The 57,671-nt window shown below is 65.4% G+C and carries 51 protein-coding genes and 4 tRNA genes; 37 read left to right on the forward strand and 18 right to left on the reverse strand.

Going from position 1 to position 57,671, the window contains the following annotated elements:
• Nucleotides 1-82: 82 nt before the first annotated feature.
• The 5 genes from E4P29_RS14030 to E4P29_RS14050 all read right to left on the reverse strand — a co-directional run bounded on the left by E4P29_RS14030 (nt 83) and on the right by E4P29_RS14050 (nt 5,211).
• On the reverse strand, nt 83-895 hold the full coding sequence (locus tag E4P29_RS14030) for a polysaccharide pyruvyl transferase family protein (RefSeq protein WP_135045558.1): 813 nt from the start codon (nt 893-895) through the stop codon (nt 83-85).
• A gap of 125 nt (nt 896-1,020) precedes the next feature.
• Nucleotides 1,021-1,449, reverse strand: coding sequence for a peptide-methionine (R)-S-oxide reductase MsrB (gene msrB / locus E4P29_RS14035; RefSeq protein WP_027496925.1), 429 nt, complete (start codon nt 1,447-1,449; stop codon nt 1,021-1,023).
• Nucleotides 1,450-1,476: 27 nt separating this feature from the next.
• Entirely contained in the window at nt 1,477-2,715 is a 1,239-nt protein-coding gene (locus E4P29_RS14040) for a glycosyltransferase family 87 protein (protein WP_135045560.1), read from the reverse strand.
• An 86-nt stretch (nt 2,716-2,801) separates the two neighbouring features.
• Nucleotides 2,802-4,376 (reverse strand): alpha/beta fold hydrolase, encoded by a 1,575-nt coding sequence (locus E4P29_RS14045; RefSeq protein ID WP_135045562.1) that lies wholly within the window; start codon nt 4,374-4,376, stop codon nt 2,802-2,804.
• 13 nt (nt 4,377-4,389) lie between these two features.
• A complete protein-coding gene (locus tag E4P29_RS14050; RefSeq protein ID WP_135045564.1) occupies nt 4,390-5,211 on the reverse strand; it encodes a pyrimidine reductase family protein in 822 nt (273 codons plus the stop codon).
• A gap of 34 nt (nt 5,212-5,245) precedes the next feature.
• Here E4P29_RS14050 and zapE point away from each other — a divergent pair, with 34 nt between their 5' ends.
• Complete coding sequence (zapE, locus tag E4P29_RS14055) at nt 5,246-6,259, forward strand: cell division protein ZapE (protein WP_135045566.1); 1,014 nt, start codon at nt 5,246-5,248, stop codon at nt 6,257-6,259.
• A 21-nt stretch (nt 6,260-6,280) separates the two neighbouring features.
• Here the strand turns inward: zapE and E4P29_RS14060 are convergent, their stop codons facing one another.
• From E4P29_RS14060 to E4P29_RS14090, 7 genes are all read right to left on the reverse strand, one after another.
• Complete coding sequence (locus E4P29_RS14060) at nt 6,281-6,808, reverse strand: GNAT family N-acetyltransferase (protein WP_245154325.1); 528 nt, start codon at nt 6,806-6,808, stop codon at nt 6,281-6,283.
• Nucleotides 6,805-7,257, reverse strand: a complete 453-nt coding sequence (locus tag E4P29_RS26360; RefSeq protein WP_245154326.1) for a hypothetical protein — start codon at nt 7,255-7,257, stop codon at nt 6,805-6,807. The genes E4P29_RS14060 and E4P29_RS26360 overlap by 4 nt, the downstream gene beginning before the upstream one ends.
• A gap of 17 nt (nt 7,258-7,274) precedes the next feature.
• Nucleotides 7,275-7,982, reverse strand: a complete 708-nt coding sequence (locus E4P29_RS14070) for an alpha/beta family hydrolase (RefSeq protein WP_135045570.1) — start codon at nt 7,980-7,982, stop codon at nt 7,275-7,277.
• A complete protein-coding gene (locus E4P29_RS14075; protein WP_135045572.1) occupies nt 7,975-8,331 on the reverse strand; it encodes a hypothetical protein in 357 nt (118 codons plus the stop codon). The genes E4P29_RS14070 and E4P29_RS14075 overlap by 8 nt, the downstream gene beginning before the upstream one ends.
• 127 nt (nt 8,332-8,458) lie before the next feature.
• Nucleotides 8,459-8,533 (reverse strand) — tRNA-Val (locus tag E4P29_RS14080).
• A gap of 38 nt (nt 8,534-8,571) precedes the next feature.
• Nucleotides 8,572-8,642 (reverse strand) — tRNA-Cys (locus tag E4P29_RS14085).
• Between the two features lie 17 nt (nt 8,643-8,659).
• Nucleotides 8,660-8,731: transfer RNA gene (locus E4P29_RS14090), tRNA-Gly, on the reverse strand.
• Between the two features lie 264 nt (nt 8,732-8,995).
• Between E4P29_RS14090 and E4P29_RS14095 the strand changes: the two genes are divergently transcribed.
• From E4P29_RS14095 to pdxS, 9 genes are all read left to right on the forward strand, one after another.
• Nucleotides 8,996-9,067: transfer RNA gene (locus tag E4P29_RS14095), tRNA-Val, on the forward strand.
• Nucleotides 9,068-9,214: 147 nt separating this feature from the next.
• On the forward strand, nt 9,215-9,607 hold the full coding sequence (locus E4P29_RS14100; protein ID WP_135045883.1) for a TIGR02611 family protein: 393 nt from the start codon (nt 9,215-9,217) through the stop codon (nt 9,605-9,607).
• Nucleotides 9,608-9,708: 101 nt separating this feature from the next.
• Nucleotides 9,709-11,769: a threonine--tRNA ligase gene (gene thrS, locus E4P29_RS14105; RefSeq protein ID WP_135045885.1), complete on the forward strand. Its 2,061-nt coding sequence runs from the start codon at nt 9,709-9,711 to the stop codon at nt 11,767-11,769.
• Between the two features lies 1 nt (nt 11,770).
• Complete coding sequence (locus E4P29_RS14110; RefSeq protein ID WP_135045573.1) at nt 11,771-12,325, forward strand: HIT domain-containing protein; 555 nt, start codon at nt 11,771-11,773, stop codon at nt 12,323-12,325.
• Nucleotides 12,326-12,350: 25 nt separating this feature from the next.
• Entirely contained in the window at nt 12,351-13,034 is a 684-nt protein-coding gene (gene pgsA / locus E4P29_RS14115; protein WP_135045575.1) for a phosphatidylinositol phosphate synthase, read from the forward strand.
• The gene (locus E4P29_RS14120; protein ID WP_135045577.1) at nt 13,031-13,936 is read left to right on the forward strand and encodes a phosphatidylinositol mannoside acyltransferase; all 906 of its coding nucleotides are present in this window, start codon (nt 13,031-13,033) and stop codon (nt 13,934-13,936) included. The genes pgsA and E4P29_RS14120 overlap by 4 nt, the downstream gene beginning before the upstream one ends.
• Entirely contained in the window at nt 13,933-15,057 is a 1,125-nt protein-coding gene (locus E4P29_RS14125; protein WP_135045579.1) for a glycosyltransferase family 4 protein, read from the forward strand. The genes E4P29_RS14120 and E4P29_RS14125 overlap by 4 nt, the downstream gene beginning before the upstream one ends.
• Nucleotides 15,057-16,082 carry an NUDIX domain-containing protein gene (locus E4P29_RS14130; protein WP_032365079.1) on the forward strand — a complete coding sequence of 342 codons (1,026 nt, stop codon included), beginning with the start codon at nt 15,057-15,059 and terminating at the stop codon, nt 16,080-16,082. Before E4P29_RS14125 ends, E4P29_RS14130 begins: the two co-directional genes overlap by 1 nt.
• 239 nt (nt 16,083-16,321) lie before the next feature.
• Complete coding sequence (pdxS, locus tag E4P29_RS14135; RefSeq protein WP_094652899.1) at nt 16,322-17,197, forward strand: pyridoxal 5'-phosphate synthase lyase subunit PdxS; 876 nt, start codon at nt 16,322-16,324, stop codon at nt 17,195-17,197.
• Nucleotides 17,198-17,219: 22 nt separating this feature from the next.
• Here pdxS and E4P29_RS14140 read toward each other — a convergent pair whose 3' ends face one another.
• The gene (locus tag E4P29_RS14140; protein WP_245154327.1) at nt 17,220-17,873 is read right to left on the reverse strand and encodes a hypothetical protein; all 654 of its coding nucleotides are present in this window, start codon (nt 17,871-17,873) and stop codon (nt 17,220-17,222) included.
• Between the two features lie 40 nt (nt 17,874-17,913).
• Here E4P29_RS14140 and E4P29_RS14145 point away from each other — a divergent pair, with 40 nt between their 5' ends.
• The 12 genes from E4P29_RS14145 (at nt 17,914) to E4P29_RS14200 (ending at nt 31,145) form a co-directional block, all read left to right on the forward strand.
• Nucleotides 17,914-18,765, forward strand: coding sequence for an acyl-CoA thioesterase II (locus tag E4P29_RS14145; RefSeq protein WP_135045581.1), 852 nt, complete (start codon nt 17,914-17,916; stop codon nt 18,763-18,765).
• Nucleotides 18,762-19,364 (forward strand): pyridoxal 5'-phosphate synthase glutaminase subunit PdxT, encoded by a 603-nt coding sequence (gene pdxT, locus E4P29_RS14150; RefSeq protein ID WP_135045583.1) that lies wholly within the window; start codon nt 18,762-18,764, stop codon nt 19,362-19,364. Before E4P29_RS14145 ends, pdxT begins: the two co-directional genes overlap by 4 nt.
• 88 nt (nt 19,365-19,452) lie before the next feature.
• Complete coding sequence (locus tag E4P29_RS14155; RefSeq protein ID WP_135045585.1) at nt 19,453-20,211, forward strand: YebC/PmpR family DNA-binding transcriptional regulator; 759 nt, start codon at nt 19,453-19,455, stop codon at nt 20,209-20,211.
• Nucleotides 20,212-20,317: 106 nt separating this feature from the next.
• Nucleotides 20,318-20,935 (forward strand): crossover junction endodeoxyribonuclease RuvC, encoded by a 618-nt coding sequence (gene ruvC / locus E4P29_RS14160; RefSeq protein ID WP_135045587.1) that lies wholly within the window; start codon nt 20,318-20,320, stop codon nt 20,933-20,935.
• Nucleotides 20,932-21,537: a Holliday junction branch migration protein RuvA gene (ruvA, locus tag E4P29_RS14165; RefSeq protein WP_135045589.1), complete on the forward strand. Its 606-nt coding sequence runs from the start codon at nt 20,932-20,934 to the stop codon at nt 21,535-21,537. Before ruvC ends, ruvA begins: the two co-directional genes overlap by 4 nt.
• Before the next feature lie 54 nt (nt 21,538-21,591).
• The gene (ruvB, locus tag E4P29_RS14170; protein ID WP_045841916.1) at nt 21,592-22,620 is read left to right on the forward strand and encodes a Holliday junction branch migration DNA helicase RuvB; all 1,029 of its coding nucleotides are present in this window, start codon (nt 21,592-21,594) and stop codon (nt 22,618-22,620) included.
• A gap of 138 nt (nt 22,621-22,758) precedes the next feature.
• Complete coding sequence (gene yajC / locus E4P29_RS14175) at nt 22,759-23,184, forward strand: preprotein translocase subunit YajC (protein WP_135045591.1); 426 nt, start codon at nt 22,759-22,761, stop codon at nt 23,182-23,184.
• 160 nt (nt 23,185-23,344) lie between these two features.
• The gene (gene secD, locus E4P29_RS14180) at nt 23,345-25,132 is read left to right on the forward strand and encodes a protein translocase subunit SecD (RefSeq protein WP_135045593.1); all 1,788 of its coding nucleotides are present in this window, start codon (nt 23,345-23,347) and stop codon (nt 25,130-25,132) included.
• Nucleotide 25,133: 1 nt separating this feature from the next.
• The gene (gene secF / locus E4P29_RS14185) at nt 25,134-26,315 is read left to right on the forward strand and encodes a protein translocase subunit SecF (RefSeq protein WP_027496949.1); all 1,182 of its coding nucleotides are present in this window, start codon (nt 25,134-25,136) and stop codon (nt 26,313-26,315) included.
• Between the two features lie 20 nt (nt 26,316-26,335).
• Nucleotides 26,336-28,039 carry an ABC transporter substrate-binding protein gene (locus E4P29_RS14190; protein WP_135045595.1) on the forward strand — a complete coding sequence of 568 codons (1,704 nt, stop codon included), beginning with the start codon at nt 26,336-26,338 and terminating at the stop codon, nt 28,037-28,039.
• Nucleotides 28,036-28,593 (forward strand): adenine phosphoribosyltransferase, encoded by a 558-nt coding sequence (locus tag E4P29_RS14195; protein ID WP_135045889.1) that lies wholly within the window; start codon nt 28,036-28,038, stop codon nt 28,591-28,593. The genes E4P29_RS14190 and E4P29_RS14195 overlap by 4 nt, the downstream gene beginning before the upstream one ends.
• Nucleotides 28,594-28,826: 233 nt before the next feature.
• Complete coding sequence (locus E4P29_RS14200) at nt 28,827-31,145, forward strand: RelA/SpoT family protein (protein ID WP_032365110.1); 2,319 nt, start codon at nt 28,827-28,829, stop codon at nt 31,143-31,145.
• Nucleotides 31,146-31,217: 72 nt separating this feature from the next.
• Here E4P29_RS14200 and E4P29_RS14205 read toward each other — a convergent pair whose 3' ends face one another.
• Both E4P29_RS14205 and E4P29_RS14210 read right to left on the reverse strand, forming a co-directional pair.
• Nucleotides 31,218-32,015 (reverse strand): peptidylprolyl isomerase, encoded by a 798-nt coding sequence (locus E4P29_RS14205; RefSeq protein WP_245154328.1) that lies wholly within the window; start codon nt 32,013-32,015, stop codon nt 31,218-31,220.
• Nucleotides 32,012-32,875: a peptidylprolyl isomerase gene (locus E4P29_RS14210; RefSeq protein ID WP_135045597.1), complete on the reverse strand. Its 864-nt coding sequence runs from the start codon at nt 32,873-32,875 to the stop codon at nt 32,012-32,014. The genes E4P29_RS14205 and E4P29_RS14210 overlap by 4 nt, the downstream gene beginning before the upstream one ends.
• 190 nt (nt 32,876-33,065) lie before the next feature.
• Between E4P29_RS14210 and E4P29_RS14215 the strand changes: the two genes are divergently transcribed.
• From E4P29_RS14215 to E4P29_RS14225, 3 genes are read left to right on the forward strand one after another with little or no spacing between them, the layout of a single operon-like run.
• Complete coding sequence (locus E4P29_RS14215; RefSeq protein ID WP_135045599.1) at nt 33,066-33,758, forward strand: MBL fold metallo-hydrolase; 693 nt, start codon at nt 33,066-33,068, stop codon at nt 33,756-33,758.
• A 2-nt stretch (nt 33,759-33,760) separates the two neighbouring features.
• Complete coding sequence (gene hisS, locus E4P29_RS14220; RefSeq protein ID WP_135045600.1) at nt 33,761-35,032, forward strand: histidine--tRNA ligase; 1,272 nt, start codon at nt 33,761-33,763, stop codon at nt 35,030-35,032.
• Nucleotides 34,995-35,660 (forward strand): hypothetical protein, encoded by a 666-nt coding sequence (locus E4P29_RS14225; RefSeq protein ID WP_135045602.1) that lies wholly within the window; start codon nt 34,995-34,997, stop codon nt 35,658-35,660. The genes hisS and E4P29_RS14225 overlap by 38 nt, the downstream gene beginning before the upstream one ends.
• 13 nt (nt 35,661-35,673) lie before the next feature.
• On the opposite strand, the gene E4P29_RS14230 is transcribed toward E4P29_RS14225, so the two are convergent.
• Nucleotides 35,674-36,144 (reverse strand): DUF3237 domain-containing protein, encoded by a 471-nt coding sequence (locus E4P29_RS14230; protein ID WP_135045604.1) that lies wholly within the window; start codon nt 36,142-36,144, stop codon nt 35,674-35,676.
• A gap of 126 nt (nt 36,145-36,270) precedes the next feature.
• On the opposite strand from E4P29_RS14230, the gene E4P29_RS14235 reads away from it, so the two are divergent.
• The gene (locus tag E4P29_RS14235; protein WP_027496959.1) at nt 36,271-37,299 is read left to right on the forward strand and encodes an Rv2578c family radical SAM protein; all 1,029 of its coding nucleotides are present in this window, start codon (nt 36,271-36,273) and stop codon (nt 37,297-37,299) included.
• Between the two features lie 10 nt (nt 37,300-37,309).
• Here the strand turns inward: E4P29_RS14235 and E4P29_RS14240 are convergent, their stop codons facing one another.
• Nucleotides 37,310-38,227, reverse strand: coding sequence for a neutral zinc metallopeptidase (locus E4P29_RS14240; RefSeq protein WP_135045606.1), 918 nt, complete (start codon nt 38,225-38,227; stop codon nt 37,310-37,312).
• Nucleotides 38,228-38,396: 169 nt separating this feature from the next.
• Between E4P29_RS14240 and aspS the strand changes: the two genes are divergently transcribed.
• Nucleotides 38,397-40,184: an aspartate--tRNA ligase gene (gene aspS, locus E4P29_RS14245; RefSeq protein ID WP_135045608.1), complete on the forward strand. Its 1,788-nt coding sequence runs from the start codon at nt 38,397-38,399 to the stop codon at nt 40,182-40,184.
• A gap of 80 nt (nt 40,185-40,264) precedes the next feature.
• Here aspS and E4P29_RS14250 read toward each other — a convergent pair whose 3' ends face one another.
• Entirely contained in the window at nt 40,265-41,329 is a 1,065-nt protein-coding gene (locus E4P29_RS14250) for a hypothetical protein (RefSeq protein ID WP_135045610.1), read from the reverse strand.
• Between the two features lie 229 nt (nt 41,330-41,558).
• On the opposite strand from E4P29_RS14250, the gene E4P29_RS14255 reads away from it, so the two are divergent.
• From E4P29_RS14255 to E4P29_RS14300, 10 genes are all read left to right on the forward strand, one after another.
• A complete protein-coding gene (locus E4P29_RS14255; RefSeq protein ID WP_135045612.1) occupies nt 41,559-44,948 on the forward strand; it encodes a transglutaminase family protein in 3,390 nt (1,129 codons plus the stop codon).
• A gap of 126 nt (nt 44,949-45,074) precedes the next feature.
• Entirely contained in the window at nt 45,075-47,774 is a 2,700-nt protein-coding gene (locus E4P29_RS14260) for a circularly permuted type 2 ATP-grasp protein (RefSeq protein ID WP_135045614.1), read from the forward strand.
• A complete protein-coding gene (locus tag E4P29_RS14265) occupies nt 47,771-48,679 on the forward strand; it encodes a transglutaminase family protein (protein ID WP_135045616.1) in 909 nt (302 codons plus the stop codon). The genes E4P29_RS14260 and E4P29_RS14265 overlap by 4 nt, the downstream gene beginning before the upstream one ends.
• A gap of 153 nt (nt 48,680-48,832) precedes the next feature.
• Nucleotides 48,833-50,002 carry a kinase gene (locus E4P29_RS14270; protein WP_135045618.1) on the forward strand — a complete coding sequence of 390 codons (1,170 nt, stop codon included), beginning with the start codon at nt 48,833-48,835 and terminating at the stop codon, nt 50,000-50,002.
• A 49-nt stretch (nt 50,003-50,051) separates the two neighbouring features.
• Entirely contained in the window at nt 50,052-51,443 is a 1,392-nt protein-coding gene (locus E4P29_RS14275; RefSeq protein WP_135045619.1) for a replication-associated recombination protein A, read from the forward strand.
• A gap of 42 nt (nt 51,444-51,485) precedes the next feature.
• Nucleotides 51,486-54,155: an alanine--tRNA ligase gene (gene alaS, locus E4P29_RS14280; protein ID WP_135045621.1), complete on the forward strand. Its 2,670-nt coding sequence runs from the start codon at nt 51,486-51,488 to the stop codon at nt 54,153-54,155.
• A gap of 2 nt (nt 54,156-54,157) precedes the next feature.
• Nucleotides 54,158-54,691 carry a Holliday junction resolvase RuvX gene (ruvX, locus tag E4P29_RS14285; RefSeq protein WP_135045623.1) on the forward strand — a complete coding sequence of 178 codons (534 nt, stop codon included), beginning with the start codon at nt 54,158-54,160 and terminating at the stop codon, nt 54,689-54,691.
• Nucleotides 54,688-56,121: an endolytic transglycosylase MltG gene (locus E4P29_RS26365; protein WP_135045625.1), complete on the forward strand. Its 1,434-nt coding sequence runs from the start codon at nt 54,688-54,690 to the stop codon at nt 56,119-56,121. The genes ruvX and E4P29_RS26365 overlap by 4 nt, the downstream gene beginning before the upstream one ends.
• Nucleotide 56,122: 1 nt before the next feature.
• Nucleotides 56,123-56,935, forward strand: a complete 813-nt coding sequence (locus E4P29_RS14295; protein WP_135045627.1) for a shikimate dehydrogenase — start codon at nt 56,123-56,125, stop codon at nt 56,933-56,935.
• Nucleotides 56,936-57,078: 143 nt separating this feature from the next.
• Complete coding sequence (locus E4P29_RS14300) at nt 57,079-57,666, forward strand: A24 family peptidase (protein WP_135045629.1); 588 nt, start codon at nt 57,079-57,081, stop codon at nt 57,664-57,666.
• The last annotated feature ends 5 nt before the right edge of the window (nt 57,667-57,671 follow it).

Consider the following 57,671-nt stretch of genomic DNA (forward strand, 5'->3'; position numbering starts at 1 on the left):
AGTATGCACCGTTCCAATAGGGCGCTCGGAAGCGATCGTGTGGGCGCGAACGATGACCGGCTCGAGTTTCGACCTGTCGAATTCAGGCTGTGTAGCGCGGAGCGAAGGGAAAGGCTCCTATCAGATTGTCTTGAATTTCTTTCAGATTCGGGACAGGTCGATATTCCTGCCGTACCAGCGCGATTCGATCGTGATCTCGCGCAAGGTCCGACGGATACTGGACAGCTTCTCGGTCGAAAGCAGAGTAGTAATCGTCGAATTTGTATCCGTTGCCGCCTATGTCTTGCGGCAGCTTAATCCATGCGTTGGGGATGCCGTACGAGTCTGCGACGATCAAGCCGTGCAGACTCGTGGACATCACGAAGTCGCATGCAGTGATGTCGGCGATGACCTTCGCCGGCTTTCTGGACGGGTCGATCAACGTGACGCTCTTGTCTCGCGCAAGCGAGCGCACAACGGGATCCTTCTTGTGCACCCAGTGGTAGACGAGGCCGATCCGGCCGGGTACACGTGGGGAGCGTGCATAGACTTTGTTCGCCAGCAGCCCGGGGTCCCCGACCGCGACCTCGCGATCGGACTCGATGCGACCCAGTGACAGATGTCCGCGAACCGCGTAGAAGTCGAAATCGGGGTAGCTGAAGCGCTCTCCGTTGCCATTGCCACTGATCATGAATCCGGAGCCCCAGACCTTGAGGCCCTGTCGGGCCTGCATCAGCTGGACCATTTCCAGAGTGGACCCTGCCCCGATCATGTCGCTGCGCTTCGCGCGACGCCAGGAACACTTCTGCCCGAACAGTGATCCGACCAGTCCCGGCGTCAATTCATCACCGAAATTGGGTGTGACGCCGGTGATCTTCACCTGGCGCCACCAGAAGGTCTTGATCGACGTGGCCACAATCCAAAAGCTACCCTAACGATCGGGTCAACCAAAGGTAATCTTTGGAGTTCGCGGCTCGGTTCCGACGCATCCTCAGCTCGGGTTCGCCGAGTGCGCGGCGATCCCCAGGATATCCGGACCGATCAGGATGCAGGCTTGAGCACCAGTGAGATCGAGTTGATGCAGTACCGCTGGTCGGTCGGGGTGGGGTAGCCCTCGCCCTCGAAGACGTGGCCGAGGTGGCTGTGGCAGTTGCGGCAGACGACCTCGACGCGGCGCATACCGAGCGTGGTGTCCTCTTTCAGGATGACGGCGTCGCTGTCGGCCGGGTCGAAGAACGACGGCCATCCGCAGTGGGATTCGAACTTCTCGGTGCTGCGGAACAGTTCGGCTCCGCAGGCGCGGCACTCGTAGATGCCTTCGGTGGTGGTATCGGTGTATTCGCCGACGCCCGGGCGCTCGGTACCGGCCTGACGCAGAACCGCGTACTCCTCGGGGGTCAGCTTCTCCCGCCACTGCGCGTCGGTGAGCTGGACGGCCGGAGCGGCATTGTTGTCTGTTGCTGAACTCATGCTCACACGCTAATACGATTTGCCGGGTTATGCCGTTTTCGCTGGTGACGCGGCCGGCAACAGGTAGCTGGGCTCGATTCCCTCGTCGAGGCGTCCCTCGGTTCTTGCTGCGAAGTAGCGTCCGACGAGCACTCCGAAGATCACGACGATCAGCAGCGCCCAACCGAAGGTGGTGCGGAGATAGTCGAGGGCACGTCCGGTTTCGACCCACCGTCCGGACAACCAACGGTCGGCGTTCATGAACCCGTAGGTAGCGAGCCAGGCCGGCCAGTTCCGTAGCAGCGAGTTTCTCAGCACGACTGTCATGAGCAACGGGAACAGCATCATCGAGTAGTACATCTGGCCCAGTGAGCCCAGCAGCCAGTGCGCGGTGAGGATGAGGCCGGAGGTGGTGGCGAAGAAGAACAGTCGATCTTCTCGGCAGTACCGGTAGAGCAGCCACAGCGAGACCAACACCATGATGCCCAGCACGGCGCGGATAGCGAGGGTCAGGAACTCGGGCACTCCGTAGTAACGGCCGTTGCCGACGACAGCGCTGTTGAAGTAGTCACGCGTCTGCAGCAGGTACGGCAACGTTCGATCGATGAAATTCATGGGATCGACCGACAACGGCCAGGCGATGGCCATCATCACCACCGGGATGGCGATCGAGGTGATGAATACCTTCCACTGTCTCGTCATCAGCGGGAGCAGCAGCAGTGGTGCGAGCATCGGCTTGATCGCCAGGGTCAAGCCCATCGCGACACCGGCGGACAAATCCTTGCGCTGCAACAGGAAACCGAGAAACGCCACCTCGCCGAGGAGCACGAAGCCGTTGAAGTTGGTGAACACCAGTGTGTTCGTCACCGTCTCGCTGACGAAGGCAGCGAGAAGGAGGGCGGGTGCAGCCACCGAGTCCAGTCGGAAGCCGAAGATACGCAGCAGGATGTACAGCGCGACGAGGATGGCGACGGTGCTGGCGATGATGAACAGCCAGCGTGAGCGCTCCGGGTCGATGATGGCGATAGGGGAGAGCAGCATCGTCGCGCTCGGCTGGTACAGGTAATGAGGATCGACCGAATCGAAGTTCGCCGTGTAGACCGGCTGCCGGTTGAGGAACGCGAGAGCAGCGTTGTACACCGGGTTGAAGTCGTTGGTGACATCGCCGTTGACAGCCCTGATCACCACCCGATGCACGACGGTCATGATGGCGATCGGCCAGAGCGCGTACTTGATTACTTCGGCGGTGGTCCGCCCGGTACGCGGCTCCAGAAAGCTAAGTGACACCTGCGAACGGTACCCGAGACGGCCGGTGCGCCCGTTCAGGACACCCCGCGGGGCCCGTGTCTTTCGGGACCCCCGAAGGAGTCGAGTCAGGCCGGGCAGACGGTGCCGTCGGTCGGAAGCGTCGTGTCTCGGGCGTAGGTGACGGCAGCACTCTGCAGGCACTGCGAGCCACCGATGCTCGGATGTCCGCTGCCCTGCCAGGCGGCCGACGCGACGGCGGCACCCGTCGCACCGATCAGGCCGGTGACGGAGGACAGGCCGCCGTTGCCGACGATCGGGTCTCCGGCGTTGGACAGAATCAGGACCGGAACGTCCAGCGAGGTGGGCAGTGGGATTGAGGGAGCCGTCGGCCAGGACGAGCAGAGCATTGCCGTCAGGGCAGCGTCGGTTCCGTAGATCGGGTAGCGGTCCGTCCACCCCGGTGCCAGGTCGCGGACGCCCTGCGGAGAAGGCCACTGCTGGCCGTCCGTGCAGCGGGCGACGAACTGCCCATCGGTGCTGTACGCCGCCCGGCCTCGCTCGGCGAGTGCGGCGAGCGCCGTCGTGTCGGAGGCGGCGGCAGCGGAGAGTGTCGAGGACAGGTCTCGTGCCCGTGTGGACGCATCCCCTGCGGTCGAGGCCAGGGCAAAGGTGATCGCGTCGAGGATTTCGTGAGTGGACAGCGGTGCGAATTCTCCGCCGGCGGCCCGCTTCATCAACTGTTCCACTGCGTCCGTCGGGTCACTTCCGAGCGAGCAGTTCAGCGCGACGCAACGCTGCGCGAAGGCAGCGAACGCAGCTTCCTTGCCCTGAGTTCGCTGCTCGGCAAGCGTTGTCTGGTCGGCGTTGACGCCCGTCGGCGAATCCAGGATCAGACGCGCGACGTTGTCGGGGAACTTCGCGGCGTAGGCCATGGCGGTGAGAGAACCGTTCCCCGCTCCGATCAGGCCGATCCGGTCCACGCCCCACAACTGTCGAAGCCGATCGAGATCGTCCGCGGCGTACCCGGTGCCGAAGGCGAGCTCCTGCGGCTGCAGAGTGTCGGTGCATTCGATCGTGGCGTCTCGCCCGGCGTCGACCGCGCGGTCGACGGAGTCCGAGTCGGATCTGGTGAACTGTCCCAGGGTATCGACGGCAGCCTTGGTAGGCGTCTGGGGGGTGTCATCGATGCAGTCCACGGCCGTCGAGCGTCCGATGCCGCGGCGATCCACGGCAACGATCGGATGCGCCTCGAGCAGCGTGGCGAGTGGGCCGGCGGCCATCGTGGCCAAGGTTGCAATGGACGAACGATCCGAACCGGACGTGAAGACCAGGGGCCCGGCATCCGCGGGTGTCCGGTCGAGCTTGGCCCGCAGCGCCCCGACGGCGAAGGTGCCGAACATCTGACCGCTGGCGTCGACATCGGCCTCGTACTCACCACATTCGAGGGTCAGGCCCGGCGTGGTGGCGGCGAGCCCGAACAGCCCGAGGGTGGCCGAGGTGCACTCGGACCAGTCGAGGTCGGTGGTCGGAACGGCCAGTGCAGCCGGTGCAGGCGGGGCCTCGGGCGACGACTCAGCGGGCTGACCTGGCGAGCGCTGCTCCACCGCCACATCGGGACGGATCGACGGGCCGCCTCCACAGGCTGCGCAGACCGTGGCGACGAGGAGTACTGCGGCGAGCAACGAACGTTTCTGCGTCACGGTGCGAGGCTATCTACTTTTGCTTCGCTGCCGCGCCCGCGTCTCTTGTCACGGGCCGCACCCAGCGGGTCAACAGCGTGCCGTCGGTGTCGCCGAGCACGAGTGCGCGCTGCATGGAGGTATCGGCGGCGTGTGCGGCATGGGCGATGCGGCCGGCAGGCCCACTGATCAGCTTCGGTGAGATCGTCAGGCACACGTCGTCCGCTGCCTCGTCGGACACCAGCTGACCGAACAGTCCTGGTCCGCCCTCGCACAGAACTCGACCGAACCCGAGCTGGGACAGGGACTCGAGAATGTCGGTGGTCGACACCGATTCGCCGGATACCTCGAGCACCGTCGCCCCGGCCGTCCGGAGTTCGCCTACCGCCGAGCGGTCCGCCGCGGCGGACGTGAGCACGACCGGCATCACCGCTGTGTCCGTCAGTAGGCGAGACCGCGCATCGATGGAGCCGGAGGCGGTGACGACGACGATGGTCGGCACCGGTTCCTGACCGTTCGCCTGCCGGCGAGCGATGACATCTGGAGACAGGGCGACCCCGCCGTAGTTCTCTCCGCGCACGGTGCCGGCGCCGACGAGCACCGCATCGCACAGCTCTCGCAGGATGCCGAACAACCGTGTGTCTGCCGGGGTGCCCAATCCGGCCGAGGCACCGTCGGAGGTGACGGACCCGTCGATACTGGAGACGAAGTTGGTGCGGATCCACGGTCGGCCCACATCGGTCGGGTAGGCATACAGGGAACGCAGACCGTCGTCGTCCACGTCCGTTCCGACGGCGGGGAGCGCTGCTGCGGCCTGCTCCGATGTGAAGTAGGTCCCAATATCGAGAAGCTGCATGAGTCACATGAGACCACGTCGTTACGCTCGATCAATGCCCGCACGCCTTGTCGACCGAAATCCCGTGGTCCCCTCCGATCAGCTGATCGCGCAGATGGTTCCGCCGGCGATGTTCGACGACGTCAGCTTCTCCTCGTACATTCCCGATCCCAAGGAGCCGACGCAGGCCGCTGCGGTCGCGAAAGCCGAGGAATTCGCGAACAAGGTGCAGAAGATTCGCGGCAAGGGCAAGCGCGGATTGTTCGGTAAGAAGACCCAGGCCACCGGTGCGGGGCTCTACCTCGACGGCGGCTTCGGCGTCGGTAAGACCCACTTGCTGGCCTCGATCTATCACAGCGTCCCCGAACCGAAGGCGTTCGGCACGTTCGTGGAGTTGACGCACGTCGTCGGTGCATTGGGCTTCAACAAGGCTCTCGAAGAGCTCTCGAACCACAGTGTTCTGTGCATCGACGAGTTCGAGCTCGACGATCCGGGCGACACGATGTTGGTCTCGCGACTGCTGTCCGAGCTGTCGCAGCGTGGGGTGTCCATCGTCGCGACGTCGAACACCCTGCCCGGCCAGCTCGGCGAAGGCCGCTTCGCGGCCGAGGACTTCCTACGGGAGATCAAGAAGCTCGGTTCGATCTTCGAGTCCGTCCGCGTCGACGGTCCCGATTACCGGCACCGCGATCTGCCGCCGGCCCCGGAGCCGACGTCGGAGGCCGAGCTCATCGAGCGTGCCGACGGTATCGAGGGCGCGACCCTGGACGACTTCGACGACCTGCTGGCGCACCTGAGCACGCTGCACCCGTCGCGCTACGGCAAATTGCTGGACGGAATTCCCGCGGTGTTCCTGAAGAACGTGCACCCGGCCTCCGATCAGGCAATCGCTTTGCGACTGGTCGTCCTCGCCGACCGCCTGTACGACGCGGGCATCCCGGTGACGGCCTCAGGTGGCAAGCTCGACGAGATCTTCACCGAGGAGATGCTCGCGGGTGGTTACCGGAAGAAGTACCTCCGTGCGACGTCCCGTCTGCTCGCGCTGTCTCGTTTCGCTGCCGTCGGCTGACCTGCTTCGGTCGCGGCAGGCTCAGAGCTGCACCTGCATGACGTAGTCGTCGTGGGTCCGGTCGCCGACGACGAACGTCTTGGTGCCGGCAATCTCGAATCCGTGCTTGGCGTAGAACTTCTGGGCGCGGACGTTCTGTTGGTTGACGCCCAGCCACGCCCCTCGGCAGCCGTGCCGACGCGCACTGTCCAGCGCCGACGTCATCAGGCGTGCTGCGACTCCGCCGCCGTGTTCGGTGGGTCGTACGTACAGCTTGCTGATCTCTACCGTCGGCTCGTGGGACAGCGCCGAGCGAATGCCGGAGTCTGCGGGAGTGCCGAACACCAGCATCGCGTATCCGAGAACCTGTGCCTCGGCCGATTCGTCGACCAGAACGGTCCTGTGCGGGTCGACGATGTAAGTCTCGAAGTGATCGGCCGACAACACGTTCGAGATGAAGTTCTCGATATCGCCGGGTTGCGTTCCCGGCGGGCAGGCCAACGGGAAGGTCAGTGCGGCCAGGTCGGCGACTCGCTGTGCATCCGACAAGTCCGCCTCACGGACGGTCACAGCTGATCGACGGCGTTCTTGGCGTCCCGCAACGGCAGGCCGGTTCGATCGCGCAGCAGTTTGATCGCCGCAATCGCTTTGCCTTCGGATTTGAGTGCCGTCAGCCGGGGGAGAAGGTCGTCCCATCGCACGGGACCCGAACTCGCTGCATCGAGAATGGTCGACGGTGGAGGGAACGGTGCTCCACGTTGCATCGTCTCGATTGCGTTCTTGGCATCGAGCAATCCGGCACCGGTCCGATCACGGAAGACCTTGATGGCCTGAATCTTCTTGTTGGCGGCCAACAATTGATGAATTTCTGCTCGTGCACCGTCGTCCAGTCCTACCAGCTTCAGGCTCTGGGACGTGGCACGCGATCTGTCCGGCTTCCGACGCGCGAGGAACCAGGCCGCGAGCACCGCGGTATCGACGAGGACCAGCGCAACGATGAACCATCCCCAGGTCGGCATAACGTCAGTACACCACTTCAGCGTGACGGGTCGAAGAGCGGGACGACGCCCGACCGATCGGCGGGCGGCGATTCGAACAGTGAGACAGCAGCATCGAGAGTCCGCTGCGCCGCGTCGTACTTCACCGGTGCGAGATCGTGGCCTGCGCCGTCGATGTCGATCAGCAGTGTGGGAGCGGGAACCAGAGCGAACGCCGCCTCGAGTTCTTCGGTGGTAGCGAACGGATCCTTGGTGCCGTGCAGCACGACAGTGGGGGTACGTAAGTCGGGCAGATGGTGGGTTCGAAGCTTGTCGGGCTTTCCCGGTGGGTGCAGGGGATAGGACGTCAGCACGAGACCGTCCACTAGTCCCGGCTGCTCCGACGCGATCATCGATCCCTGCCTGCCGCCGTACGAATGCCCACCGAAGACGACGAACCCGTCGGTTTCCGCACGCAGTCGATCGATGGCCGCGGCGATCCCCATCCGGTCCTCCTCGGAACGGGAGGGATGCGGAGGACCCTTGGCCTTGCGGACTCGGAACGGGAGGTCGAACCGCAACACCGTGAATCCGGCCGTGGCCCAGACCGACGCAATGTTCTGTAGGAGCACCGAACCGCAGTTGCCGCCCGCACCGTGAGTGAGAGCAAGGCCTCCGCGCGTCGGGATCGGCGGCGTGTGAAGAAACGCGACGCCCCCGCCGAGTTCGATGTCGGCGGGGGCGTCGGGAACGTCGTGTTCAGCCATCGGTCGAGGAGGCTACCTTGTCGGAGTCACTCGGCTGGTCTACCTCGTTGCGGTTGTTCTGATCGTCGGCGTCGACGAGTTCCCCGTCGCCGTCCACCATGTCGGCGAAGGCGGTACCCGCGACGGTGCCGTTGGTTCCCGGAAGAGCGACAGTGGGCCGAGCGCCGGGTCGGTATCGGTCGTCGAGTCCCTCGACCGATTTCTTTGCTTCCTCGAGTGTGGCGTCGTCGACCTGAGGCTCTTCGCTGTCGGTCGTATTACCGGTGGTTTCGGTGTCGCCGGCACCGTCGCTGGAGGCCGCGTCGGTGGGTGTTTCGTCCGTGGGTGCGCTGCGAGCATCGTCCGACACGTGAGTGTCCTTCCATCGAAGTGTGTGCGTCGTCTCCACTGTGCACTTCTATGGCGTGAATCACCACCGAGACTGGGCAAGACACAAAAAAGGACCCCCTCGAAAGGGGGTCCTTTTTGTCTGACTGTGGTGCGCGATACTGGGATTGAACCAGTGACCTCTTCCGTGTCAGGGAAGCGCTCTCCCGCTGAGCTAATCGCGCATGTCCTCGCAACGGCCTTCACAACCGATGCACTAGCGAGGTGGAGACGGGAATCGAACCCGTGTGCACGGCTTTGCAGGCCGTTGCCTCACCACTCGGCCACTCCACCATGGGTCGAGACCCTCGAGCGGATGACGGGATTCGAACCCGCGACCCTCACCTTGGCAAGGTGATGCGCTACCACTGCGCCACATCCGCATACCCCGGAGGCGATCACTGCTGGGCAGTTGCTGTCTCCGTGGTGCGGGGAAAACATTAACCCAACGGGAGTGAAACTCACAAATCTCGTGGTCAGCCCCAGAATTCGGGTCTCTGGCGGCTGTGAACCGTGTGAAAGATGGGGTCGGGCGGGTCCGGGGGAGCGAGGTCTGCGCTCGACACAGGCGTCGAATGCGACATGAACGAGTCGGAGCAGGCGATTCGATCCGTTGCGACACCTCGTGTTAATGTTTTGCCTCGTTCGGTCCCGTGGCTCAGTGGAAGAGCGTCCGCTTCACACGCGGAAGGTCGCTGGTTCGATCCCAGCCGGGACCACAGACGCAGAAAGCCCGCGCCGCTTGTCGGTGCGGGCTTTTTCGTGTTCCGTCCCGGTAATCTGACCCGGTGAGCACCGACGGATCCACGTCCCGCGAGGCGGACGGCAAGACCAGCACAGCGGACTCGGGTGGTCCGGCAGAACAGCTGGCAAAGAAGCATCGACGGTTTCGGTCTCGCATCGCCGAGAACAAGTCGCTCGACCTCGCCTACCGGATCACCGTCGGTGTGGTCGGAACCGTGGTGTTGGCGTTGGGTGTGCTGGCCATTCCCTATCCCGGGCCCGGCTGGCTGATCGTGTTCGCAGGGCTGGGCATCCTGGCCTCGGAGTTCGAGTGGGCCAAGAGGGCGCTGCGCTTCGTCCGCAAGAGGTACGACGCGTTCATGGCCTGGTTCTCGAAGCAGTCGATCGTCGTCAAGGGACTCGGCGTGTTGTTCACGACGGTCGTCGTGCTCGCAACACTGTGGCTTCTGGGCACTTTCGCGCTGGTCGGAGGTTGGTTCGGCCTCGACTGGACCTGGCTCGAGAGTCCCTTGTGACGTACGCGCCGCGCTGAGGGCGGCGCGGTGGCCCGTTGCCGATAGGCTGTCGGAGGCCTTCCTGGCCAGATGAACCGATCGAGGAGTACATCGCTGTGAGCATGCCCGTTGTCGCCGCCGTCTCGCCCGCCCGCATCTCGGTGCAGGCAGGAACGACCGCAGGTACGGCGCTGCGCGACACCGGCCTGCCGAACAAGGGTCCCGACGCGATCGTGGTCGTGCGAGATCCGGAGGGCAAGCTCCGTGACTTGTCGTGGGCTCCCGACTCCGATACCGAGGTCGAGCCCGTGCCGGCCAACACCGAAGACGGGCGAAGCGTCATCAGGCATTCGGCCGCGCACGTCCTTGCTCAAGCCGTTCAGGAACTCTTCCCCGATGCCAAGCTGGGTATCGGCCCGTTCATCAAGGACGGCTTCTACTACGACTTCGACGTGAAGCAGCCGTTCACTCCCGAGGACCTGACTGCGCTCGAGAAGAAGATGAAGCAGATCGTCAAGGCCGGGCAGCGCTTCTCGCGTCGGGTGTACGAATCGGTGGAACAGGCCCGTGAAGAGTTGGCGAACGAGCCCTACAAGCTGGAACTGATCGACGACAAGTCCGGGATCGACGATCCCGAGGTCATGGAGGTCGGTGGGGGAGAGCTCACCGCGTACGACAACCTCAATCCCCGTACCGGTGAACGGATCTGGGGCGATCTGTGCCGCGGTCCGCACATCCCCACCACCAAGTACGTTCCCGCGTTCAAGCTCACCCGCAGCTCGGCTGCGTACTGGCGCGGCAACCAGGACAACGCCGATCTGCAACGCATCTACGGCACCGCCTGGGAGTCCACCGAGGCGCTCGATGCGCATCTCGAGTTGCTCGCCGAAGCCGAGCGTCGTGATCACCGCAAGCTCGGTTCCGAGTTGGACCTGTTCAGCTTTCCCGACGAACTGGGTTCCGGTCTTCCGGTGTTCCACCCCAAGGGCGGCGTGATCCGCAACGAACTCGAGAACTATTCGCGCCAGCGCCACATCGAAGAGGGCTACGAGTTCGTCAACACCCCGCACATCACCAAGGGCCACCTGTACGAGGTCTCCGGCCACCTCGATTGGTATCGGGACGGCATGTTCCCGGCGATGCACCTGGACGCCGAACTCGACGAGAACGGCGACGTGCGCAAGCCCGGCCAGGACTACTACCTCAAGCCGATGAACTGCCCGATGCACAATCTGATCTTCCGCTCCCGAGGTCGCTCGTACCGTGAACTGCCGCTACGCCTGTTCGAGTTCGGCTCGGTGTACCGCTACGAGAAGTCCGGCGTCATCCACGGTCTGACCCGAGTGCGCGGCATGACCCAGGACGACGCGCACATCTTCTGCACTCGCGAACAGATGCGCGGCGAGCTCACCAGCACCCTGGAATTCGTTCTCGGGCTGCTCAAGGACTACGGACTCGACGACTTCTACCTCGAACTGTCGACTCGCAACCCGGAGAAGTCCGTTGGCAGCGACGAGGTCTGGGAAGAGGCGACCAACACCCTTGCCGAGGTCGCGGCGGCGTCGGGTCTCGATCTGGTGCCCGACCCGGGCGGCGCCGCGTTCTACGGTCCCAAGATCTCTGTGCAGGCGAAGGATGCGCTCGGCCGCACCTGGCAGATGTCGACCATTCAGCTCGACTTCAACCTGCCCGAGCGCTTCGAGCTCGAGTACACCGGTTCCGGTGGTACCAAGGAACGCCCGGTGATGATTCACCGTGCCTTGTTCGGATCCATCGAGCGGTTCTTCGGTGTGCTCACCGAGCATTACGCCGGTGCTTTCCCGGCCTGGCTCGCGCCGGTGCAGGTCGTCGGAATTCCGGTGGCCGAGGTGCATCAGGACCACCTCTTCGCGGTCGTGAAGGAGCTGAAGAAGCGCGGCATCAGGGCCGAGGTCGACGCGAGCGACGACCGGATGCAGAAGAAGATCTTCAATCAGACAGCCCAGAAGGTCCCGTTCATGCTGCTGGCCGGCGAGCGCGACGTCGAAGCAGGCGCCGTCAGCTTCCGATTCCGGGACGGCACTCAGGTCAACGGGGTGCCGGTTGCGGAGGCCGTGACCGTGATCGCCGAGTGGATCGCCGCGCGCAACAACGCATCACCGACCGCCGAACTCGTGCAGACCAGTACCGCCGGAGTGAGCTGACATGGAAGAACACGACGAGTCGATCGTCGCCACCGGTGCCGGTGAGCCGGATCGGCTACAGCGATTGTGGACTCCGCATCGGATGTCCTACATCGCCGAGGCCCCACAGGGTTCGGCGCCGGGTTCGGCGAAGTCTACCGAGCCGTTCTCCGACATCCCGAAGATGACGGACGAGGACGGACTGGTCGTCGCACGAGGCGAATCGGTGTACGCCGTGCTCAATTTGTACCCGTACAACCCCGGCCACACGATGATCGTGCCCTACCGCCGTGTCGCTGCGCTCGAGGATCTCACCCCCGCCGAGAGCTCGGAGCTGATGGCGTTCACGCAGAAGATGATTCGCGTGATCAAGCGGGTGTCGAGCCCGCACGGTTTCAATGTCGGCCTCAATCTCGGGGCGGCTGCAGGCGGTTCGCTGGCCGAGCACCTGCACCAGCACATCGTGCCGCGGTGGGGTGGTGACGCCAACTTCATCACGGTGATCGGCGGTGCCAAGGTGATGCCGCAACTGCTCCGCGATACTCGGGCCCTGCTTGCCTCGGCCTGGAACGAATGAACCACCGGCAAGGGGAGCGTGCGGCGTGCTGAGCATCTTCGGCCGTGCGCCGGTCTCGAAGTTGACGGCGCCGTTGGGCCGCGCGCTCAACAGCACCGGCCTGACTCCGGACTCGGTGACCATCATCGGCACCATCGTCACCGTGGCCGCTGCGGTGACGATGTTTCCTGCCGGCTACCTGTGGTGGGGCTCGATCGTCATCACCCTGTTCGTTCTGTTCGACATGCTCGACGGCGCGATGGCTCGCGCGCGCGGAGGAGGCACCAAGTACGGTGCGGTTCTCGACGCGACGTGCGACCGCGTGGCGGACGGCGCGATCTTCGGCGGCTTGGCCTGGTGGGCCGTGTACTCCGAGAACGACAAGCTGCTGCTCGTTGCCACTCTCGTCTGCCTGGTCACCTCGCAGGTCATCTCGTACGCCAAAGCCCGCGCCGAGGCCAGTGGCCTGTCCGCCGACGGTGGTTGGATCGAACGACCCGACCGCCTCGTCATCGTTCTTGTCGGAGCGGGGTTCACCGGTGTCGGAAGACATTTCGACATTCCGTGGCTGGACAGTCTCATCTATCCGGCAATGTGGATTCTTGCCGCGCTCAGCATCGTGACGGTGTTTCAACGCGTGCTCGCAGTCCGCGGATCCGAGGGTGCCCGCGACATCATCGTGCCGCCGGCTTCCTCGGTCTCCGACGACGGTGGTGTGGAGCCGACATGAATCTGTCGGAACGCGCGTCCGACGCCGGGTACGCCGCGGGGTGGCGTCTGGTCCGGTCGTTACCCGAGGGTGTCGCCCGTCGACTGTTCGATCGTGGTGCCGACTTCGCGGCGTACCGTAACGGCGGCCCGGAGCAGCTCCGCCGCAACCTTGCTCGCGTGCTGGGGACCACGGCGGAGCAGGTGCCGGACGAGCTGATCCGAGACAGTGTTCGCTCCTACGCCCGGTACTGGCGTGAGGCATTCCGGCTGCCGTCGATGGACCTGGCCGCTCAGGCCGCCGTCATCGATCGGTGCGTGTACGGCAAGGAACATCTCGAAGCGGCGCTCGGTGCCGGCAAGGGCGTGGTGCTCGCACTACCGCACAGCGGCAACTGGGACATGGCCGGAATGTGGTTGGTACGGACGCACGGTGGCCTGTCGACCGTGGCAGAGAGGCTGAAGCCCGAGTCGCTGTACCAACGCTTCGTGGCGTATCGCGAGAGCCTGGGATTCGAGATCTTTCCGCTCAGCGGCGGCGAGCAACCGCCCCTGCAGGCGTTGTCCGAGAGACTGCGCCAGAACAAGGTGGTCTGCCTGCTCGGCGAACGAGACCTGGCCAAGCACGGAGTACCGGTGACCTTCTTCGGGGAACCGACACGAATGCCGGCGGGTGCGGCCAAGCTCGCCATCGACACCGGTGCCACGCTGCTCCCCGTGCACGGGTACTTCGACGGCGACGGTTGGGGATTCGACATCTCGCCCGCGGTGGACGTCTCACAGGGAGTAGCCGCTGCAACTCAGACGGTTGCGGATCATTTCGCCGCCGGAATCCGCGCTCATCCCGCAGATTGGCACATGCTGCAGCCGCTGTGGATGAGCGACTGGTCGGCAGAGCGCCGGGCCCGAATCGAGGGCACATGAGAATCGGCATGGTGTGCCCTTACTCGTTCGACGTGCCGGGCGGAGTGCAGGCCCACGTCCAGCAGTTGGCCGAGGTCTTCATCGAGCGTGGTCACCGGGTCAGCGTGCTGGCCCCCGCCTCGGAGGGCGTCGAGCTCCCCGATTTCGTGGTGTCGGCCGGAGAGGCGCTGGCCATTCCGTACAACGGTTCGGTCGCCCGGCTGCGATTCGGTCCCGTGACGTACTCACGAATCCGAAAGTGGATCTCGGAGAACGACTTCGACGTGCTGCACATTCACGAGCCCAATGCGCCCAGTCTGTCGATGCTCGCTCTCAAGGCCGCGGACGGTCCCATCGTGGCCACGTTCCACACATCCACCACCAAGTCTCTCGTGCTCAGCACCTTCCAGGGCGTGCTGCGGCCGTATCACGAGAAGATCAGCGGCCGGATCGCCGTGTCCGAGTTGGCGCGGCGATGGCAGGTCGAGGCGCTCGGGTCCGATGCGGTCGAAATTCCCAACGGTGTCTACGTGCCGGCGTTCGCCGACGCGGACGTGCTCGACGGCTATCCGCGTCCGGGCCGGACGGTGCTGTTCCTGGGCCGCTTCGACGAACCGCGCAAGGGAATGGCCGTGTTGCTGGGCGCGCTACCTGCCCTCGTCGAATCTCACCCCGACATCGAGATTCTCATCGTCGGCAGGGGCGACGAGGACAAGCTTCGCAAGGAAGCAGGTGCGCTGGCCTCGCATCTGACCTTCCTCGGCCAGGTGGACGACGCGACGAAGGCTTCCGCGATGCGTAGCGCCGACGTGTATTGCGCCCCCAACCTCGGCGGCGAAAGCTTCGGCATCGTTCTGGTGGAGGCGATGGCAGCCGGAACCCCCGTGGTGGCAAGCGAACTGGACGCGTTCCGTCGGGTCCTACGCGACGGCGCATGTGGCCTGCTGGTTCCGATCGACGATTCCGCGGCACTCGCGGCAGCGGTCACCTCCATTCTGTCCGACGACGCCGTCCGCGAGCGTCTCGTCGACGCCGCCTCGGCGGCCGTGTCCACGTACGACTGGCCTGTCGTCGCCGAGCAGATCCTGCGCGTGTACGAGACGGTCACCCTCGGCGGACAGAAAGTGCGAGCCGCGAGCTGATGACACTGTCTGCCGTCACCATCCTGGTCCTCGGACTGATCGCGGTTCTGATCCTCGTCGTCGGGCTGTGGGCCTACGGAACCGCCAACCGACTCGATCGGCTCCATGTTCGCACCGACCTCGCCTGGCAGGCCCTCGATGCCGCACTCGCGCGCCGAGCCGTCGTCGCGCGAGCCGTGTCGGCCGCCACCCGGGGCTCGGTGTCGTCGAGCAAAGAGCTTGCTGCACTGGCAGATCGAGCCGAACGCGCCGACCGGTCGCAGCGGGAGGAAGCAGAGAACGCGGTGTCCATGGCACTCGCCGTCGTCGAACCGGCCGCGCTGCCACCACAATTGGTCGCCGAACTCGCCGACGCCGAAGCACGCGTGTTGATCGCGCGACGCTTCCACAACGACGCCGTCCGAGACACCCTCGCTCTGCGGGTTCGCCGTCCGGTCCGTTGGCTGCATCTCGGCGGCACCGCGGCCCTGCCGTCGTACTTCGAGATCGCGGAGCGCTCGGCCGCGGCAACGTTCGGCAGCGAGACTCGTGCCACGCCGCGTACCTCCGCGCGGGTGGTGTTGCTCGACGAGCGTGGCCGTGTCCTGCTCCTGCGTGGACACGACCCCACGGTGCCCGAGACGTTCTTCTGGTTCACCATCGGAGGTGCGGTGGAGAAGGGGGAGTCCCTTCGCGAGGCAGCGGTACGCGAAGTGCACGAGGAGACCGGCCTGACCGTCGACGCGTCCGACCTGCGCGGACCGCTGTGGCGTCGAGTCGCGACCTTCCCGTTCAACGGAACGTTGATCCGGTCCGAGGAACTGTTCTTCGCGCATCGGACGCAGGAGTTCGAGCCCGAGAGTGCCGGGTTCACGGACTTCGAGCGACGAACCGTCACCGGGCATCGCTGGTGTACCGAGGCAGATATCCGGGCGCTGAGTGCGGTCGGCGAAAACGTGTACCCGCAGGACTTGGCCGAACTTCTCGACGAGGTCAACGTAGCGCTCGCGCGACGCGGCGACCCGGACGTCAGGGCTATCCGCTGACAATCTGGACCTTTCCGACCAGTCCAGCAATCTTCAAGTGGTTATGGGAAACGACGCGGTAGCGGCCTACAGTTCTGGGCGCGTCGCCGCGCCGGCCCGCCCCTTCGCGGGCAGGGCCGCGGCTCTGCGCGAAGATCCGGACTGCCGAGAACACAGGAGTTGGCTTGAGTACCCCACACGCCCCCAATTCGCCCGCTGCTTCCACTGGATCCGCTGACGGCGGGTCCAACGAGAACGGAATCGGCACCGCTCGCGTCAAGCGCGGTATGGCCGAGATGCTCAAGGGCGGCGTCATCATGGACGTGGTCACCGCAGACCAGGCGAAGATCGCCGAGGATGCCGGTGCCGTTGCCGTCATGGCGCTCGAGCGCGTTCCCGCCGACATCCGCGCGCAGGGCGGGGTGTCGCGGATGAGCGATCCGGACATGATCGACAGCATCATCTCCTCGGTCAGCATTCCGGTGATGGCCAAGGCCCGCATCGGGCACTTCGTCGAGGCGCAGATCCTGCAGAGCCTGGGTGTCGACTACATCGACGAGTCCGAGGTCCTCACCCCGGCCGACTACGCCAATCACATCGACAAGTGGAATTTCACCGTTCCGTTCGTGTGTGGTGCCACCAACCTGGGTGAAGCACTGCGTCGAATCACCGAGGGCGCAGCCATGATTCGCTCCAAGGGTGAGGCCGGCACCGGCGACGTCTCGAACGCGACGACCCACATGCGCAAGATTCGCGACGAGATTCGCCGTCTCACATCACTTCCCGAAGACGAGCTGTACGTCGCGGCGAAGGAACTGCAGGCTCCGTACGATCTCGTCGTCGAGATCGCCCGTGCCGGAAAGCTGCCCGTCACGTTGTTCACCGCCGGCGGCATCGCCACCCCGGCCGATGCGGCGATGATGATGCAACTCGGTGCCGAGGGAGTGTTCGTCGGATCGGGGATCTTCAAGTCCGGCAACCCGAAAGAACGTGCCGAGGCAATCGTCAAGGCCACTACCTTCTTCGACGATCCGGATGTCCTCGCCAAGGTTTCCCGTGGACTCGGCGAGGCGATGGTCGGCATCAACGTCGACGACCTGCCCGTCGCACACCGGCTCGCCGAGCGCGGTTGGTGACCGTCCTCTTCCGGTTGCGTAGCTACTGACTGCGTTCCAGTGCCGGGCGGTCCGGATGGTCCCAACGGACCGCGAAGTCCGGCCGCTCGGCGTAGTCGTCGATCGAGTCGTAGTGCTCGAGCAAGGGCGGCAAGGTCCAGTGCTCGGCCGGTTCCGTTCTTCTCCGCAGCGCGCCGTGCGACAACCGCAACTGCACTCGAAGATCGACGTCCAGTCCTCGGCCCAGCAGCATCGGACCGGCAATCAGGACTATGTGATTCGGCGCGGCCTCGACGGTACGAGCGCGAGCGGATCGATCGGTTGCCTCATCCCACAGACGCGGCAGATAGTGACCTCGGCCACCGGGACGCAGCGGCGCAATGACCTCGCGGATCACGGCATCGTAGTCGAACCACACAGTGCGGTAGCTCAATTCGTCCGTTCGCGAATACTCGAATCTGATGGACGCGGGCCGGACGTAATCGTGCAGGTCGACGACGTCGGCAGGCCTGCCCTGTGCGCGGGCGTGTTCGGCTGTGCGAGTGGCGAACTCGACCGGCCTCGCGGCGTCGGCACCGTCGACGACAACGATCGTTCGCGACCCGACGGGACACGCATCGACGATCGACCTCGTCAGGAGATCGGGAAATATCGGTATCGGTTGGCCCACACCGACCATCTTGCCTGGTCCACTCATTGTTAGCCTGAGCCGTTGTCACAGAAAGGTGGACACAGCCATGGCCAGCATCGAGGACATTCTCGAATTGGAACGAATCGAGAACGACATCTATCGGGGACGCACGTTCCCGAGCCGGCTGCCGCGCACCTTCGGCGGTCAGGTTGCCGGCCAGGCGCTCGTCGCAGCCGTGCGCACCGTGGCACCCGAGTTCCGCGTGCATTCGCTGCACGGCTACTTCCTTCGGCCGGGTAACCCGAACGAGCCGGCCGTGTTCATGGTCGATCGCATTCGGGACGGGCGGTCGTTCTGCACCCGTCGAGTGACCGGAATTCAGCAGGGCAAGGCCATCTTCACGATGTCCGCCTCTTTCCACGGCGACGACGACGGGATCTCGCATCAGGACCTCATGCCCGAGGTCGTCGGACCGGAATCGTTGCCCGATCCCACCACTCTCGCGGAGTACGACACCTCCTATTACAAGGAGTGGTCCGAATGGGACATCCGTTTGATCCCCGACGATCAGACCGTCAAGCATCCCAGTTTCGCTGCGCAGCAACGGGTGTGGTTCAGGTACCGCGACACGCTGCCCGACGATCAGGTGTTCCACGTCTGCGCGCTCGCCTACATGAGCGACATGACGTTGCTGGGGTCGGCCAAGGTGCCGCATCCGGACGCCGTCACGCAAACGGCCTCCCTCGACCACGCTCTGTGGTTTCTCCGTCCGTTCCGGGCCGACGAGTGGTTGCTCTACGACCAGACCTCGCCGTCCGCCGGCTTCGGCCGCGCCTTGACTCAGGGACGGATCTTCGACACGTCCGGCCGCATGGTCGCTGCCGTCGTGCAAGAGGGACTGATGCGCTACGAGCGAGACACCTCGAAGCCGCACGTCGATCCCTTCGGGTTGAAGTGACGGCCCCGACGATCGGCGTACTCGCACTGCAGGGCGATGTTCGCGAACACCTGGTCGCCCTGGAGTCGAGCGGTGCGCACGGAATCACCGTGCGTCGACCGGACGAACTCGCCCGGATCGACGGGTTGATCATCCCCGGCGGCGAATCCACGACGATGAGCACTCTGCTCGGTGTCTTCGATCTGCTCAGGCCACTGCGGGCTCGCCTGGCCGAGGGCATGCCTGCTTACGGATCGTGCGCGGGAATGATTCTGCTGGCGTCGGACATTCTCGACACACGGCCCGACGCAGAACACCTCGACGGTCTCGATATCACCGTGCGCCGCAACGCTTTCGGCCGACAGGTCGACTCGTTCGAAACCGATCTCGAATTCACCGACATCGAGGGCGGACCGATGCGCGCAGTGTTCATTCGCGCGCCCTGGGTCGAACGTGTCGGTGCGGACGTCGAGGTACTGGCCACCGTCCCGAACGGGCCTGCTGCGGGCCGCGTGGTTGCCGTGCGGCAGAACCGAGTGTTGGCCACCAGCTTCCATCCCGAGGTCACCGGAGACGATCGAGTGCACCGACTCTTCGTGGACATGGTGCGCAGCGCGTAGAAACCCGTAATCGCCGGTTGGGGCGGAGCGATGACACGGGCGAGTAAAGTCGACAACACTGATTTCGAGCAGGAAGGGGCCCTATCGCATGAGCGGCCACTCAAAATGGGCCACCACCAAGCACAAGAAGGCGGTGATCGACGCCCGACGTGGCAAGTCTTTCGCCAAGCTGATCAAGAACATCGAGGTGGCGGCCCGCACGGGTGGCGGTGACCCCACCGGGAACCCGACGCTCTTCGACGCCATTCAGAAGGCGAAGAAGACGTCGGTGCCCATCGACAACATCGAGCGGGCGCGCAAGCGTGGTGCAGGCGAAGAGACCGGTGGTGCCGATTGGCAGACCATCATGTACGAGGGCTACGGACCCAACGGTGTCGCCATCCTCATCGAGTGCCTCACCGACAACCGCAATCGCGCCGCAGGCGAGGTTCGCGTCGCGATGACGCGCAACGGCGGAAACATGGCCGATCCGGGTTCGGTGTCGTACCTGTTCTCGCGCAAGGGTGTGGTGACCCTCGAGAAGAACGGTCAGAGCGAGGACGACGTGCTGATGGCCGTTCTCGAAGCCGGCGCCGAGGAAGTCAACGACAACGGCGACACGTTCGAGGTCGTCAGTGAGCCGACCGACCTGGTCGCGGTGCGCACCGCCTTGCAGGAGGCCGGTATCGACTACGACTCGGCCGAGGCGAGCTTCCAGGCTTCGGTCAACGTTCCGGTGGACGCAGACGGAGCGCGCAAGGTCTTCAAGCTGATCGACGCCCTCGAAGACAGCGACGACGTGCAGAACGTCTGGTCCAACGTCGACCTGTCGGACGAGGTCATGGCCGAACTGGACGACGAGGACTGACCCGGTCCGCTTGCTCACAGTGATCGACCGGGTGTCGTAGCCCTGATCCGTCGGTGCGCTCCGCTACGCTATCGAACAACAGTTCGTAAGCGGAAGGTGTGGTGGCGTGCGGGTGATGGGTGTCGACCCCGGTCTCACCAGGTGTGGGCTCAGCTTGATCGAGGGAGGCGTCGGTCGCACAGTCGTCGCACTCGACGTGGATGTGGTCCGTACTCCTGCCGACATGGATCTCGCGCAGCGTCTGCTGCGGATATCCGAAGCAGCGGAATACTGGCTCGATACCCACAAGCCGTCGGTGGTGGCGATCGAGCGAGTGTTCGCGCAGCACAACGTTCGGACGGCCATGGGCACCGCGCAGGCCGGCGGCGTCATCGCACTGGCTGCGGCCCGTCGCGGTGTCGACGTCTGCTTCCACACTCCCAGCGAGGTGAAGGCAGCCGTCACCGGCAACGGTTCGGCCGACAAGGCGCAAGTCACCGCCATGGTCATGCGCATTCTCGGGCTGCAGACCGCGCCGACTCCCGCTGATGCCGCAGATGCGTTGGCTCTGGGTATCTGTCATTGCTGGCGCGCGCCGATGATCGCCCGGATGGCCAAAGCCGAGGCGATGGCCGCCGAACAGAAGCGTAAGTACGACGCGCGTCTGGCCGAGGAACGCAAAGCTCGCGCCGCGGTGGCGCGCAAAATCGAGAAACTGGCCAAGAAGGAGGCGGGCGCACGGTGATCGCATCCATTCGCGGGTCGGTGGTCGACATCGCTCTCGATCACGCTGTACTCGAGGCGGCCGGTGTCGGATATCGCGTCAATGCCACCCCGGCGACGTTGGCGACGCTGCATCGGGGGAGCGAGTCCACTCTGCTCACCACCATGATCGTCCGCGAGGACTCGCAAACGCTGTACGGGTTTCCCGACAAAGAATCACGTGAGCTGTTCGAGCTGCTGCTCACGGTTTCCGGAGTCGGGCCACGAATTGCGATGGCCACGCTTGCGGTGCACGAACCCGATTCCCTGCGAACAGCATTGGCGGACAGCGACATCGGGGCCCTCACCAGAGTTCCCGGTATCGGAAAGCGCGGGGCCGAGAGGATGGTGGTCGAACTGCGCGACAAGGTCGACGCCGTCGTCGGTCGCGCAGGCAGTTCCGTGGTGCCAGGTTCCGGGTCCGGCAACTCGATGCGCGATCAGATCGTCGAAGCTCTGATCGGTCTCGGATTCCCGGCGAAGCAGGCCGAGGAGGCCACCGACGCGGTACTTGCACAGCAGCCCGAGGCCACGACGTCCACCGCACTGCGGGCCGCGTTGGCGTACCTCGGTAAGTCCAGGTAGGTCGGCGTGACCGAGGACGACGAGTTCGGGGAATCTCAGGTCGGGGCGGAGGCCATGTCCGACGACCTCGACATCGAGACCAGTCTGCGTCCGAAGAACCTCACCGATTTCATCGGTCAGCCTCGGGTGCGTGAGCAACTGCAGCTGGTGCTCTCGGGGGCGAAGATGCGCGGCGGCACCCCCGATCACATCCTGATGTCGGGTCCGCCCGGCCTGGGAAAGACCAGCATGGCGATGATCATCGCCGCGGAGCTCGGCACGTCACTGCGGTTGACTTCCGGGCCCGCCCTCGAGCGTGCGGGCGATCTGGCCGCGATGCTGAGCAACCTCGTCGAGGGTGACGTGCTGTTCATCGACGAGATTCATCGGATCGCCCGGCCGGCCGAGGAAATGCTGTATTTGGCCATGGAGGACTTCCGCGTCGACGTGATCGTCGGTAAGGGGCCGGGAGCGACGTCCATTCCTTTGGAAGTCGCCCCGTTCACTCTGGTCGGTGCGACCACCCGGTCCGGCGCGCTCACCGGACCGCTGCGCGACCGCTTCGGGTTCGTGGCTCACATGGATTTCTACGAGCCGAGTGAACTCGAGCGAATTCTGATGCGATCCGCCGGGATTCTGGGTGTCCCCATCGACCGCGACGGCTGCGCCGAGATCGCAGGACGCTCGCGTGGTACACCCCGAATCGCGAACCGGCTGCTGCGCCGAGTTCGCGACTACGCCGACGTGCGCGGGGACGGCACCGTGACCCAGGACACCGCCAAGGCCGCGCTGGTTGTCTACGACGTGGACAAGCTCGGACTGGATCGCCTCGACCGTGCCGTACTCAGCGCGCTGATCCGAAGTTTCGGCGGGGGACCGGTGGGAGTGTCCACTCTCGCTGTCGCCGTCGGCGAGGAGCCCTCGACGGTCGAGGAAGTGTGCGAGCCGTTCCTGGTGCGGGCCGGGATGATCGCCCGCACTCCGCGTGGTCGCGTCGCCACCGCCGCCGCCTGGCATCACCTCGGTCTCACCCCGCCGCCGGATCTCGCAGTCGGGGGAATTTCGGTTCGATCGGCCGAGGTCCAGCAGGGATTATTCGAGTGAAACGGCCGCAACACGAGACGAACGGACCGAGCGGGCCGCAGGTGATGGCACACTGGGTAGCTGCGAGGCCCGCACCAGCGACGTTCTCGCACGAGACAATGACGATTATCGAACCGAACTTCGAGGACTGACCTTCCGATGGATTTGCTGTTTCCGCTGCTGATCGTGGCCCTTCTGGTACCGCTGTTTCTCAACGCGCGCCGACAGAAGAAGGTGCTGGCCAAGACCACGGAGATGCAGGACTCGCTGAAGGTCGGCGACGAGGTCGTCACCACCGCAGGCCTGTACGCACGAGTGGTCCTCGTCGAGGACGACACGATCGACCTCGAGATCGCCGACGGCGTCATCACCACGTGGTCACGCGCGGTCGTGCGTGAGGTTCTGCCCGACGCCACCGAGTTCGACGACAGTGAGTCCGACGAGAACACGTTCGATTCGGTGCCCGTCGCCGGCACCGCCGCAGTCGGACCCACCGAGGCGGCGGCGCCGTCGCTGACCAAGGACGTCGGCACCCCCGCCGACGAGACCGTCGAGCAGTCGACGAAGCGCCTCGAAAAAGAGTGACGTAGCGAGGATCCGAACCGCTGTCGGAGACACAATCCGGCAGCGGTTTCGTCTGCGGTGACCGTCGTGGTGCACAATCGCACCGCCCGCTGCTGACACAACGAGGCACGAGCCCACAGGAACAGACACTTTTCCACCGCCCAGAGGAGAATCACACACCGTGGCACCTTCCAGCGGATCGGTGCATCCCGCCCGCTATCTCGCCGTCTTCGCGGTGCTGATGGCGGCTGTGTATGCCCTGGTCTTCTTCACCGGAGACAAAGACCCCTCGCCGAAGTTGGGAATCGACCTGCAGGGCGGCACGCGAGTGACGCTGACTGCACGCACTCCCGACGGGAATGCGCCGTCGCAGGACAGCCTCAAGCAGGCGCAGCAGATCATCGAGACCCGCGTCAACGGTCTCGGCGTGTCCGGTTCCGAGGTGGTCATCGACGGCGACAATCTCGTCATCACGGTGCCCGGTGACGACAGCTCTCAGGCGAGAACTCTGGGACAGACCGCACGACTGTTCATTCGTCCTGTGGTGGGGTCGGTTGCACCATCCGCAGGCCAGGCGACGCCTGGTTCTCCGCAGACTCCGACGGACCCGGCTGCGCCGGCAGATCCCGCAGCACCGGCGGATCCGGCGGCTGCCGTCGATCCTGCTGCTCCAGCTGCTCCGCAGAGTCGGGTGTTTCCGGCGCAGGATCCGACGACGGTCGACCCGACCCCCGCTCCGACAACCGGTGCTCCTGCCTCGGACGCACCCGCGACGGACGCCCCGACCTCGAGTGATCCCGCCGACGACGCGTCGCTGTCCGACGCCGATCGTGCAGCCCAGGAGATCGCCGACGCGAAGGCGCTTCGGCAGAGCGAGGATCAGCAGATACAACAGCTCGCCATGCAGTCGCTCGACTGCAACGCCGCGGACCCGCTCGCCGGCAACGACGATCCCGCACTCCCGCTCGTCGCCTGCTCCACCGACGGAACAGCTGTGTACCTGCTCGGTCCCACGATCATCGACGGCCAGCAGATCGCCGACGCGACGTCGGGATTCGACAACCAGCAGGCTCAGTTCCAGGTGAGCCTGACGTTCGATTCCGAGGGATCGAACACCTGGGCGCAGTTCACGGCCGCGAACCTGCAGAAGCAGGCCGCATTCGTATTGGACTCGAAGGTGATCAGCGCGCCGACCATTCAGGGTGCCACTCCGGCCGGTAGCGCGACGTCGATCACCGGTAGCTTCAACGCGCAGACCGCTTCCGAGTTGGCCAACACGCTCAAGTACGGTTCGCTGCCGCTGTCGTTCGTGTCCTCCGAGGCCGAAACGGTCTCGGCCACACTGGGATTGGCGTCGCTCGAAGCAGGCCTGATCGCCGGTGCCATCGGCCTCGCCCTCGTGCTGGTCTACTGCCTGCTGTACTACCGAGCCCTCGGCCTGCTCACGGCTCTGTCCTTGGCGCTGGCCGGGCTCGTCGTCTACGGCATCCTGATCCTGCTCGGCAGGTGGATCAGCTTCACCCTCGACCTCGCCGGCATCGCAGGCCTGATCATCGGTATCGGTATGACGGCCGACTCCTTCGTGGTGTTCTTCGAACGCATCAAGGACGAGATTCGCGAGGGGCGCAGCTTCCGTTCCGCAGTGCCCCGCGGTTGGGCCCGCGCACGCAAGACCATCCTGTCCGGCAACGCAGTCAGTTTCATCGCAGCCGCCGTTCTGTACGTACTGGCAGTCGGTCAGGTGCGCGGTTTCGCGTTCACGCTGGGACTGACGACCATCCTCGACGTCATCGTCGTGGTGCTGGTGACGTGGCCGCTGGTGAATCTGGCGTCGAAGTCGAAATTCTGGTCCAAGCCGTCCGTCAACGGTCTCGGCGCGGTCCAGCAGATCGCGCTCGAACGAAAGCGCGCCGCCAACAAGGCAGTCGCCGTCAAGACCGGCGCCGCGTCGCCGTCGAAGGAGGCATGACATGTCCGATACGGCCACCTCGACCCCATCGCCCCTCGACGATTCGAGCGTCGACCAGTCCACCCAGCCCAGGCACAGTTGGCTCTCGCGCCTCTACACCGGCACCGGGGCATTCGAGATCGTCGGACGCCGCAGGTTCTACTACGTGCTGACCGGCGTCATCGTGCTGATCTGCCTGCTCAGCTTCCTCGTGCGTGGGTTCACGCTGGGTATCGACTTCGAGGGCGGCACCCGCATCGCGTTGCCCGCCGCGGACAACATCTCCACCGAGCAGGTCGAAACCGTCTACAACGACTCGCTGGGCATGCCCCCGGTGTCGGTCCAGACGGTCGGCTCGGGTGCCGCGGCCACGGTGCAGATCCGTTCCGAGGCGCTCGATCCAGCCGAAGTCGACACACTCCGTCAGGCGCTCTTCCAGTCCTTCCAGCCGCAGGACAACTCGGGCACCGCAACGCCCAATGCCATCAGCGTCTCCGACGTCAGTGAGACATGGGGCAGTCAGATCACCCAGAAGGCTCTGATAGCCCTGGCGGTGTTCCTGGTGATCGTCAGCATCTACATCGCCATCCGATACGAACGAGACATGGCGCTGGCGGCCCTGGCCGCACTGGGCTTCGACCTCGTCGTCACCGCAGGCGTCTATTCACTCGTCGGCTTCGAGGTGACCCCCGCGACGGTGATCGGTCTGCTGACCATTCTTGGTTTCTCGCTGTACGACTCCGTCGTGGTGTTCGACAAGGTGGAGGAGAACACCCGCGGCATCCTGAACCTGCATCGCAAGACGTACGCGGAGCAGGCGAACCTGGCTGTCAACCAGACTCTGATGCGATCGATCAACACGACCGTGATCGGTGTCCTGCCGGTCATCGCGTTGATGATCGTCGCGGTCTGGCTGTTGGGCGTGGGAACGCTGAAGGACCTCGCTCTCGTGCAGCTCGTCGGCATGATCGTCGGTGCGTACTCGTCGATCTTCTTCGCCACGCCGCTGTTGGTGACCCTGAAGGAGAAGTGGGGCCCGGTAGCGGTCCACACTCGCAAGGTTCACTCCAAGCGCGCAGACGCGGCGGCGCGCGCTGCCGGTCTCGCACCCGAACCGGTGGCCGTCGGCGTGGATGTCAGCAAGGCGTCGGCACCGCAGCCCGGCAATCGCCCCACTGGGAAGCGGAACAAGAAGCGCCGATAGCGAGATCGTAGAGATGGAGAGTGCACGTGGAACGTAGGTGGAGCGCGGCACTGCTGGCAGCGGGTCTGGCCGCAGTGTCGCTCACCGCATGTTCGGCCTCGGAGGACAAGGTGCCTTCCATCGGGTACTCGTTCGACAACGTGGTGAACAACTACAACGCCAGAACCGTCGACGGGGCCGCGTCGGGAGCACGCCAGGCATTCACCCGAGTTCAGGTCGGGTTCAGCTACCTCGGACCGGACGGTGATGCACTGTCGGACAACGACATCGGTACCGTCGCGGTGGTGCCCGGTGACGTGCTGACGCTGCAGTACACGATCGCGCCCGCGGCGAAGTATTCCGACGGCGCACCGATGGCGTGCGACGACCTGGTGTTGGCGTGGGCCGCCAACAGCGGACGGTTCGCCACCGACCGTCCCCTGTTCGACGCGGCGTCGACGGCGGGATACTCCGACATCGCGAGCATCGACTGCGTCCCCGGGTCCAAGGACGCCACCGTCGTCTTCGCACCGGGCCGCAGCTACCAGAACTGGCGAGCTCTGTTCGGCGCCACCGATCTGTTGCCCGCACACGTGGCTGCGCGCGCGGCCGGGGTACCGAACGTCGTCGATCCCATCGTGGCCGGTGATGACGGTGTCGTCTCTCGGATCGCCGACTTCTGGAACACCGGGTGGACGTTGACGCCCGGTTCTGTCGACACGTCGCTGTTGCCGTCGGCAGGTCCGTACCGCGTCGACTCGTACACCGCCGAGGACGGGTTGGTTCTGGTCGCGAACGATGCCTGGTGGGGCATTCCGCCCGAGACGCAGAGAGTCGTGATCTGGCCCAAGGGCACAGGCGTCCCGGCCAAGATTGCCGATGGATCTCTGGACGTGATCGACCAGGGTGCCGGCGCGATCGATCTGGGTTCGACAGAGGGGTTCGAGACCGTCACCGAACCGTCGCGAGGCGTCGAGCAGCTGACGTTCGCGACCCAGGGCGCGCTGGCGGAGGCGAGTGCTCGCCGGGCCGTGGCCGCATGCATCCCGCGAACGGACCTGTTCGACACACTCGGGCACCCTGGCTTCGAGGCACCGCCGGCCGGGCCCGGCTCCGGGATCGTCGATTCTCGGCTGATGCAACCGGACACACTGGTGTACCCCTCGGTGGCTGCGACGGTCGGAGACCGGTACCAGCGGTCGGACCGGGACCGCGCGGGCAAGGAACTGGCCGCGTCGGGTAACAGTGCGCTGACCGTACGCGTCGGCTACCTCGCACCGGACGCCCGCCGCGCCCAGCTGGTCAGCCGAATGGCGACCGATTGTGCGGCGGCGGGAATCACCGTCGAGGACGCGAGCTCGCCGGAGTTCACGCCGTCCGCGCTGCGTGCCGGAGCAGTGGACGCCGTTCTCGGCGGCGCGGGCTCACTGCCAGGGCCGACCGGCTCGGCGTCGTCCGTCGTCGCACGGTACTCGTTGCGAACCGGTGTCGGCCTCAACGTGGGCGGGTACAGCAACGGGCGGATCGACTCGATCGTCGACCAGCTGGCGGTGATCGACGATCCCGAGCGCGTGCTGGCGTTGGCGACCGAAGGCGAGAACATTCTGTGGAACGACATGCCGTCGCTTCCGCTGTACAGCGAGCCGCGCACCACCGTCGTCAGCGACGGTATGCAGGACGTCGTGGCCAACCCCACGGCGGCCGGTGCCGGCTGGAACATGGATCGGTGGGTACTTCTGAGATGAGCGACGCGACGGTGACCCCGGACGGCGGGGTGCGCGGTGATGCCGTGTCGGCCGTGCATCGGCTGACGCGGTGGGTCGACGACTTTCCTGTGGCCGGAGTGCGGTTCGGCGACCTGACCCCTGTATTCGCCGAGGGGCCCGCGCTGCGCAGTGTCGTCACGGCACTGGCGGAGGGTTTCGAGAACGTCGATCTCGTGGCCGGAATCGATGCCCGAGGGTTTCTGCTCGGGGCGGGCGTAGCCCTCGAGCTCGGGTGCGGGGTGCTCGCAGTACGCAAGGCGGGCAAACTGCCGCCGCCCGTGCACTCACGAACCTACGATCTCGAATACGGAACCGCCGAACTGCAGATTCCGACCTCCATCGAGCTGACCGGTCGACGGGTGCTGGTGGTCGACGATGTCCTCGCTACCGGCGGTACCGTCGATGCCACGGCTCGACTGTTGGCCGAGCAGGGCGCGGTGGTGGTCGGAGCGACCGTGGTGCTGGAAATCGACGCGCTCGACGGCCGCGACAAGTGCAGTGACTACCCGCTCGCCTGCCTGGTTCGAGTCTGAGGACTAAAGTCGACTGATACAGCGTCGACCAGATACGTCCTGGCGTCGGCGCGAATGTGTGGCAGGAGGTGATGAGAGTGACCCGTTACATCGATCAGCCCTTGCCCGAGCGGCCCGCAGTCGCCGATCGGCCGGGAACCGGTCAGGATTCGGTGGCCGGAGACACGAGCGCGGTCGTCGATACTGCAGTGGTCGACGATCCTGTGGTGGACAGACCTGCCGTGCGCGAGTCGGTGTCGAGTGATTCGGCACAGGCCGATGACCAGGCACCGTCGGGTGCACGCAATTCGGCCCCCGTGCCCACCTCGGCCTCGCGTCGAGTTCGGGCGCGGCTCGCCCGTCGCATCACGGCCGGACGCAGCGCAGCGGTCAAGCCCGTCCTCGAACCTCTGGTCAGTCTGCATCGCGAGCTGTATCCCAAGGCCGATCTGACGCTGCTCCAGCGGGCCTACGACGTCGCGGACGAGCTGCATTCCACACAGATGCGCAAGTCCGGCGACCCGTACATCACCCACCCACTTGCCGTGGCGAACATTCTCGCCGAACTGGGCATGGACACCACCACGCTGGTTGCGGCCCTGCTGCACGACACGGTGGAGGACACCGGCTACTCGTTGGCCAAGTTGACCGAGGAGTTCGGTGACGAGGTGTCCCATCTGGTCGACGGGGTCACCAAGCTGGACAAGGTCGTGCTGGGGACGGCCGCCGAGGGCGAGACCATCCGCAAGATGATCATCGCGATGGCACGAGACCCACGAGTGTTGGTCATCAAGGTCGCCGATCGACTGCACAACATGCGCACGATGCGATTCCTGCCCCCGGAGAAGCAGGCCCGCAAAGCCAAGGAAACGCTGGAAGTCATTGCGCCGCTTGCTCATCGGCTGGGCATGGCCACCGTCAAATGGGAGCTCGAAGATCTGGCCTTCGCCATTCTCCATCCCAAGAAGTACGACGAGATCGTTCGGCTGGTCGCCGATCGGGCACCGTCGCGCGACACGTACCTCGAGAAGGTACGGGCCGAGATCAACGCCACACTGGCGGCATCGAGAATCAGCGCCGTCGTCGAGGGACGTCCCAAGCACTACTGGTCGATCTACCAGAAGATGATCGTCAAAGGCCGCGACTTCGACGACATCCACGACCTCGTGGGAGTGCGGATTCTGTGCGACGAGATCCGCGACTGCTATGCCGCTGTGGGCGTCGTGCACTCGCTGTGGCAGCCGATGGCGGGCCGCTTCAAGGACTACATCGCGCAGCCACGGTACGGCGTCTACCAGTCGCTGCACACCACGGTGATCGGGCCCGAGGGCAAGCCGCTCGAAGTCCAGATTCGCACCAGGGACATGCACCGCACCGCGGAGTTCGGTATCGCTGCTCACTGGCGGTACAAGGAGACCAAGGGCAAGCATTCGCAGGACAACGCCGAGGTCGACGACATGGCGTGGATGCGTCAGTTGCTCGACTGGCAGCGTGAAGCGGCCGACCCTGGCGAGTTCCTCGAATCTCTGCGCTACGACCTGGCGGTCAAGGAGATCTTCGTCTTCACCCCGAAGGGCGATGTCGTCACGCTTCCCGCCGGATCGTGTCCGGTCGACTTCGCGTATGCGGTGCACACCGAAGTGGGTCACCGCTGTATCGGAGCCCGGGTCAACGGTCGCCTGGTGGCACTCGAACGAACCCTCGACAACGGCGAGGTGGTCGAGGTCTTCACGTCCAAGGCTGTCACGGCCGGGCCGAGTCGAGATTGGCAGGGCTTCGTCGCGTCACCGCGTGCGAAGACCAAGATCCGTCAGTGGTTCGCCAAGGAACGTCGCGAAGAGGCCCTCGAAGCCGGTAAGGACGCCATCGCGAAAGAGGTCCGTCGCGGCGGACTTCCGTTGCAGCGCTTGATGAATGCCGAGTCCATGTCGGCTATCTCCCACGAACTGCGGTACGTGGACGTGTCGGCGTTGTACACCGCGGTCGGTGAGAACCACGTTTCTGCTCGCCACGTAGTGCAGAGGCTGGTCGCTCATCTCGGTGGTGTCGGTGACGTCGAGGAAGAGCTCGCGGAACGCTCCACGCCGTCGACGATTCCGACCAGACCGCGTCAGGTCGGAGACGCCGGGGTGTTGGTCACCGGTGCCGAGGGTGTCGTGGCGAAACTGGCCAAGTGCTGCACCCCCGTTCCCGGGGACGAGATACTCGGGTTCGTCACCCGCGGCGGGTCCGTCAGCGTCCACCGAACCGACTGCACCAATGCGCGGTCGCTCGAGGAGCAGTCCGAGCGCTTCATCGAGGTTCAATGGGCACCGTCGGCCTCTTCGGTGTTCCTCGTCGCGATCCAGATCGAGGCTCTGGACCGGCATCGGTTGCTCTCGGATGTCACGAAGGCTCTGGCCGACGAGAAGGTCAACATCCTTTCGGCCTCCGTTGCGACGTCGGGCGATCGGGTCGCGATCAGCAAGTTCACGTTCGAGATGGGTGACCCGAAGCATCTGGGGCATGTGCTCAACGTCGTGCGCAACGTGGAGGGTGTGTACGACGTGTACAGGCTCACGTCGGCGGCCTGACCGAACACCGACCCGGTACGACGACAGGGCGAGCAGGAATTCCTGCTCGCCCTGTCGTGGTTGCGCGGTACGTCAGGCAGCCGACGTGATGACGACGGGATTCGCCGGTGCGCCGTCCTCTGCACCGCCGCTGACTCCACCCGCCGCAATGGCGTCCAGGGTCTGCAGGCCGGCGTCGGAGATGGTGCCGAACACCGTGTACTGCGGCGGCAGCACCGAATCGGCGTACACCAGAAAGAACTGGCTGCCGTTGGTATCAGGGCCTGCATTGGCCATCGCCAGGGTGCCACGTGGGTAGACGACCGGGTTCTGGGCCTGCGCGGGATCCTCGGCGAACGTCGTTGTCGGGTATTCGTTGGCGAAGCTGTAGCCGGGCCCGCCACGACCCGATCCCGACGGGTCGCCGCATTGCAACACCTCGAGGCCGGGGGACGTGGTCAACCGATGACACGGTGCGCCGTCGAAGTAGCCCTGCTGGGCCAGGCTGACCACACTGTTGACGGTGCACGGGGCCTCGGTACGGTCGAGCGTCATTCCGATGTCGCCCTGGGTCGTCGACAGCGTCACGTCGACCGTTCCGAAGACGTCGATGTTGTCGGTCGGGGGTGGAGAAACCTCCTTGGCCGCCGGAGACTCTGCGGGGTACGCACACGAAACCGTGTCGGTGGCCGGCTGCGGAACGGGCGGCAGCGCACCGAACCGCGACAGATTCACAGCCGGCCGCGGGGTGGTCGTCGGGGCCGACGTCGGGGCAGCGGTCGTCGAACCGGCCGGGGCAGGATCGGCAGCAGTCTCGGCCGCTCCGGAGCAGCCGGCGAGAAGAAGTACCGCAGCGGAGGCTGCGATCACCAGACCGGGTACGCGTGTCACAGGTCGCTCTGCATCGAGGTGATGTCGACCGGCTCGGCCGGTGCTCCGTCGGAGGCACCGCCCTGTGCCCCCTTGGCCGCGATGGCATCCAAGGTGGCGAGACCGGTCTCGTCGATCGTGCCGAAGGCGGTGTAGGCGGGCGGGAGTTGCGAGTCGCCGTAGACGAGGAAGAACTGGCTGCCGTTGGTTCCCGGGCCGGCGTTGGCCATCGCCAGGGTTCCGCGGGGATACAGGACGGGCGTCTGCGCGGCAGGATCGCCCTCGGCGTACGTGTCGGTGGGGAACTCGTCGGCGAACTGGTAGCCCGGCCCGCCACTTCCGGAGCCGGTGGGATCGCCGCACTGCAGCACCTGCAGGCCTGCACCCGTCGTCAGGCGGTGGCAGGTGGTGCCGTCGAAGTAGCCCTGGTTGGCCAGGGACACGAAACTGTTCACCGTGCACGGGGATTCGGGGTTGTTCAGCGTCAGCCCGATGTTGCCGGCAGTTGTGGTCATGCTGTAGCTCAACGGCTCGTCGCTGGTGGGGATGTTGTCGGTGCGGGGAGGGGTGTTGGGCTTGGCGGCCGGCTGCGCGGCGGCAGGGTAGGAACAGTTCACCGTCTCGGGCAGCGGTTCCGTACGGCCCGCAGCGATGATCGAATCGGCCGGTGCAGACGTGGTCGAGTCCTGCGCCGTGCTCGGGTCGTCGTCACCGCGGGTCACCACGAAGACGACCGAGACAACGGCCACGACCGCAACCACACCGAGGATGGAGCCGGCGATCGTCAACTGCTTCCGACGTCGTGCTCGCTCTGCGCGTCGTACGAGTTGGCGTTCGAGCTTTCGCTTGGCAGCCTCGCGCCGTTGCTCGTTGCTGGGCAATTCGTGTCCTCCCGCTTGTCCTGGTTCGACCACGCCTGCTCGCTGAGCGGGTGGTCGTGTGGTAGCCGGCCGACAATCGGCCAACGCGAGTTTGCCATCATTGCCTGAGAGCATGCTGGGGGGACCCGACGAGAACCTCCCCACTAAGCTGGCTCGGTACTTCGGCCTCTGCCTCTTAGGAGCGATTGTCTTGCTCGTCACCGGATTCCCCGCAGGAATGTTTCAGACGAACTGCTACATCCTCGCTCAGGACGACGCATCCGAGTGCGTCGTGGTCGATCCCGGCCAGGATGCCGCCGATCCGTTGGTCGACTTCCTGACGCGATCTTCGCTGACTCCGACGGCGGTGCTGCTGACCCACGGTCATCTGGACCACACGTGGTCCGTGGAGCCGGTCTGCTCGAAGTACGGAATCCCCGCATACATCGCGCCCGAGGACCGATACATGTTGGCGGACCCGATCAAAGGGACCGGTCCGACGCTCGCTGCCGTGCTCGGCGACCTCGAGTTCCACGAGCCGGACGAGGTGATCGAGTTGGCACACGAGCAACGTCTGAGCCTTGCGGGAATCGACTTCACGGTCGTGCACACTCCAGGGCACACGCAGGGCTCGGTGGTGTTCCTCACCGAGGCGGAAGGTCCCGACGGGACGGTTCCGTTGGCGCTGACCGGCGACACCTTGTTCGCCGGGTCGATCGGCCGGACAGATCTGCCCGGCGGCGACCACGATCAACTTCTACGGTCCATCGCGTCGCGGTTGTTGCCGCTGCGCGACGACACCGTCGTGCTCCCCGGACACGGCGGCCAGAGTTCCATCGGCCAGGAGCGCGGGTCCAATCCGTTCCTCGTTGGACTCGGCGACCCCGAGCAAGGAAAACTGTGACCGTGAGCAAGCCGACCGCCTTTTCCGCGCCCAAGGGCATTCCCGATTACTTCCCCCCGAATTCGGCCGAATTCGTCGCCGTCCGGGAGGGCCTCCTCGGTGCCGCCCGCGCCGCCGGATACGGCCACATCGAACTCCCGATCTTCGAGGACACCGGGTTGTTCGCCCGGGGAGTCGGCGAATCGACCGACGTGGTCAGCAAGGAGATGTACACCTTCTCCGATCGCGGCGACCGATCGGTGACCCTGCGTCCCGAGGGAACCGCCGGGGTCATGCGCGCGGTGATCGAGCACGGCTTGGACCGCGGGGCACTGCCGGTCAAGTTGGCCTACGCCGGACCGTTCTTCCGGTACGAGCGCCCGCAGGCCGGCCGCTACCGCCAACTGCAGCAGGTCGGTGTCGAGGCGATCGGCGTCGACGACCCGGCTCTGGACGCAGAGGTCATCGCCGTGGCCGACGCCGGATTCCGCGCTCTCGGCCTCACCGGCTTCAGGCTCGAGATCACCTCGCTCGGCGACGACACCTGCCGCCCACAGTATCGAGAGCTGCTGCAGCAGTTCCTCTTTGCGCTTCCGTTGGACGAGGACACGCGTCGACGCGCCGAGATCAACCCGCTGCGGGTTCTCGACGACAAGCGGCCGGAGGTGCGCGAGATGACTGCCGACGCGCCGTTGATGCTCGACCATCTCTCCGATTCGGCGAAGCAGCACTTCGACGAGGTGTTGGCCTACCTCGATGTGATGAACGTTCCGTACCTGGTCAACCCGCGCATGGTTCGTGGGCTCGATTACTACACGAAGACGACGTTCGAGTTCGTGCACGACGGCCTCGGGGCCCAATCGGGCATCGGCGGCGGCGGCCGCTACGACGGGCTGATGGAGCAGTTGGGCGGGCAGGCGCTGTCGGGTATCGGATTCGGGCTCGGTGTCGACCGCACCGTCCTCGCGTTGGCGGCCGAGGGGAAGACTGCAGGCACGACGTCGCGGTGTCAGGTCTTCGGCATCCCGATGGGTGCCGCGGCCAAACTCGCGATCGTCGATATCGCAGCGCAATTGCGTGAGCGCGGAATCGCCGTGGACATGGCGTACGGAAATCGCGGCATCAAGGGAGCGATGAAAGCCGCCGATCGTTCGGGAGCCCGATACGCGCTCGTCCTGGGCGATCAAGAGCTGTCGGCCGAATCCATCGTGATGAAAGACCTTTCGAGCGGAGAGCAGGAGACGGTCACGTTGGCCGATGTCGTCGACGTTCTCGGAGTGCACCTTGGCCGATGACCCTCGGCCCTCGGCGGGGCCGGTAGCCCTCGATCTGGTCTCGGCGGAGTTCCTCGCGCCGCGGTTACGCAAGATCGTGGTCGGTTCGCTGCTGGTCGGAGTGGTGCTGGGCGTCGTTCTGGCGCTCTTCGTCCCCGTGTGGGTGGCAGTCCTCGTCGGAGTCATCGTCGGTGGTCCGGCGGCGGTGTCGGGTTGGCTGGGATTGCGCCGCCGGGTATGGCTCGATGGGCCACGGCTGTGCGCTCGGGGACTGCGCACCCGACGGCTGAACATGCCGGAGGTGGTGACGGCAGAGCTGACTATCCGCACGGCCGGAATCGACCAGATCTCGCTTCGGCTCTACGACGGTCGCACCCGCATTGTCCTGCCGCTGGCGCTCTACACCAGGGGCGGCGGCCGTGAACTGCCGATACTTGCGTTGCGCACGCTCGCCGATTCGCTGTGGACCACCGAACTCGTTCCCGCAGCGGCCATCGCGTCGGTGCTCGTGGATCAGCTGCGGGCCGAGGCGCGCGATGCCGGGCTCGACGAACGGCCCCTCTACCGAGCGATCGAATTGGTTCGCAGCAAGGGTCGCACTCCGCATGCGACGTTGACCGACCGTGAGGTCGCGCAGCTGCTGGGATGAGAGCGGACGGCCCTCAGGTCACCAGGAATGCGTCGAGCACCACGGCCTCGGCCGATCGTGAGCCGGAGGTGACGACGAGGGCCCGGTTGAGGTACGTGAATTTTGGAACAGCCGTCGACACTCGCAATGTGCCACGGAAGTAGTAGGTCGCCGGATCAACTTCTCGATCGGGATCGTTCAGTGCGTCGATGACCTCGGCGGGTCCGAACTGGACTCCACGATATTCGAGTGAAAGATAGCCGCCGGTTGCCAATTCGAGGACGAGATCACTGCTGAACTCGGTGCACCCGTCGGGTCGGGTGACGCTGACGACGGTCGATCGAGCAGCCAGAGTGCCCTCGATGTCGGGGCCGGGTGCGGCCCCGCCGAGGACGGTGGTGACGACTCGGTCGCCTTCGGGCACCGAACCGATCTCGATGGCCGGTCCCAGGGTGAGGCCCAGGCGCAGAATGGGTTCCAGGGTCGGTGTGTTCGGGGCGGTCACGTGCGGTGCACTCCTAGGATCGACTTGAGGCTCTACGCTATCGCTTGTCGGCGGCCGGCCGGCCGGGGGATGCGGGGGAGCGATGCCGACCTTGACACGACATAGAACAAATGTTCGACTGTGTGCATGCGATGGGCCGGTCAGACTCTCGATGCCGCGGACGAGGGCGCGCTACCGGGGCTCGAACGGTCCGGGCTCGTCCGCAGCGTACAAACCCCGGAGTTCGAGGGCATCACCTTCCACGAGGTGCTGTGCAAGAGTGCCCTGAACGAGGTTCCGGGCGAATCGCAGGTGCCGTTCTCGTGGACCGTCAATCCGATGCGCGGATGTTCGCATGCGTGCCGGTACTGCTTCGCCAGGCCGACACACGAATACCTGGACCTCGATTCCGGCAACGATTTCGACTCGCAGATCGTCGTCAAGACGAACGTTGCGGCAGTCCTCCGCAAAGAGCTCGCACGTCGATCCTGGAAGCGGGAGCCGGTCGCGCTGGGCACCAACACCGATCCCTATCAACGCGCCGAGGGGCGATATCGGTTGATGCCCGGCATCATTCGCGCGTTGACCGAGTCGGGTACGCCGTTCTCGATCCTGACCAAGGGAACGCTGTTGCGACGGGATCTGCCGCTGCTGACCCTGGCCGCGCAGAAAGTCGACGTACACGTGAGCATCAGTCTGGCGATCCACGACGCAGATCTGCAGAAACAGCTCGAACCCGGAACACCCAGTCCGCGAGCACGATTGGACCTCATCCGCGCCGTGCGGGATGCGGGACTCGACTGCGGTGTGCTGGTGGCGCCGGTCATTCCGTTTCTCACCGACGGAGCCAGACAACTCGACGGGCTGATCGCTGCACTGGCCGAGGCCGGGGCGACGACCGTCACGGCGCTGCCGATGCATCTTCGGTCGAGCACCAAGGACTGGTACATGAGCTGGCTGGTGAAGGAACACCCGGCGTTGGTACGCAGATACCGCCAGCTCTACGGACACGGGGCGTACGTGACTCCGGAGTACAAGCAGTGGCTGAAGGCGAGAATCGATCCGCTGCTCGACACCTACGGTTTCGCCGCCGACCAGACCCGCGCGTTGCCCGCGAACGAGCCCGCCGAACCCCGCGGGTTGGTGGCCTCGGGGCCGGCACTCACGTTGTTCTGATTGTGCCGGTTCAGGGATTGTCGAGGTCGCGAGCCGAGAAGGTGTCGCAGGCCGAGACCTGTCCGGTCTCGTAACCGGTGGAGAACCACGCCTGGCGTTGTGCGGAGGAGCCGTGCGTCCAGCCCTCGGGGTTGACCCGGCCGGTGGACGCCTGCTGAATTCGGTCGTCTCCCACCGAGGATGCGGCGGACAGTGCGTCGTCGATCTGGGCGGAGGTCAGCGGTTCCAGAAATGGGACGCCGCTCTTCGGGTCGACGGTCTCGGCCGCGTAGTGCGCCCAGATTCCGGCGTAGCAGTCGGCCTGCAATTCCACCCGCACGCCACCGGACTCGGGACCCTGAGGGTCTTGCTGTGCGCGCCCGATGTCGCCCAACTGGTTCTGGATGTGGTGGCCGATCTCGTGCGCCACGACGTACTCCTGTGCCAGTGGGCCACCGCTGGAGCCGAACTGATCGACCAAGACCTGAAAGAAGCTCGTGTCGAAATACGCCGTGGAATCGGCCGGGCAATAGAACGGCCCGACGGCGCTGGTCGCGTTACCGCAGCCGGTATTCGTCGCGCCGGAGAACAGATTCACGCCGGGCTGAACGTAGGCGACGCCGGTCTGGGCTTGAAGCTGAGATTCCCAGACGGTGTCCAGACTTCCTACGGTGAAGTCGATACGGCAATCGACGTTGCTGTTCGCGTCTGCGACGTCGCAGTCGAGAGTTCCCGACGTCCCGGAGCCGTTCTGCCCCGCAGAGCTGTCGCCACCGCTGATCTGGTTCAGGATTGCTCCCGGGTCGCCGCCGAAGAGCAGCGCGAGGACGATGATGACCAGTCCACCGGCGCCACCGCCGATCGCCAACTTGCCGCGTCCGCCGCCTCCGCCGCTACCGCCGACGGAGACTCGGCCCGGTGTCGTTTGCGAGCCTTCTCTGAACGTCATGCTGGAGTTCCCCTCCGCCGAGCCCGCATACTCCGTGCGAACCGATACCACCACTGTCGGCCTTAGCTTCGCATGCCGGGACGGCATCTCGTTTCCTTCTGCGGCGATGTGCTCCGTAGGATCGAGGATCGAACAACACGATCAGCGGATTTTTCTCGAAAGGACACCCGTGCTGCGCACCCATCTCGCCGGCTCATTACGCCCCGAGCACGTCGACCGAACTGTGACGTTGACGGGATGGGTGGCCCGTCGACGCGATCACGGTGGCGTCATCTTCATCGATCTCCGTGACGCATCCGGTGTGTCGCAGGTCGTGTTCCGTGAGGGTGCTGCCCTCGAGCAGGCACACCGATTGCGTGCCGAGTACGTGGTGAAGGTGACCGGCAAGGTCGAGGGTCGTCCGGAGGGCAACGCGAACTACGAGATCCCCACCGGTGCCATCGAGGTCGAGGCATCCGAGATCGAGGTGTTGTCCGAGGCTGCACCGCTGCCGTTCCAGCTCGACGATCAGCCCGGTGAGGAAGCGCGGCTCAAGTACCGCTACCTCGACCTGCGCCGTGAGGGCCCCGGCCACGCAATTCGGCTGCGTTCGCACGTCAATGCCGCCGCCCGGTCAGTTCTTGCGCACCACGAATTCGTCGAGGTCGAGACCCCGACGCTGACGCGTTCCACCCCCGAAGGCGCACGAGACTTCCTCGTTCCCGCTCGTCTGCAGCCGGGTAGTTTCTACGCACTGCCGCAGAGCCCGCAGCTGTTCAAGCAGCTGCTGATGGTCGGCGGTATCGAGCGGTACTACCAGATCGCTCGTTGCTACCGAGACGAAGATTTCCGTGCCGATCGCCAGCCCGAGTTCACTCAGCTCGATGTCGAGATGAGCTTCGTCACCCAGGACGACGTCATCCTGTTGGCCGAGGAGATTCTGGCGTCGCTGTGGAAGCTCGTCGGGCACCACTTCACAGCACCCATCCCGCGGATCACCTACGCCGAGGCCATGCGCCGGTACGGCTCCGACAAGCCCGATCTTCGGTTCGACATCGAACTGGTCGAGTGCACGGACTTCTTCTCCGAGACCACCTTCCGCGTCTTCCAAGCTCCGTACGTCGGCGCGGTCGTCATGCCCGGCGGTGCGTCGCAGCCGCGCAAGCAGCTCGACCGTTGGCAGGAATTCGCCAAGCAGCGTGGGCACAAGGGCTTGGCCTACGTGCTGGTCGGTGAGGACGGCACCCTCGGCGGCCCGGTCGCGAAGAACCTGACCGACGCCGAACGGGACGGCCTCGCTGCGCACGTCGGCGCGAAGAACGGCGACGCGATCTTCTTCTCCGCTGGTGCAGTCAAGGCCTCTCGTGGACTACTCGGCGCAGTGCGCGGCGAGATCGCACGCAAGCTGGATCTGATCGACCCCAAAGCGTGGGCGTTCGTGTGGGTCGTCGACGCGCCGCTGTTCGAGCCCACGTCCGACGCCACCGCCAGCGGCGACGTCGCCGTCGGATCCGGCGCGTGGACGGCCGTGCACCACGCGTTCACGTCGCCGAAGCCGGAGTCGATGGATACGTTCGACACCGATCCCGGATCTGCTCTGGCCTACGCCTACGACATCGTCTGCAACGGAAACGAGATCGGCGGCGGCAGTATTCGTATCCATCGCAAGGACATTCAGGAACGAGTGTTCGCGATCATGGGGATCGGCAAGGAAGAAGCCCAGGAGAAGTTCGGTTTCCTTCTCGATGCGTTCAGCTACGGCGCGCCGCCGCACGGCGGGATCGCGTTCGGTTGGGATCGCATCACTGCACTGCTCGCCGGAGTCGATTCCATCCGTGAGGTCATCGCATTCCCCAAGTCCGGTGGCGGCATCGACCCACTGACCGACGCGCCCGCACCGATCACGGCGCAGCAGCGCAAGGAATCGGGCGTCGACTTCAAGCCGGAGAAGAAGGAAGAAGTGCCGACAGAGGCCTAGCCTCCACTCGAGGTTCGGAACGACGAATGTCCCCGTAACGCACTGCGTTACGGGGACATTCGCGTTTTGTTGGTGTGGCGTCAGCGCGCGGGGGACAGGGGTCCGCCGGTGAGGACGCGGTAGGCGTAGTTGGTGGCGATCACCGAGACCGGAATGGTGACGAGCAGACCGAGACCACACAGCAGAGCGCCGACGATGTTGATGGCGGCGAGGGCCAGCAACAGCAGCAGGAGTGGGCCGAAGTTCTTGACCGTCAGGTCGATACTGGACTTGATCGACTCGATCGCCGGCTGGTTTCGATCGAGCAGGAAGGTCAGCGCGAAGTTCGCGAGGAAACCGATCACGATCAACAGAACGGTACCCAGGAATGGGACGAAGCTCAGTACGACGCTGGCGACCGTCCAGATCAGGGCCAATATCGCAATTTGAGGCACGTTGGTGAGCTGGAAGAACCTGCCGAACGTGGGCTTCTGCGGCCCGCCGGTCTCATCCAGCGCTCCACGTACGTACGCCGCATTGACGAGGTAGGAGACGAACGTCGCGATAGCCGTGACGACGATTGCTACGCCGGACGTTGTTGCGACCACCGCAGTGTCACCGTTCTCGGCGGCTGCCATCGCTGCGGTGAACGTCGACGCGAACGTGATGATCACGCCGACTGCGCTGACCACCCACACGATCGCTGTGATGCCGAGCCACGGTCCGACATTGGCCTTGAATTTGTCGAAGCCGTAGCTCAGCGCCGCTCCGACGTCGAGCCGACCGGGGCTGGGGCCGAGCGGCATTTGGCCGTAGTTCTGGTTTCCGTAGTTCCCGTAGTTGCCGGGCGGCGGTGGGTAGTTGCCGGGCGGGGGCGGGTAGCCACCCTGAGGTGGATAGTTGCCCTGGGGTGGGTAGTTGCCCGGCGGGGGCGGGTAGCCGCCCGGAGCGCCTCCCTGAGGCGGGTAGTTGCCCTGGGGTGGATAGTTGCCCTGGGGCGGGTAGTTGCCCGGCGGGGGAGGATAACCGCCCGGGGTGCCGCCCTGAGGCGGGTAGTTGCTGGGCGGTGGGTATCCGCTTCCCGGTGTCTGCGGCGTGTTCGGGTCCGGCTGGTCCGGGTTGGGTTCGCCACCGTACTGCGGTCCGTTGGGCGGGTTTTCACTCACGGTTTACCCTTCATGTCTGGCGTGCTACGTCGACGATTCGTCCGCAATTTCAGGCTGAGCGAACCGTAGACCGCTGCTGTGTGTCAAGGCGTTCGAGATGTGGACGGTCGTGGGGGCTCGACTGCCGACGGGTGCCGTCGACGGTTCGAATTCTTGCCGAGCGCACCGGGCCGGGGCCTACTAGGGTTGTGATTTCTACCCATACCGGGACTATCACGAGGGGCTCGCCGTGGGCATCAAAGTTGCACTGGAACATCGCACCAGTTACCGATTCGACCGCACGGTCAAGATCTTTCCGCACGAGATCAGGCTTCGGCCGGCACCGCATTCGCGCACTCCCATCGAGGCGTATTCGCTGAAGATCGAACCGGCGGAGCACTTCGTCAATTGGCAGCAGGACGTCTTCGGCAACTTCCTCGCACGCGTGGTGTTCCCCGAGCGAACCGACCATTTGTCCATCACAGTCGGACTCGTCGCGGACATGGCGTCGATCAATCCGCTGGACTTCTTCGTCGAAGAATGGGCCGAGCACTTCGGATTCGCATACGAAGAGCACGACCTTCCCGATCTCGAGCCGTATCTGCGTCCGGTGGACGAAGACAAGGCCGGCTCGGGCCCCGGTCCGGTGGTCTCGGCGTGGGTGGAGAAACTGCAGGCCGCCGTCGTCGAGCGCGGAGAGTCGTTGCGCACCATCGACTTTCTCGTCATGGCCAATCAGGCCGTGATGGCGGACGTCGGCTACTCCGTGCGGATGGAGCCCGGAGTGCAGACCCCGGACCTGACGCTGACGTCCGCCGTGGGATCGTGCCGGGACTCCGCGTGGTTGCTGGTGTCGGTCCTGCGCCAGATGGGTTTGGCCGCGCGTTTCGTCTCGGGCTACCTCGTCCAGTTGTCCTCGGACGTGAAATCGCTGGACGGTCCGTCCGGGCCGGTCGAGGATTTCACCGACCTGCATGCCTGGACCGAGGTCTATCTCCCCGGTGCCGGTTGGGTCGGAATGGACCCCACGTCGGGCCTGTTCGCAGGCGAGGGGCACATTCCACTGTCGGCCACGCCGCATCCGTCGACCGCGGCCGCAATCTCCGGCGCGACGAGCAAATGCACAGCCGAACTGGACTTCTCGAACACGGTGGTGCGTGTTCACGAGGATCCGCGCACCACGTTGCCGTACACGGCCGAGCAGTGGGACGCGATCAAGGCCACGGCCGAGAAGATCGACCGGCGCATGCTCGATCAGGACATTCGATTGACCGTCGGCGGTGAGCCGACGTTCGTCGCCATCGAGAACCAGGAAGCGCCCGAGTGGAATACCACCGCGGACGGTCCGCACAAGCGCAAGTTGGCCAGCGTTCTCGCAGAACGACTTCGAACCATCTACGCGCCCGACGGTATGGTCCAGCGCAGCCAGGGCAAATGGTATCCCGGCGAGCCTCTCCCACGATGGCAGGTGGGATTGTTCTGGCGCACCGACGGTCAGGCACTGTGGCACGACTCGGACCTGATAGCCGACCCATGGACGGCGGACGATCTGCGTCCCGATCCAGTCGACAACTCCGTATCGCAGCAACTGATCGGCCGATTGGTCGAGGGGTTGGGACTGCCCGCCTCGCAAGCGCGTCCGGCCTACGAGGACCCGCTCGTCAAGCTGCTGGATCTGGTGCGGCAGCCCTACGGTGACCCGCCGGCCGATGCCGACGATCTCGAACCGGGGGCAGATTCCGCGGACGCGAGAAGGCTTCTCCTCGAACGGCTCGACGCCAGTACCGACGAACCGGCAGCATTCGTGCTGCCGATCTCACGGACCGAGGACGGCACGGGCTGGCAGAGCGCGGACTGGAAGCTACGACGCGGGCGAATCGTCTTGCTGGAGGGGGACTCTCCCGCCGGGCTCCGTCTGCCGCTGCGAGCCATCTCGTGGGACGGCGGTCCAGTGGAGAACCCGGCCGATCCCACCGCACCGAAACCCGATCTGCCGACCCCGCAGCTGACTCAGCAACCACCGCGGGCCGTCGACCCGGCCGAGTCGCGCTACGCGCAGTCGGTGCGGGAGACGTCCGGAGTGGGCGGAACTGCGGTGACCGCACTGGTCGCCGAGGTACGCGAGGGCATACTGCACGTGTTCATGCCGCCGATGGATCGACTGGACGACTTCGTCGATCTCGTCTCTCGGGTGGAGCATGCCGCATCCGCGATCGACACACCGGTCGTCCTCGAGGGGTATGGCCCGCCCTCGGATCCCCGTATCCAAACCCTCACGGTCACACCCGATCCCGGGGTCATCGAGGTGAACGTTCAGCCGACGTCGTCGTGGGCGGAGCAGAACGAGCTGATGGAGCGCCTGTACCTGGAGGCGCGGAAGTCCCGCCTGAGTACGGAGGGTTTCGACAACGACGGCACCACGCGGGGAACCGGCGGCGGCAACCACATCACTCTGGGTGGCGTCACACCGTCCGATTCGCCGGTGTTGCGCCGACCGGACCTGCTGGTGTCTCTGTTGACGCACTGGCAACGTCACCCGTCGCTGTCGTACCTGTTCTCGGGTCGATTCATCGGCACCACCTCGCAGGCCCCCCGAGCCGACGAAGGTCGCGAGGAATCGCTCTACGAACTCGAGGTTGCGTTCAGCGAAATCAAGCGTCTGACCGGAGCCGACCGTTCGGCGTCGCCATGGGTCGTCGATCGGGCGCTGCGGCACCTGCTCACCGACATCACCGGAAACACGCACCGTGCCGAGTTCTGCATCGACAAGCTCTACAGCCCCGACTCCACCCGTGGCAGGCTCGGTCTGCTCGAGCTTCGCGGATTCGAGATGCCGCCGCATCATCAGATGGCGATGGTGCAGTCCTTGCTCGTGCGCTCGATGGTCTCGCGATTCTGGGATACTCCGCTCGAAGCACCACTGATCCGGCACGGTGCCAACCTGCACGGTCGGTACATGTTGCCGCACTTCGTGATCGGTGATATCGGCCGGGTGGCCGAGGACCTCCGCGAGCACGGCATCGAGTTCGACACCAGCTGGCTGGACCCGTTCACCGAGTTCCGTTTCCCGCGCATCGGCACCACCGTCGTCGGCGATGCCGAGATCGAACTGCGCGGTGCGATCGAGCCGTGGAACACGCTCGGGGAGGAGTCGACGTCGTCGGGCACGGCGCGCTACGTGGACTCCTCGGTCGAGCGCATCCAGGTTCGCGTTGCCGGTGCCGACGTAGGCCGCTACCTGTTGACGTGCAACGGGGTGCCGGTACCGATGCTGCGTACCGAGCGACAGGACGTTCAGGTCGCCGGAGTGCGCTATCGCGCCTGGCAACCACCGAGCGCGCTGCATCCAACGATCGAGGTGCAGAGTCCCTTGCGATTCGATCTGGTGGAGATGCAGACCGGGCGCGCAGTCGGCGGGTGCTCGTATCACGTGGTGCACCCCGGCGGCCGGTCGTACGACGGTCCACCGGTCAACTCGGTGGAGGCGGAAGCACGACGCAACGGCCGGTTCGAGGAGGGCGGGTTCACGTCCGGCAAGGTGGACATAGCAAGATTGCTCGAGATGCACGCTCGCCAAGCGATCGATGTGACTGCGCCCGGCATGCTGGACCTGCGCCGGACCGGGGTTCACACGTCCTGAGGCGGGCAGAGAAGAACGAGTCGACCGGTAGCGATTTCGGTCCGACGCGGAACGGGTGGATTCGGCAACGACCACGCCCCACCCGGCGACGGAGTGTGATCGACCGACGGAAGGAACAACGGCTCGATGGTGCCCGTGGATACCGCTCACAGTGAGGCGGGCCGCAACGATGTGGCGGCCGGTGCGCCCGACCCTGTGTCACCCGACCCTGTGTCGCTCGACTCAGTGTCACCGTGGCTCGAATATCACGGTCGACGCGAGGCGGTGACGGGTCGCAGAGAGCTGTTCGACGAGATGCTCGGTGCCGACGACACGGTGCGTCCGCACTGGGCGGAGTTGGTCGACGGTATGCGCGACGCCGGCCCGGGTGCCATGCAGACGTTGCAGTCTCGGGTCAGTCGGCTGGTCGACGACCACGGAATCACCTACAACCCGATTCCGACGGGCGGCAACGAGCCCGGGCCCAGTTCCGTGCGGTGGGGACTGGACAGCGTCCCGTACGTCGTTGCGGCCGACGAATGGGATCGGCTCGAAGCGGGTCTGGTCCAGCGGTCGCAACTGCTCGACGCCATCCTGACCGACATCTACGGAGCGCAGGAGACAGTCCGGCGCGGTCTGATTCCGCCCGAGCTGATCTTCGGCAACCCCGGTTATCTTCGGCCGGCGCATGCCATCACCGTCCCGGGTCCGCATCAGTTGTTCATGCACGCAGCCGACATCGCGCGCGGGTCGGACGGCCGGTTCTCGGTTGTTGCGGATCGCACTCAGGCACCGTCCGGGGTTGGGTACGCGCTGGCCGATCGACGAGTGATGTCGCGGGCGATGCCGGAGCTGTTCCAGGCGAGCAATCCGAGGCCGCTGTCGACGTTTGCTCGGGCAATGCGATTGGCTCTTCGTGACGCCGCACCTGCATCGGCCGAAGATCCTGTCGTGGTGGTGTTGACCCCGGGTTCGCATTCCGAGACGGCGTTCGATCAGGCCTATCTGGCAACAGTTCTCGGATTTCCGCTCGTCGAGAACGCCGATCTGGTGGTGCGGGACGGCTGTTTGTGGATGCGTTCGCTCGGCACACTGCGGCGGGTGGACGTGGTGTTGCGGCGCGTCGATGCCGAGTTCGTCGACCCGCTCGATCTGCGCCCGGATTCGCATCTGGGCGTGGTCGGTTTGGTCGAGGTCCTTCGGCGCGGTGCGGTGAGCGTGGTCAACACTCTCGGCAGCGGAGTGCTCGAGAATCCTGCACTGACACCGTTGCTGCCGGCGCTGAGCCGGGCTCTGCTGGACGAGGATCTGGCTCTCGACTCGGTTCCCACTTACTGGGGCGGTGATCCGATTGCCCTCTCGCACATGCGAACTCGCTTCCGATCGCTGGTGTTGAGGTCCACCGTGTCGCGACGCGCGGTGGTGGGTCACGATCTCACCGATCACGCAGCCCGGGCATTGTGGGACGAGGTCGAGGCAGCACCGTGGAAATGGACCGGTCAGGAAGTGCCGGAGTTCTCACTGGCTCCGGTGGGTTCGTCGTGGGGCGGTGGGTCGGGGGAGCAGTTGGCGGTTGCTCCGGCCCAGGTCGGTATGCGCTTGTTCACCGTCGCGCAGCGGGTCGGTTACACCCCGATGCGAGGCGGCCTCGGTCAGGTCATGATCACGGCACCGGTCACCGAACCGCTGATCACCGTCGCGTCCAAGGACGTGTGGGTCAAGTCGGTGGAGCGGGTCACTCCGGCTGATTCTGCTCCGCATACTCCGCCTGCCACGGTGGAGGAGTTGCCGCAGTACGCCGCGTCCAACGTCGAGGTGGTCAGTTCACCGCGTGTGCTGGGTGATCTCTTCTGGTTCGGTCGGTACAGCGAACGTGCGGAAGACATGACGCGTCTGCTCATTGCCGCTCGGGAGCGGGATCAGGACTATCGCTCGATGCCGTGGCTCGACGGCAGCGACAGCCTGCCGATTCTGCTGGAGGCGGTCACGAAGGTATCGCGCACGGCCCCGGGATTTCTCGACGAGGCGATTCGTGCCGATGCGATGTGCGAAATGCGCTCGCTGATGCTCTCGGTGGATCGTCTGGGTTCGCTGGCGCAGTCGGTCGATCGTATGCAACAGGCTGCTCGTGCGGTGCGCGATCAACTGTCGAACGACACCTGGGCTGTGCTTGCTCGCATCGAGACGGCGCTCGAGGAATTGGGCGAATCCGCCGTCAACAACGGTGCCCAGTTGGCTGCGTCGCAATCGAGTGTGTTGCGTGGGCTGCTCGCGCTGTCCGGCCTGGCGTCGGAGTCGATGGTTCGCGACGTCGGTTGGTACCTGATGGACGCGGGCAAGCGAATCGAGCGGGGATTGCAACTGACGGCGCTGCTGTCGGCGACTCTCAGTCACGCCCTCACGCCGTCCACCGAACAGGCGGTCATCGATTCGGTGCTGTCTGCGGCAGAGTCCTCGGTGATCTATCGCCGACGCAACAGCGGTCGTGCACGACCGGCTGCAGTTGCTCAGCTGTTGCTGTTCGATGCGGGCAACCCCCGCGCACTGGTGTACCAACTCGACCGCCTGCGTGACGATCTCGGGGCACTGCCGGACGCGTCCGGCAGCTCGCGGCCCGAACAACTCGTCGAGCAGATGCGGGTTCGGTTGCGGCGCGTCGACCCCGGTGATCTGGAGTCGGTCGATGCCAACGGGCGGCGGGTGGAACTGATCGAGCTCGTGGACGGCATTCACGATTCGCTCGAAGAACTGTCGCGGGTCGTTCTCGCGACGCACATGTCGCTGCCGGGCGGTACCCAGCCGCTGTGGGGCAGCGTCGGTGCTCGGATCGGAAGCGGGGCACGGTGACGAGTCGTCGGTACCGAATCAAGCACATCACCACATACACCTACTCCGATCGCGTCACGTCGTCCTACGGGCGGGGATTCCTTGCGCCGCGGGACATGGACGGGCAGCACTGCGTCGAGAAGACGGTCACGGTGGAGCCGCCACCCACCGATCAATCGTTCGGAGTGGATGTCTACGGCAACGAAGACGTGTACTTCCACGTGACCAACGATCACGAGAAGCTGGTCGTCACGGCGGATTCGCTCGTCGAGGTGTATCCGAGGCCGGTGGGCGAGACCACGTCGTGGCCGGCGACCGCCCCGTGGGAATCGGCCCGGATGGCCATGTTCGACCCCGCCACGACCGATGCCGCGGATTCGGCACGATCGTCGGCGGTGGAGTTCGCCCTCGACCTGCCGACGCCGGAGATCACCGACGAGGTGCGAGCGTACGCAGCGCCCAGTTTCACGCCGGGTCGTCCGCTCGCGGACGTCATCGTCGATCTGACGCATCGAATCTTCACCGATTTTCGGTATCTGTCCGGGTCCACGACGGTATCGACCACCGTGGTCGACGTTCTCGCGGCACGATCGGGTGTCTGTCAGGACTTCGCTCGGTTGGCCATCGCCTGTCTGCGGTCGCAGGGATTGGCGGCGCGGTACGTCTCGGGCTATCTCGCCACGGAACCGCCACCGGGCAAGGAACGCATGATCGGTGTCGATGCAACCCATGCGTGGGCCGCGGTGTGGATGCCCGACGGCCGCTGGCTGGCCTTCGACCCGACCAATGATCAGCTGGTCGACGAACGGTATGCGACCGTCGCTTGGGGCCGCGACTACGCCGACGTTCCGCCGCTGCGCGGGGTCATCTACACCGAGGCCGAGAAGAGCACGATCGCGGTTTCGGTCGACGTTGCACCGATGTAGTTCGCGCTGCATACTTTGGTGGCTTCGGGGTAACCGGCCAGCTGGTCGGGTCCACGAACGGGATCACGAAAGCCGCAAAACGGACAATTGTGTCTCTTTCGTAGCCGGCGACACGGCACAGTACGACGTAGCGAACAGGTAGCTTGGACAACGATGACCGCAACACTTGCAGACCCTGTATCCGAGGTAGTGGCAGCAGCCCAGCGACTACTCACCAAGCGCACCGGGGCACCGGTGACGCTGATCGATCCCGTCGATCTCGGGGGTAGTGGCCAAGCCATCGTGTTGCGAGTGAAGGTGTCCGAGAATCCTTTTCAGCTTCCGCGAACCCTTGTCGTCAAGCAGGTGCGCGATCTTCCCGGAGAATCGGAGCTGCATTCCGAGCTCACCGATGTCGCCGGGTCGAGTGCATTTCTGCGCGAGGCCGCCTCGTACCAGTTCGCGAACGCTCTGGCCACCGACAGCAGGCCGGGACCGGAGCTGCACGCCTACGATCTCGATGCTCGGCTGTTGATTCTGAGCGACCTCGGCGACGCCAGTGCGATCCCCACGCTGCTGCGCAGTTCCGATGCATCGATGGTCACCAACTCGTTGATGGCCATGGCGCAGGCGCTCGGGCGCATGCATGCGGCAACCGTGGGCCGTGAGGACGATTTCGCAGCGTTGCTTCGGCGGGTCGGCCAGCCGGACTCGGCAGACGGGATTTCCGCGCAGATATTCGACGCTCTGGACGCTGTACCCGGCATGCTGACCGGGCTGCTCGGGGTCGGGGCACCACCCGACGTCCTTCTCGAACGAGTGGCGCGCAGCGGGCGGCTGTTCGCGCACGGTGCGTTCCGCGCGTTCAGCCCGTCCGATCTGTGTCCCGACAACATCATCGTCAACGACGAAGGCGTTCGATTCCTCGACTACGAGTGGGGCGGTTTTCGAGACGCCACTCTCGACATCACGTACGCACTGGCGTCGTTCCCGGGATGTTTGTGCAGTTTCGAGCTCTCGCACGATCGAGAGCAGGCCATGATCGACGCGTGGCGTTCGGAGGTAGTCGGCATCTGGCCTGCTTTGGCGGACGACAACGTGCTGGCGACGAAGCTCCTCGACGCGCGTTTGATCTGGGTGTGGCTGACCACGTACTGGTTCCTGCCCGACGATCACACTCGAATTGCGGCGGCGCGCGCGCACCAGCTGTCGGTACCGCGGTCTCAGGCATTGATCTCGCGATGGTCGGTACTCCAGGACAGCGCAGTGCGTTCGGGAGAACCCGTTATCGCGAACTACGCCGAATCGGTCGTGGCAGCTCTGCGCGCGAAGCGGGACCGCTGAGCGCCGACGCGTTCGCCTTTCGTACCGTCGAATCGGTAGCGTTCGACCGGTGAACGGCGGTTTCGGAAGTGACATCTCGGACGACGAGTCGGACGGCGACGGATTGTTCGATCCGCCGGCGGCACCGGATCCGATGATCGACGAGCCGCGTCCGACCTCCACGTACATGCGACCCGACGCACCGCTCGCTGTGCGCATGCGACCGACCACACTCGACGAGGTCGTCGGACAGTCTCATCTGCTGGCACCCGGTGCCCCGTTGCGTCGTCTCGTCGAGGGATCCGGAGCGTCTTCGGTGATGCTGTACGGCCCGCCCGGAACCGGAAAGACCACACTGGCGTCTCTGATCTCGGGCGCGACGGGTCGCAAGTTCGAGGCGTTGTCCGCCCTGTCGGCCGGGGTCAAGGAAGTGCGCTCCGTCATCGAACTCGCTCGACGCCGGCTGTTGTCCGGAGAGCAGACGGTGTTGTTCATCGACGAGGTCCATCGTTTCTCCAAGACTCAGCAGGACGCGTTGCTCGCTGCGGTCGAGAACCGAATCGTGTTGCTCGTGGCCGCCACGACGGAGAATCCGTCGTTCTCGGTGGTGTCACCGCTGCTGTCGAGGTCGCTGGTGCTGCAATTGCAGCCGCTCTCGGCCGAGGACATCGAACTGCTGCTGACCCGAGCGGCCAACGATCCCCGAGGCCTGGACGGGGCGGTGACCATTGCCGAGGACGCGATGGACCACCTCGTGCGGCTCGCCGCCGGTGATGCTCGCCGAGCATTGACGGCCCTCGAGGCGGCAGCGGGTGCCGCAACCGACGGAACGCTGGACCTCGCGACGGTCGAAGCCAGTGTCGACAAGGCTGCAGTGCGCTACGACCGTGACGGTGACCAGCACTACGACGTCATCAGTGCGTTCATCAAATCGATCAGGGGATCCGACGTCGATGCCGCACTTCATTACCTCGCGCGCATGATCACCGCAGGGGAGGACGCCCGCTTCATCGCCCGCCGCCTCGTCGTCCATGCCAGCGAGGACATCGGGATGGCCGATCCCACCGCACTGCAGACGGCCACCGCCGCGGCGAGTGCCGTGCAGATGATCGGGATGCCGGAGGCGCGTCTGGCGCTGGCACAGGCAACCATCCATCTGGCGACAGCGCCGAAGTCCGGCGCCGTGATCGGAGCACTCGGAGCGGCGATGGCCGACGTTGCCGCGGGTAAATCCGGATCGGTTCCTCCGCATCTTCGAGACGGCCATTACAAGGGTGCCCAGGGGTTGGGTAACGCAGTCGGTTACAAATACCCGCACAGCAGTCCGGGCGGCGTGCTGGGGCAGCAGTATCCGCCGGATGAATTGGTGGGCGTGAACTATTACGAGCCCACCGAACACGGTGCCGAGCGCGAAATCGCGACCAGGGTGGGCAAACTGCGGCGGATCATCAGGGGCCGATAGGCCCTCGGTTCGGTACGGGGTCTCGGACGCTAACCTGTATCAGTGCAGACCCATGAGATCCGCAGGCGTTTCCTCGACCATTTCGTGAAGGCGGGACACACCGAAGTACCCAGTGCGTCGTTGATTCTCGACGACCCCAACCTGCTGTTCGTCAACGCGGGCATGGTGCCGTTCGTGCCGTTCTTCCTCGGCCAGCAGACGCCGCCGTACAACACCGCCACCAGCGTGCAGAAGTGCGTCCGCACCCTCGACATCGAGAACGTCGGCATCACCACTCGGCACAACACGTTCTTTCAGATGGCCGGAAACTTCTCGTTCGGCGATTACTTCAAGCGGGACGCGATCAAGCATGCCTGGACCCTGCTGACCGACAGCGTCGAAGACGGTGGCTATGGGTTCGATCCCGAGCGGATCTGGGCCACGGCCTACCTCGACGACGACGAGGCGATCGACCTCTGGAAAGAAATCGCAGGTCTGCCCGACGAACGCATCCAGCGTCGCGGAATGGCCGACAACTACTGGTCCATGGGCATCCCAGGACCCTGTGGACCCTGCTCGGAGATCTACTACGACCGAGGCCCCGAGTTCGGCGCCGAAGGCGGCCCCGAAGCCGACGAGGACCGGTACATCGAAATCTGGAACCTCGTGTTCATGCAGAACGAACGCGGGCAAGGCATCAGCAAGGACGATTTCGAGATCCTGGGCCCACTGCCGAAGAAGAACATCGACACCGGCATGGGCGTCGAGCGTGTGGCATTCCTGCTGCAGGGCGTCGACAACGTGTACGAGACCGATCTCGTGCGACCGGTCATTGCCAAGGCCGAGGAGCTCTCGGGTCGCACCTACGGCAGCAACCACGACGACGACGTCCGTTTCCGGGTGATCGCCGACCACGCGCGCACCGCCGCGCTGCTGATCTCCGATGGAGTCAATCCCGGCAACGACGGCCGCGGCTACGTGCTGCGACGCCTGCTACGCCGCATCGTCCGGTCCGCGCGTCTCCTCGGAGCACCCGACGAGACGATGGCGCAGTTCATCACCGTGGTGCGCGACACCATGGCCGAGTCGTACCCCAACCTGGTCACCGATTTCGATCGCATCCTCACTGTCGCAGTGGGGGAGGAGACCGCCTTCCTCAAGACCCTGACGTCGGGCTCGCGGCTGTTCGAGGGCGCCGCGGAGGCCGTCAAGGCGTCCGGCGCGAAAAAGATCGGCGGTGCCGAAGCCTTCGCTCTGCACGACACGTACGGCTTCCCGATCGACCTGACGCTCGAGATGGCCGCCGAGGCCGGATTGTCGGTGGACGAGGACGGATTCCGATCGTTGATGGCCGAGCAACGCACTCGCGCCAAGGAGGACGCCCGCGCGCGCAAGCATGCGCACGCCGACCTCACCGTCTACAAGGATTTCGTCGACGGTTCGCCGACCGAGTTCACTGGGTTCGACGAACTCGGTTCCGAGGCAACAGTTCTGGCGTTGATCTCAAACGGCGTGCGGGTTCCGACCGCAGTCGCCGGCGACAGCGTGGAGATCATCCTCGATCGCAGCCCGCTGTACGCGGAATCCGGTGGTCAGATCGCCGACATCGGTACCATCACCGCACCCGGCCTGACCGTCAAGGTCAACGACGTGCAGAAGATCGCCAAGAAGGTGTGGACCCACAAGTCCGTGGTCGATGCCGGCCAGATCACCGAGGGCGACATCGTCCGTGTCGACGTCGATCACGCCTGGCGCAAGGGCGCGACCCAAGGGCACTCGGGCACGCACATGGTGCACGCTGCACTGCGTCAGGTGCTCGGACCCAATGCGACGCAGGCAGGCTCGCTGAACAAGCCGGGGTACCTGCGCTTCGATTTCTCCTGGCAGGGCGGATTGTCCGAGGCGCAGCGTGACGACATCGAGAATGTCGCCAACGATGCGGTCGGCTCGGACTACGAGGTAAACACCCTGGTCACCGACCTCGACAGCGCCAAGAAGATGGGGGCCATGGCGCTGTTCGGCGAGAACTACGGCGACGAGGTTCGCGTGGTCGAGATCGGCGGTCCGTTCTCGATGGAACTGTGCGGTGGCACTCACGTCCAACACTCGTCGCAGATCGGTCCGGTCACCATCCTCGGCGAATCCTCGGTCGGTTCGGGAGTACGCCGCGTCGAAGCCTTCGTCGGCCTCGATTCGTACCGCTACCTGGCGAAGGAACGCGCGCTGTTGGCCGGCGTCGCGTCGTCGTTGAAGGTCCCGTCCGAGGAGGTGCCGGCGCGCATCGAGAACCTGGTCGAGCGTCTTCGGGTCGCCGAGAAGGAACTGGAGTCGGTCAAGGCCGCGGCCGTACTGGCCTCGGCGGGAGAGTTCGTCGGTAAGACCGAACGGTTCGGTGACGTGCGAGCAGTCGTCGCGCAGGCACCCGACGGCGTCGGCGGCAACGACCTGCGCACGCTCACCACCGACATTCGCGGCCGACTCGGCATGGATCCGGCCGTGGTCGTGCTGTTCGGCACGGTCGGCGGCAAGGTCCCCTTCGTGGTGTCGGTGAACAAGGCCGCCCAGGAGGCCGGAATCGCGGCCGGTGAGCTGGTCGCGTCGTTCGGCCCCAGCATCGGCGGCCGAGGCGGTGGCAAGCCCGAGCTCGCCCAGGGTTCGGGCTCCGACGTCGCGGGCATCACCGCCGGGATCGACGCCGCTCGGGCGCGATTGACCGAACTCACCACCCACTGACGATCGTGCCGACTCAGGGGCGGGGCCCCGATCGACCCGGTGTCGACGATCCGGGCCGCGGCCGACGCATCGGCATAGACGTCGGAAGCGTTCGCATCGGTATCGCGTCTTCGGACCCCGATGGCGTCCTCGCGACGCCCGTCGAAACGGTGCCGCGGTCCAAGATCAAGGGACCCGATGCGCCGGACGTCGTCCGAGTGGCGGACATCGTTGCCGAGTACGAGGCCGTCGAGGTCGTCATCGGACTGCCTCGCACGTTGCGCGGTGAACGTGGAAGTGCGGTCGACGCGGCGGAGAGGTTCGGCCGTTCCCTGCACAGGCGGTTGGGCGATGTGCCGATTCGTATGGCCGACGAGCGACTGACTACGGTAAGCGCGTCGCGTGCCTTACGGGAGAGCGGTGTGCGCGCGAAGGATCAGCGTTCGGTCATCGACCAGGCCGCCGCGGTAGCAATACTGCAGGGCTGGCTCGACGAACGACGGGCCGCGGCGCACCGGGCAACGACGAATTCTGGATCGACGGAGGTCGACGAGTGAGCAACCATGGGTCCGATGATCGGGGTCGACGGCGGGTGGCCCCGGACGAGGCTCACACCGATCCGATCGGGTATCGCGTGGACGAGGGCAGTGAGTTCCACCGGAGCGTGAGTCGGTCCCGGCCGCCGCAACGCAGTGAACCGCATACGCAGGGCACCCGCCGCGCGGACCGCGAGGCTGTCGGCGGTCCGGCAGTGGATCCAGATGCCGGTGCGATGCCGCAGGCTGTCGGCCGGAGCCGCGCCGCCGGTCGCCGGGAACGCGCTGCGTCCAGCCGGAAGCGTCGCGGCCGGGTCGTCGCTCTGGTTCTCGGACTGCTGTTGGTCGTCGCCGTGGCAGGAGGGGGGTACTTCGCAGTGAACAAGTTCGGTAATCGAACGACACCGAACGAGGACTTCGCGGCCGGGTCGTCCGGTGACGGAGTCGTGATTCAGGTCCATCCCAACGACACCGCCCAGCAGATCGGCACCGAGGCTGCGGACAAGGGCGTGGTGGCGAGTTCCGGAGCGTTCCTCGAAGCTGCTCTGCAGAACAATGCGATCACGTCGGTTCAGCCGGGCTTCTACCTTCTCACCAGCGGTGTTCCGGCTTCCCGAGCAGTCGACGAGTTGGTGGATCCTGCCTCGCGGGTGGGAAACATGGTCATCTCCGAGGGGCGTCAACTCCACGACGCGAGAGACGTGAACACCGGTTCGGTCAAGAAGGGGATCTACACCCTGATCTCCGAGGCCAGCTGCGTGGATCGGACCGGCAGCGGCAGTCCGACGTGCATCAGCTACGACGATCTCAACGCAGCAGGAGCGGTCGACGATCCGGCAGCCCTGGGAGTGCCGCAGTGGGCAACCGACCGCGTCGAGGGCGTGCCGGACCGAGACCGGCAGCTCGAAGGTCTGATCGCCGCCGGAACGTGGGACTTCGATCCCAGCGCCGCTCCTGAGGACATCCTGAAGCAATTGGTGTCCGAGAGCGCCACCCGCTACGAGGAGACCGGAATCCTCACCGCGGGCAGCAACTCCGGACTGACCCCGTACGACACACTCGTCGCGGCCTCGCTGGTGGAGCGTGAATCCCTGCCGCAGGACTTCAGCAAAGTGGCGCGGGTCATCCTCAACCGTCTCGCGGTGCCGCAGAAGCTCGAATTCGACTCGACGGTCAACTACTCGCTCGACACCACCGAGGTGGCCACCACCGACGCCGATCGCGCCACGGTGACGCCCTGGAACACCTATGCCAGCGAAGGGCTGCCCGCCACTCCGATCTCGTCCCCGAGCATCGGTGCGGTACAGGCCGTCGAGATGCCGGCCGACGGAGACTGGCTGTACTTCGTCACCATCAACCAGGCTGGGGAGACGCTGTTCACCCGCAGCTACGACGAGCACCTGGCCAACATCGGCAAAGTGGAAGCCGGCTTCCTCGACAGCGGCCGCTGACGTGCGGGCCGCCGTACTCGGCAGCCCGATCGAGCACTCGAAATCACCGGTGCTCCATCGGGCGGCCTACCGCGCCCTCGGCCTCGACGAGTGGACCTACGACCGTATCGAGTGCACGGCCGAGCAACTTCCCGCGCTGCTGGACGGTTTCGGGCCGGATTGGGTCGGCGTATCGGTGACGATGCCCGGCAAGGTCGCCGCACTGGCGTACGCGTCGGAACGCACCGAACGCGCCGTCCTGGCCGGGTCGGCGAACACTCTGCTGCGAACGGCGTCGGGATGGCGGGCGGACTGCACGGATGTGGACGGCGTTGTCGGTGCCTTGCGAGATGCGGGAATCGACGATCTGTCCGGTGCCGCCGTGACGGTGGTGGGTGCAGGCGGTACGTCCAGACCGGCGATCGTGGCCCTGGCCGCGTTGCGTGCCGCGTCGGTCACGGTGGTGGCACGGTCTGCCGATCGTGCGACAGCCACTCTGGACTGCGCGGTGGCCGCCGGGTTGCGCGCCGACTTCGTGCAGTTGACCGATTCCGGACTCGCGGACGTCGCGGCGGCGTCGGCCGTGTTGGTCAGCACCGTCCCCGCAGCCGGGGTTGCCCCCTTCGCCGCGGCTCTCGGCCGGGCACCCCTCGTACTCGATGCGATCTACGACCCCTGGCCGACCGCTCTGGCCGCTGCGGTCGACGACGCCGGCGGAACCGTCATCAGCGGACTGTCGATGCTGCTCAACCAGGCCTACGGGCAGGTAGAGCAATTCACCGGTATGCCGGCACCCAGATCGGCCATGCGAGAGGCGCTCGGCGTCGTTCGGTAGCCGCGTCTGTAGTCGGCCGACCAGCAACCTCCATCGGTGCCCGTCGATCATCGGTTGTGCACAGGGCGACGGTTGTACACAGGTCTTTTCGTGACCTGGGCTGTGCGCGCAACTCGATTCGTCTCGGTGCGACGCTTCGAGCCATGTGGAGTGTGGGTGTCGCCGCCACGGTCGGTGCTGTCGCCGGTGTGGTGCTGCGTGTCGTGTTGCGTCGATGGCAGCCGCGTTTTCTACCGGCGCTGTGTGTCCTCGGATCCGGGTGGGCGTGGTGGAGGTTCGGGGGGAGCGCGCATGCCGCGTCGTGGGGGCTGATTTCCTGGTGCGTGCTGACGTGGTGGTTCGCAGCGCTGATCGCCGTCGACCTGCGGTGTCGCCGGTTACCGAACGTGTTGACCGTTCCCGGTGCCGTCGTGGTTCCGGCAGTGCTGGTGGCGACGGGTTCGGCTCAGGCTCTGCTGGGCGGGGCGCTGCTGTTCGCCGTCTACCTCGTGGTTCATCTCGTCGCGCCGGGGGCGTTCGGCGCGGGCGACGTCAAGCTCGCCTGGTCCGTAGGTTCCCTCGCGTGCCTGGGTGGTACACCCGGGTGGACCGTCGCGGCGGTTGCGGCGCCGGTGGCCACAGCCGTGGTGGGATCGATTGCGGCGGCCTGCGGATACCGCCGTGCGCGCATCGCGCACGGGCCGTCGATGTGCGCGGCCACCCTGCTGGCAGTTGCGGCGGCCACGACGTGAAAAGA

This window comes from Rhodococcus sp. 1R11 (assembly GCF_004563845.1).
In the GTDB taxonomy this organism is placed as follows: domain Bacteria; phylum Actinomycetota; class Actinomycetes; order Mycobacteriales; family Mycobacteriaceae; genus Rhodococcoides.

Excerpts from the sequence above, each read along its gene's own strand:
- msrB (WP_027496925.1), bottom strand. The coding sequence starts at position 1,449 with ATGAGTTCAGCAACAGACAACAATGCCGCTCCGGCCGTCCAGCTCACC.
- E4P29_RS14050 (WP_135045564.1), bottom strand. The coding sequence starts at position 5,211 with ATGCAGCTTCTCGATATTGGGACCTACTTCACATCGGAGCAGGCCGCA.
- zapE (WP_135045566.1), top strand. The coding sequence starts at position 5,246 with ATGCCCGCACGCCTTGTCGACCGAAATCCCGTGGTCCCCTCCGATCAG.
- E4P29_RS26360 (WP_245154326.1), bottom strand. The coding sequence starts at position 7,257 with ATGCCGACCTGGGGATGGTTCATCGTTGCGCTGGTCCTCGTCGATACC.
- E4P29_RS14070 (WP_135045570.1), bottom strand. The coding sequence starts at position 7,982 with ATGGCTGAACACGACGTTCCCGACGCCCCCGCCGACATCGAACTCGGC.
- thrS (WP_135045885.1), top strand. The coding sequence starts at position 9,709 with ATGCCCGTTGTCGCCGCCGTCTCGCCCGCCCGCATCTCGGTGCAGGCA.
- E4P29_RS14110 (WP_135045573.1), top strand. The coding sequence starts at position 11,771 with ATGGAAGAACACGACGAGTCGATCGTCGCCACCGGTGCCGGTGAGCCG.
- E4P29_RS14120 (WP_135045577.1), top strand. The coding sequence starts at position 13,031 with ATGAATCTGTCGGAACGCGCGTCCGACGCCGGGTACGCCGCGGGGTGG.
- E4P29_RS14125 (WP_135045579.1), top strand. The coding sequence starts at position 13,933 with ATGAGAATCGGCATGGTGTGCCCTTACTCGTTCGACGTGCCGGGCGGA.
- E4P29_RS14130 (WP_032365079.1), top strand. The coding sequence starts at position 15,057 with ATGACACTGTCTGCCGTCACCATCCTGGTCCTCGGACTGATCGCGGTT.
- E4P29_RS14140 (WP_245154327.1), bottom strand. The coding sequence starts at position 17,873 with ATGAGTGGACCAGGCAAGATGGTCGGTGTGGGCCAACCGATACCGATA.
- E4P29_RS14145 (WP_135045581.1), top strand. The coding sequence starts at position 17,914 with ATGGCCAGCATCGAGGACATTCTCGAATTGGAACGAATCGAGAACGAC.
- E4P29_RS14155 (WP_135045585.1), top strand. The coding sequence starts at position 19,453 with ATGAGCGGCCACTCAAAATGGGCCACCACCAAGCACAAGAAGGCGGTG.
- ruvB (WP_045841916.1), top strand. The coding sequence starts at position 21,592 with ATGTCCGACGACCTCGACATCGAGACCAGTCTGCGTCCGAAGAACCTC.
- yajC (WP_135045591.1), top strand. The coding sequence starts at position 22,759 with ATGGATTTGCTGTTTCCGCTGCTGATCGTGGCCCTTCTGGTACCGCTG.
- secF (WP_027496949.1), top strand. The coding sequence starts at position 25,134 with ATGTCCGATACGGCCACCTCGACCCCATCGCCCCTCGACGATTCGAGC.
- E4P29_RS14195 (WP_135045889.1), top strand. The coding sequence starts at position 28,036 with ATGAGCGACGCGACGGTGACCCCGGACGGCGGGGTGCGCGGTGATGCC.
- E4P29_RS14225 (WP_135045602.1), top strand. The coding sequence starts at position 34,995 with ATGTCGTCGACGTTCTCGGAGTGCACCTTGGCCGATGACCCTCGGCCC.
- E4P29_RS14235 (WP_027496959.1), top strand. The coding sequence starts at position 36,271 with ATGCGATGGGCCGGTCAGACTCTCGATGCCGCGGACGAGGGCGCGCTA.
- E4P29_RS14240 (WP_135045606.1), bottom strand. The coding sequence starts at position 38,227 with ATGACGTTCAGAGAAGGCTCGCAAACGACACCGGGCCGAGTCTCCGTC.
- E4P29_RS14260 (WP_135045614.1), top strand. The coding sequence starts at position 45,075 with ATGGTGCCCGTGGATACCGCTCACAGTGAGGCGGGCCGCAACGATGTG.
- E4P29_RS14270 (WP_135045618.1), top strand. The coding sequence starts at position 48,833 with ATGACCGCAACACTTGCAGACCCTGTATCCGAGGTAGTGGCAGCAGCC.
- E4P29_RS14300 (WP_135045629.1), top strand. The coding sequence starts at position 57,079 with ATGTGGAGTGTGGGTGTCGCCGCCACGGTCGGTGCTGTCGCCGGTGTG.